At 43.5% G+C, this 56,984-nt stretch carries 61 protein-coding genes and 7 pseudogenes; 29 read left to right on the forward strand and 39 right to left on the reverse strand.

Annotation, left to right across the window (positions count from 1 at the left end; genetic code table 11):
• Nucleotides 1-87: 87 nt before the first annotated feature.
• The 4 genes from BTO30_RS17620 to BTO30_RS17940 form a co-directional block, all read right to left on the reverse strand.
• Nucleotides 88-540 (reverse strand): STAS domain-containing protein, encoded by a 453-nt coding sequence (locus BTO30_RS17620; protein ID WP_245796399.1) that lies wholly within the window; start codon nt 538-540, stop codon nt 88-90.
• Nucleotides 541-542: 2 nt separating this feature from the next.
• Nucleotides 543-965 (reverse strand): hypothetical protein, encoded by a 423-nt coding sequence (locus tag BTO30_RS17625; protein ID WP_245796401.1) that lies wholly within the window; start codon nt 963-965, stop codon nt 543-545.
• A 258-nt stretch (nt 966-1,223) separates the two neighbouring features.
• Complete coding sequence (locus tag BTO30_RS17935) at nt 1,224-1,403, reverse strand: hypothetical protein (RefSeq protein ID WP_342743393.1); 180 nt, start codon at nt 1,401-1,403, stop codon at nt 1,224-1,226.
• A gap of 60 nt (nt 1,404-1,463) precedes the next feature.
• Nucleotides 1,464-1,592 carry a hypothetical protein gene (locus BTO30_RS17940; protein WP_342743394.1) on the reverse strand — a complete coding sequence of 43 codons (129 nt, stop codon included), beginning with the start codon at nt 1,590-1,592 and terminating at the stop codon, nt 1,464-1,466.
• A 227-nt stretch (nt 1,593-1,819) separates the two neighbouring features.
• Here BTO30_RS17940 and BTO30_RS08965 point away from each other — a divergent pair, with 227 nt between their 5' ends.
• Nucleotides 1,820-3,937: a sensor domain-containing protein gene (locus BTO30_RS08965; RefSeq protein ID WP_075398391.1), complete on the forward strand. Its 2,118-nt coding sequence runs from the start codon at nt 1,820-1,822 to the stop codon at nt 3,935-3,937.
• 55 nt (nt 3,938-3,992) lie between these two features.
• On the opposite strand, the gene BTO30_RS17370 is transcribed toward BTO30_RS08965, so the two are convergent.
• The gene (locus BTO30_RS17370) at nt 3,993-4,151 is read right to left on the reverse strand and encodes a hypothetical protein (protein ID WP_169829351.1); all 159 of its coding nucleotides are present in this window, start codon (nt 4,149-4,151) and stop codon (nt 3,993-3,995) included.
• Between the two features lie 112 nt (nt 4,152-4,263).
• Here BTO30_RS17370 and BTO30_RS08970 point away from each other — a divergent pair, with 112 nt between their 5' ends.
• The 6 genes and pseudogenes from BTO30_RS08970 (at nt 4,264) to BTO30_RS08995 (ending at nt 9,303) form a co-directional block, all read left to right on the forward strand.
• The gene (locus BTO30_RS08970; protein ID WP_075398392.1) at nt 4,264-5,412 is read left to right on the forward strand and encodes a diguanylate cyclase; all 1,149 of its coding nucleotides are present in this window, start codon (nt 4,264-4,266) and stop codon (nt 5,410-5,412) included.
• A gap of 78 nt (nt 5,413-5,490) precedes the next feature.
• The gene (locus tag BTO30_RS08975; RefSeq protein ID WP_075398393.1) at nt 5,491-6,075 is read left to right on the forward strand and encodes a spore coat protein; all 585 of its coding nucleotides are present in this window, start codon (nt 5,491-5,493) and stop codon (nt 6,073-6,075) included.
• Nucleotides 6,076-6,363: 288 nt separating this feature from the next.
• A pseudogene (locus BTO30_RS08980) lies at nt 6,364-7,229 on the forward strand (MATE family efflux transporter).
• 144 nt (nt 7,230-7,373) lie between these two features.
• Nucleotides 7,374-8,021, forward strand: coding sequence for a putative periplasmic lipoprotein (locus tag BTO30_RS17470; RefSeq protein ID WP_211272831.1), 648 nt, complete (start codon nt 7,374-7,376; stop codon nt 8,019-8,021).
• 14 nt (nt 8,022-8,035) lie between these two features.
• Entirely contained in the window at nt 8,036-8,314 is a 279-nt protein-coding gene (locus BTO30_RS08990) for a hypothetical protein (RefSeq protein WP_083632346.1), read from the forward strand.
• A gap of 239 nt (nt 8,315-8,553) precedes the next feature.
• Nucleotides 8,554-9,303 (forward strand): alpha/beta fold hydrolase, encoded by a 750-nt coding sequence (locus BTO30_RS08995; RefSeq protein ID WP_075398396.1) that lies wholly within the window; start codon nt 8,554-8,556, stop codon nt 9,301-9,303.
• A 133-nt stretch (nt 9,304-9,436) separates the two neighbouring features.
• Here BTO30_RS08995 and BTO30_RS09000 read toward each other — a convergent pair whose 3' ends face one another.
• Nucleotides 9,437-10,033, reverse strand: coding sequence for a YitT family protein (locus tag BTO30_RS09000; RefSeq protein WP_075398397.1), 597 nt, complete (start codon nt 10,031-10,033; stop codon nt 9,437-9,439).
• 230 nt (nt 10,034-10,263) lie between these two features.
• On the opposite strand from BTO30_RS09000, the gene BTO30_RS09005 reads away from it, so the two are divergent.
• The 6 genes and pseudogenes from BTO30_RS09005 to BTO30_RS18000 all read left to right on the forward strand — a co-directional run bounded on the left by BTO30_RS09005 (nt 10,264) and on the right by BTO30_RS18000 (nt 13,176).
• Nucleotides 10,264-10,500: a spore coat associated protein CotJA gene (locus BTO30_RS09005; RefSeq protein ID WP_075398398.1), complete on the forward strand. Its 237-nt coding sequence runs from the start codon at nt 10,264-10,266 to the stop codon at nt 10,498-10,500.
• A gap of 5 nt (nt 10,501-10,505) precedes the next feature.
• On the forward strand, nt 10,506-10,769 hold the full coding sequence (locus BTO30_RS09010) for a spore coat protein CotJB (protein ID WP_075398399.1): 264 nt from the start codon (nt 10,506-10,508) through the stop codon (nt 10,767-10,769).
• Nucleotides 10,770-10,793: 24 nt separating this feature from the next.
• A complete protein-coding gene (gene cotJC, locus BTO30_RS09015) occupies nt 10,794-11,363 on the forward strand; it encodes a spore coat protein CotJC (RefSeq protein WP_075398400.1) in 570 nt (189 codons plus the stop codon).
• Between the two features lie 137 nt (nt 11,364-11,500).
• A complete protein-coding gene (locus BTO30_RS09020) occupies nt 11,501-12,532 on the forward strand; it encodes an FUSC family protein (RefSeq protein ID WP_075398401.1) in 1,032 nt (343 codons plus the stop codon).
• Nucleotides 12,533-12,548: 16 nt separating this feature from the next.
• Nucleotides 12,549-12,860, forward strand: a pseudogene (locus BTO30_RS17995) (sodium:calcium antiporter); the annotation flags it as partial.
• The gene (locus BTO30_RS18000; protein WP_425429449.1) at nt 12,835-13,176 is read left to right on the forward strand and encodes a hypothetical protein; all 342 of its coding nucleotides are present in this window, start codon (nt 12,835-12,837) and stop codon (nt 13,174-13,176) included. The pseudogene BTO30_RS17995 and the gene BTO30_RS18000, both read left to right, overlap by 26 nt.
• Here BTO30_RS18000 and BTO30_RS17635 read toward each other — a convergent pair.
• Both BTO30_RS17635 and BTO30_RS09035 read right to left on the reverse strand, forming a co-directional pair.
• Nucleotides 13,080-13,373, reverse strand: a pseudogene (locus tag BTO30_RS17635) (cytochrome c oxidase subunit II transmembrane domain-containing protein); the annotation flags it as partial. The gene BTO30_RS18000 and the pseudogene BTO30_RS17635 sit on opposite strands and share 97 nt — an antisense overlap.
• A 774-nt stretch (nt 13,374-14,147) precedes the next feature.
• Nucleotides 14,148-14,474, reverse strand: a complete 327-nt coding sequence (locus BTO30_RS09035) for a four-helix bundle copper-binding protein (RefSeq protein ID WP_075398404.1) — start codon at nt 14,472-14,474, stop codon at nt 14,148-14,150.
• A gap of 191 nt (nt 14,475-14,665) precedes the next feature.
• Here BTO30_RS09035 and BTO30_RS09040 point away from each other — a divergent pair, with 191 nt between their 5' ends.
• The 8 genes from BTO30_RS09040 to BTO30_RS09080 all read left to right on the forward strand — a co-directional run bounded on the left by BTO30_RS09040 (nt 14,666) and on the right by BTO30_RS09080 (nt 23,572).
• Nucleotides 14,666-15,958 (forward strand): cell wall-binding repeat-containing protein, encoded by a 1,293-nt coding sequence (locus BTO30_RS09040; protein ID WP_075398405.1) that lies wholly within the window; start codon nt 14,666-14,668, stop codon nt 15,956-15,958.
• 170 nt (nt 15,959-16,128) lie between these two features.
• Nucleotides 16,129-16,833 carry a response regulator transcription factor gene (locus BTO30_RS09045; protein ID WP_075398406.1) on the forward strand — a complete coding sequence of 235 codons (705 nt, stop codon included), beginning with the start codon at nt 16,129-16,131 and terminating at the stop codon, nt 16,831-16,833.
• Nucleotides 16,830-18,239 (forward strand): sensor histidine kinase, encoded by a 1,410-nt coding sequence (locus tag BTO30_RS09050; protein WP_075398407.1) that lies wholly within the window; start codon nt 16,830-16,832, stop codon nt 18,237-18,239. Before BTO30_RS09045 ends, BTO30_RS09050 begins: the two co-directional genes overlap by 4 nt.
• Before the next feature lie 341 nt (nt 18,240-18,580).
• Nucleotides 18,581-18,916 (forward strand): metal-sensitive transcriptional regulator, encoded by a 336-nt coding sequence (locus BTO30_RS09060; protein ID WP_075398409.1) that lies wholly within the window; start codon nt 18,581-18,583, stop codon nt 18,914-18,916.
• Nucleotides 18,917-18,943: 27 nt separating this feature from the next.
• A complete protein-coding gene (gene copZ, locus BTO30_RS09065; protein ID WP_075398410.1) occupies nt 18,944-19,150 on the forward strand; it encodes a copper chaperone CopZ in 207 nt (68 codons plus the stop codon).
• Nucleotides 19,151-19,236: 86 nt separating this feature from the next.
• A complete protein-coding gene (locus BTO30_RS09070) occupies nt 19,237-21,654 on the forward strand; it encodes a heavy metal translocating P-type ATPase (RefSeq protein ID WP_075398411.1) in 2,418 nt (805 codons plus the stop codon).
• 211 nt (nt 21,655-21,865) lie between these two features.
• Entirely contained in the window at nt 21,866-22,591 is a 726-nt protein-coding gene (locus BTO30_RS09075; protein ID WP_075398412.1) for an urease accessory protein UreH domain-containing protein, read from the forward strand.
• Nucleotides 22,592-22,606: 15 nt separating this feature from the next.
• Entirely contained in the window at nt 22,607-23,572 is a 966-nt protein-coding gene (locus BTO30_RS09080; protein ID WP_075398413.1) for a F510_1955 family glycosylhydrolase, read from the forward strand.
• Nucleotides 23,573-23,750: 178 nt separating this feature from the next.
• Here the strand turns inward: BTO30_RS09080 and BTO30_RS17640 are convergent, their stop codons facing one another.
• From BTO30_RS17640 to BTO30_RS09120, 9 genes are all read right to left on the reverse strand, one after another.
• Entirely contained in the window at nt 23,751-23,861 is a 111-nt protein-coding gene (locus BTO30_RS17640; protein ID WP_245796403.1) for a putative holin-like toxin, read from the reverse strand.
• Between the two features lie 836 nt (nt 23,862-24,697).
• On the reverse strand, nt 24,698-25,597 hold the full coding sequence (locus BTO30_RS09085; RefSeq protein WP_075398414.1) for a sulfite exporter TauE/SafE family protein: 900 nt from the start codon (nt 25,595-25,597) through the stop codon (nt 24,698-24,700).
• Nucleotides 25,598-25,615: 18 nt separating this feature from the next.
• The gene (locus BTO30_RS09090) at nt 25,616-26,236 is read right to left on the reverse strand and encodes an NAD(P)-dependent oxidoreductase (RefSeq protein ID WP_075398415.1); all 621 of its coding nucleotides are present in this window, start codon (nt 26,234-26,236) and stop codon (nt 25,616-25,618) included.
• The gene (locus BTO30_RS09095; protein ID WP_075398416.1) at nt 26,221-26,970 is read right to left on the reverse strand and encodes a sirohydrochlorin chelatase; all 750 of its coding nucleotides are present in this window, start codon (nt 26,968-26,970) and stop codon (nt 26,221-26,223) included. Before BTO30_RS09095 ends, BTO30_RS09090 begins: the two co-directional genes overlap by 16 nt.
• Entirely contained in the window at nt 26,967-27,731 is a 765-nt protein-coding gene (gene cobA, locus BTO30_RS09100) for a uroporphyrinogen-III C-methyltransferase (RefSeq protein WP_143331931.1), read from the reverse strand. Before cobA ends, BTO30_RS09095 begins: the two co-directional genes overlap by 4 nt.
• Nucleotides 27,732-27,779: 48 nt before the next feature.
• Nucleotides 27,780-28,001 (reverse strand): DUF3906 family protein, encoded by a 222-nt coding sequence (locus BTO30_RS09105; RefSeq protein WP_075398418.1) that lies wholly within the window; start codon nt 27,999-28,001, stop codon nt 27,780-27,782.
• Nucleotides 28,002-28,015: 14 nt separating this feature from the next.
• On the reverse strand, nt 28,016-28,612 hold the full coding sequence (gene cysC / locus BTO30_RS09110) for an adenylyl-sulfate kinase (RefSeq protein ID WP_075398419.1): 597 nt from the start codon (nt 28,610-28,612) through the stop codon (nt 28,016-28,018).
• 16 nt (nt 28,613-28,628) lie between these two features.
• Nucleotides 28,629-29,768: a sulfate adenylyltransferase gene (sat, locus tag BTO30_RS09115; RefSeq protein WP_075398420.1), complete on the reverse strand. Its 1,140-nt coding sequence runs from the start codon at nt 29,766-29,768 to the stop codon at nt 28,629-28,631.
• A 64-nt stretch (nt 29,769-29,832) separates the two neighbouring features.
• Nucleotides 29,833-30,549, reverse strand: coding sequence for a phosphoadenylyl-sulfate reductase (locus tag BTO30_RS09120; protein ID WP_075398421.1), 717 nt, complete (start codon nt 30,547-30,549; stop codon nt 29,833-29,835).
• Between the two features lie 204 nt (nt 30,550-30,753).
• Here BTO30_RS09120 and BTO30_RS09125 point away from each other — a divergent pair, with 204 nt between their 5' ends.
• A complete protein-coding gene (locus tag BTO30_RS09125) occupies nt 30,754-32,376 on the forward strand; it encodes an ABC-F family ATP-binding cassette domain-containing protein (protein ID WP_075398422.1) in 1,623 nt (540 codons plus the stop codon).
• Nucleotides 32,377-32,414: 38 nt separating this feature from the next.
• Here BTO30_RS09125 and BTO30_RS09130 read toward each other — a convergent pair.
• The 3 genes and pseudogenes from BTO30_RS09130 to BTO30_RS09140 all read right to left on the reverse strand — a co-directional run bounded on the left by BTO30_RS09130 (nt 32,415) and on the right by BTO30_RS09140 (nt 34,461).
• A pseudogene (locus BTO30_RS09130) lies at nt 32,415-32,834 on the reverse strand (universal stress protein).
• Between the two features lie 31 nt (nt 32,835-32,865).
• Nucleotides 32,866-34,183 (reverse strand): annotated as a pseudogene (locus BTO30_RS09135) (FAD-dependent oxidoreductase).
• A complete protein-coding gene (locus tag BTO30_RS09140; protein WP_075398423.1) occupies nt 34,183-34,461 on the reverse strand; it encodes a GNAT family N-acetyltransferase in 279 nt (92 codons plus the stop codon). Before BTO30_RS09140 ends, BTO30_RS09135 begins: the two are co-directional and overlap by 1 nt.
• Nucleotides 34,462-34,605: 144 nt before the next feature.
• Between BTO30_RS09140 and trhA the strand changes: the two genes are divergently transcribed.
• Nucleotides 34,606-35,259, forward strand: a complete 654-nt coding sequence (gene trhA, locus BTO30_RS09145) for a PAQR family membrane homeostasis protein TrhA (RefSeq protein ID WP_075398424.1) — start codon at nt 34,606-34,608, stop codon at nt 35,257-35,259.
• Nucleotides 35,260-35,295: 36 nt separating this feature from the next.
• On the opposite strand, the gene BTO30_RS09150 is transcribed toward trhA, so the two are convergent.
• From BTO30_RS09150 to BTO30_RS09190, 10 genes and pseudogenes are all read right to left on the reverse strand, one after another.
• Nucleotides 35,296-36,060 carry a tripartite tricarboxylate transporter substrate-binding protein gene (locus BTO30_RS09150; protein ID WP_083632347.1) on the reverse strand — a complete coding sequence of 255 codons (765 nt, stop codon included), beginning with the start codon at nt 36,058-36,060 and terminating at the stop codon, nt 35,296-35,298.
• A complete protein-coding gene (locus tag BTO30_RS09155) occupies nt 36,006-36,215 on the reverse strand; it encodes a hypothetical protein (protein ID WP_075398426.1) in 210 nt (69 codons plus the stop codon). The genes BTO30_RS09150 and BTO30_RS09155 overlap by 55 nt, the downstream gene beginning before the upstream one ends.
• A 149-nt stretch (nt 36,216-36,364) precedes the next feature.
• Nucleotides 36,365-37,567 carry an MFS transporter gene (locus tag BTO30_RS09160; protein ID WP_075398427.1) on the reverse strand — a complete coding sequence of 401 codons (1,203 nt, stop codon included), beginning with the start codon at nt 37,565-37,567 and terminating at the stop codon, nt 36,365-36,367.
• A gap of 82 nt (nt 37,568-37,649) precedes the next feature.
• Nucleotides 37,650-37,939 (reverse strand): annotated as a pseudogene (locus tag BTO30_RS09165) (Replication termination protein).
• A gap of 167 nt (nt 37,940-38,106) precedes the next feature.
• Nucleotides 38,107-39,087, reverse strand: coding sequence for a stage V sporulation protein AD (gene spoVAD / locus BTO30_RS09170; protein WP_075398428.1), 981 nt, complete (start codon nt 39,085-39,087; stop codon nt 38,107-38,109).
• 81 nt (nt 39,088-39,168) lie between these two features.
• Nucleotides 39,169-39,846 carry a phospholipase D-like domain-containing protein gene (locus BTO30_RS16835; RefSeq protein WP_083632348.1) on the reverse strand — a complete coding sequence of 226 codons (678 nt, stop codon included), beginning with the start codon at nt 39,844-39,846 and terminating at the stop codon, nt 39,169-39,171.
• A 144-nt stretch (nt 39,847-39,990) separates the two neighbouring features.
• The gene (locus BTO30_RS16840) at nt 39,991-40,608 is read right to left on the reverse strand and encodes a phospholipase D-like domain-containing protein (protein WP_083632349.1); all 618 of its coding nucleotides are present in this window, start codon (nt 40,606-40,608) and stop codon (nt 39,991-39,993) included.
• A gap of 71 nt (nt 40,609-40,679) precedes the next feature.
• Complete coding sequence (locus BTO30_RS09180; protein ID WP_075398429.1) at nt 40,680-41,747, reverse strand: acetyl-CoA C-acyltransferase; 1,068 nt, start codon at nt 41,745-41,747, stop codon at nt 40,680-40,682.
• Nucleotides 41,744-43,150 (reverse strand): AMP-binding protein, encoded by a 1,407-nt coding sequence (locus tag BTO30_RS09185; RefSeq protein ID WP_075398430.1) that lies wholly within the window; start codon nt 43,148-43,150, stop codon nt 41,744-41,746. The genes BTO30_RS09180 and BTO30_RS09185 overlap by 4 nt, the downstream gene beginning before the upstream one ends.
• Nucleotides 43,151-43,181: 31 nt before the next feature.
• A complete protein-coding gene (locus BTO30_RS09190) occupies nt 43,182-43,736 on the reverse strand; it encodes a biotin transporter BioY (RefSeq protein ID WP_075398431.1) in 555 nt (184 codons plus the stop codon).
• Between the two features lie 172 nt (nt 43,737-43,908).
• Between BTO30_RS09190 and BTO30_RS09195 the strand changes: the two genes are divergently transcribed.
• Entirely contained in the window at nt 43,909-45,078 is a 1,170-nt protein-coding gene (locus tag BTO30_RS09195) for an aminotransferase class I/II-fold pyridoxal phosphate-dependent enzyme (RefSeq protein WP_075398432.1), read from the forward strand.
• Between the two features lie 13 nt (nt 45,079-45,091).
• Complete coding sequence (locus tag BTO30_RS09200; RefSeq protein ID WP_425429450.1) at nt 45,092-46,453, forward strand: TrkH family potassium uptake protein; 1,362 nt, start codon at nt 45,092-45,094, stop codon at nt 46,451-46,453.
• Nucleotides 46,454-46,533: 80 nt separating this feature from the next.
• Here BTO30_RS09200 and BTO30_RS09205 read toward each other — a convergent pair whose 3' ends face one another.
• From BTO30_RS09205 to bioB, 5 genes are all read right to left on the reverse strand, one after another.
• A complete protein-coding gene (locus BTO30_RS09205; RefSeq protein ID WP_245796413.1) occupies nt 46,534-47,157 on the reverse strand; it encodes an LrgB family protein in 624 nt (207 codons plus the stop codon).
• 47 nt (nt 47,158-47,204) lie between these two features.
• Nucleotides 47,205-47,585, reverse strand: a complete 381-nt coding sequence (locus BTO30_RS09210) for a CidA/LrgA family protein (RefSeq protein ID WP_075398512.1) — start codon at nt 47,583-47,585, stop codon at nt 47,205-47,207.
• 2 nt (nt 47,586-47,587) lie between these two features.
• A complete protein-coding gene (locus BTO30_RS09215; protein ID WP_075398434.1) occupies nt 47,588-47,935 on the reverse strand; it encodes a MaoC family dehydratase in 348 nt (115 codons plus the stop codon).
• Nucleotides 47,928-48,326: an FAS1-like dehydratase domain-containing protein gene (locus BTO30_RS09220; RefSeq protein WP_075398435.1), complete on the reverse strand. Its 399-nt coding sequence runs from the start codon at nt 48,324-48,326 to the stop codon at nt 47,928-47,930. The genes BTO30_RS09215 and BTO30_RS09220 overlap by 8 nt, the downstream gene beginning before the upstream one ends.
• Before the next feature lie 74 nt (nt 48,327-48,400).
• Nucleotides 48,401-49,399 carry a biotin synthase BioB gene (gene bioB / locus BTO30_RS09225; protein ID WP_075398436.1) on the reverse strand — a complete coding sequence of 333 codons (999 nt, stop codon included), beginning with the start codon at nt 49,397-49,399 and terminating at the stop codon, nt 48,401-48,403.
• A 181-nt stretch (nt 49,400-49,580) separates the two neighbouring features.
• On the opposite strand from bioB, the gene yidC reads away from it, so the two are divergent.
• From yidC to BTO30_RS09240, 3 genes are all read left to right on the forward strand, one after another.
• Entirely contained in the window at nt 49,581-50,345 is a 765-nt protein-coding gene (gene yidC / locus BTO30_RS09230; RefSeq protein WP_075398437.1) for a membrane protein insertase YidC, read from the forward strand.
• Between the two features lie 186 nt (nt 50,346-50,531).
• Entirely contained in the window at nt 50,532-51,224 is a 693-nt protein-coding gene (locus BTO30_RS09235) for a 5-bromo-4-chloroindolyl phosphate hydrolysis family protein (protein ID WP_075398438.1), read from the forward strand.
• Complete coding sequence (locus tag BTO30_RS09240) at nt 51,169-52,353, forward strand: toxic anion resistance protein (RefSeq protein WP_075398439.1); 1,185 nt, start codon at nt 51,169-51,171, stop codon at nt 52,351-52,353. Before BTO30_RS09235 ends, BTO30_RS09240 begins: the two co-directional genes overlap by 56 nt.
• An 85-nt stretch (nt 52,354-52,438) precedes the next feature.
• Here the strand turns inward: BTO30_RS09240 and BTO30_RS09245 are convergent, their stop codons facing one another.
• Together BTO30_RS09245 and BTO30_RS09250 are read right to left on the reverse strand one after the other, a co-directional pair.
• On the reverse strand, nt 52,439-54,349 hold the full coding sequence (locus BTO30_RS09245; protein WP_245796405.1) for a nitric oxide reductase activation protein NorD: 1,911 nt from the start codon (nt 54,347-54,349) through the stop codon (nt 52,439-52,441).
• Nucleotides 54,324-55,196, reverse strand: coding sequence for an ATP-binding protein (locus BTO30_RS09250; protein WP_075398513.1), 873 nt, complete (start codon nt 55,194-55,196; stop codon nt 54,324-54,326). The genes BTO30_RS09245 and BTO30_RS09250 overlap by 26 nt, the downstream gene beginning before the upstream one ends.
• 218 nt (nt 55,197-55,414) lie before the next feature.
• Between BTO30_RS09250 and BTO30_RS09255 the strand changes: the two are divergent.
• Nucleotides 55,415-55,931, forward strand: a pseudogene (locus BTO30_RS09255) (YfiT family bacillithiol transferase).
• A gap of 236 nt (nt 55,932-56,167) precedes the next feature.
• Here BTO30_RS09255 and BTO30_RS09260 read toward each other — a convergent pair.
• Both BTO30_RS09260 and BTO30_RS09265 read right to left on the reverse strand, forming a co-directional pair.
• Nucleotides 56,168-56,578 carry a Rok-like winged helix domain-containing protein gene (locus tag BTO30_RS09260; protein WP_075398440.1) on the reverse strand — a complete coding sequence of 137 codons (411 nt, stop codon included), beginning with the start codon at nt 56,576-56,578 and terminating at the stop codon, nt 56,168-56,170.
• A 31-nt stretch (nt 56,579-56,609) separates the two neighbouring features.
• Complete coding sequence (locus BTO30_RS09265) at nt 56,610-56,816, reverse strand: DUF6501 family protein (RefSeq protein ID WP_075398441.1); 207 nt, start codon at nt 56,814-56,816, stop codon at nt 56,610-56,612.
• Between the last annotated feature and the right edge of the window lie 168 nt (nt 56,817-56,984).

The following is a 56,984-nucleotide window of genomic DNA, read 5'->3' on the forward strand; positions in this document are numbered from 1 at the left end:
TGTGAAAAGAGGCGATTGAAGTGCCACATGTGTTCAGCTGACTTGGCTAGGCCAAAAAGCGTGGCCTATTCGGCTTGGTCTGAGTAGTTACCACGCGTGGCGGGATTGTTCATTTTTCAAGACAAAGCCAATTTCGTTCAATGCCTGTTCTAAGTTTGCCTGAATCAAAATATTTTTCAAATCGGCGTTTATTTGAATGGCTTTCATGGAAAGATCAGGACGGAAACCGGTTAAGATCGGGGTCACGCCGATTAATTTCAAAATAGACGTGATTTTTAATAACGACGCAACGACGGTTTCGTTAATGGATACGATACCGGACAAGTCAATGACCAGATAGTCCAGTGCCAATTCCTGACTTTTGAAAAGCGCGGTTTGAATAATACTTTCAGCACGGCGCTCGTCAATATCCCCAATTACTGGAAGGATGGCGATTCCCTTTGTAATGGGGACGACCGGTGCTGCGTTATTATGCAGCTGCTGATGCGTATAATCCAGTTCAAGCACATACGTCAGCAATGCCGCCATCGTTTCAAACATTTTTATTTGTTCATCACTAAATTCCTGCTTTTTCGTATCCAGGCCGCATATTGTCCCGTAATTTCGCCGTTTTCATAATAAATTGGAATTGCGATGAACGTTCCTCCGCCTAATTTTTTAGTTACGGCTAATTCCCGGGTGAGATCACTGTTGTTCACATCTGGAATGATGAGAATTTGCTGGCCGTGATCCACACTTAAATTGCAGTAGCTTTCCGTAAAGGAAAGTTCATCCCCTTCTGTTACCAGTTCTTCTTTTTTATTTAGTACTTTGATAATCCGGTTTGTCTTTCCGTCGTTACGCGCAATAAAAAGGGTATTCAGGTCAATAAACTGCGCCATCATTTGCAGAACACGCACCGCTGCTTCATCAAAATCATGAAAGTGTCCGCTTACAAGGGAATTAAAATCTGTTTCTGTTTTCATTTCATTAGCCTCACTTTTCTGTCGATGAATCCTTTGTTTTCTCCATCTATCATACCATGTTCAAGTTGCCGCAGGGAAAATTCTGACCTGCATTAAATAATAAAAAAGGGGGATGAACATTTTTGAAATAATATTAACGATGTTAGAACGTCTTGATTTTATCTTCATGATTGCATTTGTTTTAACCCGCTTATTTTTCTTTCGTGAAATTATTTACCGGCAAAAAGGGCTGAATCAATTGAGTCAGCCCTTTTTGTGTTATTTGTCCATATATTTAAATAGATTGACGGCGTAAAGTAGAACGCCGATGACAACGAGAAGAGAACCGATAATCGCCACAGGAACAAGCGTTTCATCTCCAGTCCAAATTTGAATTCCAATCGCTGTCATCATAACCGGAAGACCGATGTTATGAATCCCAAATTGCCGTTTTGCCAACGGTGTGTTGGCTGCCGCTGGATAAACATGATAAATAAGTCCAAAAAGAGCCCTGGATACTCAGCCAAGCAAATTAAGATGAGCATGAACAGATGTCAGTCTGAAGTCATGGAGAATTCCCATCGTAAGTCCCAATAACACACCAATAATAAAATACACGACTGAAAACCTGATATACAGTTTTCCCACATCAAACCCTCCCTTAAATGAATTGTTTGATACACTTTTGTTATAATCTGAAAATGGGATGAAAGAACCGGCTGAATTTTTTTCTGAATTTCGATTAATAAATGAAGCGTTTATGTTTAAAAAGCATGACACGGTCATTGACATTCCAGTTTTTGTAGTCAAAAAGTTCCTGATCGATTATAATAGGAAGAACATTTATTTTGTGTTTTCATTGAAAGGAGTTTCAAATGATTAATAAGTATAATTACAGCTCTTTTCCAGTGATCACTGAACGGAATAGAGCTGAATTACATATGCATTATGAACAAATGTTGAAAGATTTACACAATATACAATACGCGCTTGATCAATCCTTCATTCTTGCGGCAACGGATGAAAACGGTATCATCACTTATGTGAATGATCGCTTTTGTGAGATCTCTCAATACACTCATGAAGAAATAATAGGCCGTACACATTCCCTTTTAAATTCAAATTGTCATCCTGAATCTTTTTTCCAGAAAATATGGAGAGCGTTAAAGAAAGGGGATACGTGGACAGGCGATATAAAAAGCCGTTCAAAAGACGGTTCGGAATATTGGGTAAGCGCTACGATTGTCCCTTTTTTAAACGATCAGGGGCTGCCGTATCAGTTTGTATCAATCCTCAATGATATAACGGACCGTAAAAGAGCGGAAGAACAGCTGGAAACTGCATTGAAAAATGATTTTCGTCAAACGGTGAAAAATTTACAAAATGCGGTTTTTAAGTATATAAAAAATGAACAAGGGGAGTTTCAATTCACGCTGCTGGAAGGAAAAATTTTAGAGCCATTTGGTTTTACCACTAGTTTTGTCAAAGATAAGTCAATCGATGAGCTGTTTTCATTGAAAGCAGCCAGGAAACTAAAGTTGTATTTCGCAAAGGCTTACAAAGGAAAAGCGATTGACTTTGAAGTGGATATTTTCAAACATACACTTCTTATTTATTTATCCCCTATTTTTGAAAATGGGGAAGTCATTGAAGTGGTTGGAACCGCAACGGATATTACCGAGAGAAAAAAAGCGGAAAAGGCCATTTACCGTATCGCGCATTACGACTATTTAACCGGGCTTCCGAACCGCCGTCTTTTTCATAAAAATATGAAAATGATCGAACCTTCCGCTAATTATGATCCGTTCGCGGTTATTTTTATTGATCTTGACCGATTTAAGAATATTAACGATACAATGGGGCACAAAGCCGGCGATCAAATGTTAAAGTCGGTCGCGCGGCGAATTGAAGACAGTATTCGAAACGGGGATATTGTAGCGCGAATAGGCGGCGATGAATTTGCGATTTTACTGCCGGGTGTTTCAAGGAAAGAAGCTGAAACGATTGCGGAGCGTATTATTCGGCATGTAGAAAAAAGCATTACCATCGATGAGGTAGAAATTATTGTTACAGCAAGCATGGGAATCAGCATGTATCCTGAGGACGGGCTGGACAGCGAGACGCTTATTAAAAATGCGGATGCTGCGATGTATTTAGCAAAAGAGGTTGGTAAAAACAATTACCAGTTTTTCACTAAAGAACTCGATGAAAAAAATACCAAAAAAATGAGACTCGAGCGGGAACTGCATAAAGCGCTCGAACGGAACCAATTTCAGTTACATTATCAGCCGCAGCTCGATATCCATTCCGGCCGGATTTTAGGGGTTGAAGCGCTCATTCGCTGGAAGCATCCAGAGCTTGGAACCATTTCACCATCAGACTTTATTCCGCTGGCGGAAGAAACCGGTTTAATTGTACCTATTGGGAATTGGGTTCTCAAAACGGCATGCCGGCAGAATAAAGAATGGCAAAATGCCGGATTTCCACCGGTCCGGGTCAGTGTGAATGTCTCCATGCGCCAATTTACACAGCTGAACTTTGTCGATCATGTGAAAGAAGCACTCGAGCAAAGCGGCCTTTCTTCTGAGTGGCTGGATATTGAAATAACGGAAAGCATGACGCTTGAAGGTGACATTTTTCATTCAGCTTTACTGAAGCTGAAAGAGTTAAATATCCATGTCAGTATGGATGATTTCGGAACAGGTTACAGCTCGCTTAGTTCACTTCGTCATTTTCCGATTAATAAGCTGAAAATTGATCAGACGTTTGTGAAAAAATTGGACGAGACCAATAAAGCGATTGTGACGATGATCGTGACACTTGCTAAAAATTTAAACATGAATGTCATTGCGGAAGGTGTAGAAACGACAGAACAAGCGGCCTTTTTGAAAGGCATGAACTGCAATGAAGCGCAGGGCTACTTGTTCGCTAAACCGATGCCTGCGCAAAAGATGGCTGATTTTTTCAGCCGTACTTTTACCGTAACGTATTGATCCTTAAATGCCGGCAATAAGGTCAATATATTCAATGACCGGATGGATGTCCCGGTCATTTTTTTCTTTTTCTTATTTCTTCAGCCGCAACAAATGCAAGATCATCATTCCCATACATGGATAACACATTCAATTGTGAAAAAATAAGGATCATCATTTGTTCATCCTGCTCATATTGTTTCATTATGCGCTGTTCCATTTCTTGTTTATTCATTCCATTGATTTTCCATTCGTATGAAAATTTATTAGTTCAAATGGCATATAACACACCAGTTGGGGTACTGTATAACTAAGAAGGTTAATTAATATAGAAATGGTGAAAAATAATGAACATGCCACGGAGACGTTTTTTACAGGTTTATTTATGTATTATCCTTTTACTGTTGACCTCCACCAGTATTTGGAGCTATCTTTCATTTTTACATATGCAGGAAGAAAGTGACAATATTGTCGTGAACGCGGTTCCGATTTCTAATGCCGCCAATGATTTGCTTATGCATCTTTTGAATCAGGATACAGGTGTGCACGGTTTTATTTTAACAAGCGATGAAACATTTCTTACTCCTTATTATCTCGGAAAAGACCTTTTGAATCAAAATTTGAATGATATTAAAAAGTACGAGTCGCATCATCCCGTTATGAAGCAGTTGATTGATGAAAAAGCAATTCCGCATATTGTCAAAATGCAGCGTTTTTATGAAAGCCAGATTACTCTTGTAAACAATGGAGAGTCGGAGCTGGCAATAAAACGAATGAAACACGGGAAGAAACTCATGGATGAATTTCGGGCCATTGACGCGGAGATTGAAAAAGATATTGAAAAAATTATTAATGATGCATGGAGAGCGAGTAATAAAGCCGGTCAAAGAGCGAAAAACGTGATCATTTTTGGCGGAATTGCTGCATTACTGGCTGGGACCACACTCATTTATTCATGGCTATTGCAAAAAAAACTGCTGAAATTATCGTCGCTGGACGGACTGACAAAACTTTACAATCGGCGTGTCTTTGATGAAGTTTTCCAACAAGAGTGGAGAAAATCGGAAGAGGCAAAAGAAAGCATCGCATTGCTTCTGATCGATGTTGATTTCTTTAAAGCGTACAATGATTCATACGGCCATCCTGAAGGAGATGTTTGTTTAAAAGCCATCGCCACAGTGTTGAAAGAGGAAATAAAACAGCCCTGTCTTCCTGCCCGCTATGGAGGGGAGGAGTTCGCTGTTATTTTACCGGATACAACCGCGCTTGAGGCGGCACACATCGCGCAGAATATATGCAGGCGTATTGAAGAATTGGCGATCCCGCATGAATTTTCGGATATTCACAGCTTTGTGACTGTCAGCATTGGTGTAGCAGTGATGACGCCGGAGGCTACATTAACACCCTCTATGCTCGTTAAAATAACCGACGATGCTTTGTACCGGGCTAAACGAGGAGGCCGTAATCAAGTATATGCAGGCAGGAATATTGTGTAAGTCCACTCCTTTGTATAAAAAATTGCAGTTGCCGTACACTAAAGCCGTACGACATTCTTTTTCAGGAGGGGAAAACACATGCAATCCAATACGTCACCACAGTTTAATCACGGCGGCCATGAGTTATTTGACGTTCACGAAGTGCTCTCGACGACAGTCGGTGCGCTGAACAAGTTCACCATGCTTCGTCCGAAGGTACAGGATCAAGAACTTCTCGACATCCTCGACCGTCAGTATCAATTTATGCAGCAGGAATACAATACAACTGTAGACTGTTTCCGTTCCGGACAGGACCCTGCTGTACCGACCCAAACCTATATGATGAAACAAGACAATCAATTCACTTATGGATTGAAACCGTCTCAGCCCAAGAAACCGATTCAATCTGAAGCAGAAATTAATGACGAAATCATCTCCGGCTTTATGCTTGGGGCGGTCAAATCCATTGCTTCCATTAAAACGATTGCTGCAATGGAAACAACTAACCCGGTCGTTCGCCGGGTGCTTGCCGATTCCATTCCGAACTGTATAGAAATGGGCTATGAAATCTCTATTTATCAAAATAAAAAGGGCTACTATCAAGTACCGCAGCTGATGGTTACCGACATGCAGCAAATACTGCAGTCCTATGCACCAGCTGCTGAACCGGTCGCTGCTCATTAAAAACAAAACTGTCTAATCAAAATGGTGCAATAAACAGAAGAAGCGGCGCAATTCACTTGAAAAGAGGAGGAATTGCGCCGCTGTTTTCTTTAATAATATCAAGGAAACGAATCCACGCCAATGGAAAACCGTCAACTCACAAAGAGGGCTGAGCTTTTCGGCCAGCCCCACCCTTCTTTTTCTTTCTCCTTTTAAAATCATGCTTATCAGTTCTAAAAAAGAAAAAACCATTTATAATTCACATATGGTATATTGTGGATATGAAAAACAAAAGGGGATTTATTTAGAATGAATCATCCTGATTTTATAACTGGCAATATTTGTGGAAATCTGCTCTTTTTTTCCTCTCCAATTTTACTTGCGAATTTGCTTGCAGTGTCCTATCAGCTGATAGACAGCCTATGGATCGGAAATTTAATCGGGGCGGATGCGCTCGGCGCTGCTGCTGTCTCCAGTACGGTCATTTTTGCGGTTTTATCGTTTATTATCGGCGTCAACAATGCCGCATTAACCATTCGGAATGGCTCCTGCGTCTTCTTGGAACACCGGAATCCATGATGATGGAAGCGGTCAGCTATTTGCAGATTAATTTTCTGGGAATCCTTTTTTTATTTGGCTGCAATTTTATTGGAACTATTTTCCGTACGCTTGGCAATAGCAAAACCCCGCTTTATTTTGTTAGTTTAGCGGTAGTCTTAAATACAGTACTGGATCCATTGTTTATACATACGTTTCAGTGGGGAATCGACGGAGCGGCATATGCCACTGTTGCTGCCCAGGGTGCGGCATTTCTTTATGGGCTGATCGTAAGCATTCGGCTATTTATCACAAACCCGGGCGCAGTTTCATTTTGGCGCCGAATATATCATGATCATTTCTTTTTTCTATCCGTTCTTGGGGATTAATTTCGTGCTAAATGGAATTGTGCGCGCTTCAGGTGCGATGATACAAATTCTTGTACTGAATATCATTTCTTTCTGGGTGCTGCGCTATCCGCTTACCTATTTGTTTGCAGAATGGACAGGTGAAAAGGGAATTGCGCTTGGCATGGGCGTCGGCTTTATCATTTTATCATCAGCAGTATGATTGCTTTTTCCTATTATCGTTTTGGCAAATGGAAAGAACGGGAATTATTCCGGCAAAGAAGAGCTTAACAATGGTTCCCTGTCCACCATCGCGATAAAACAGCAGGGGGAAGGCCTTTTTTACTGTCGAAAAAGATTCAATAATGTGGCTTTTTCCTCTATTTTTGAAGAAAGGGCTTGTACCAATGGTCCTCAAAAAGGGGGAAGAAGCGAATGAAGCATTATATGGTTTGGCTGGCAGGGGCACTGCTGTTAAGCGGCTGTTCCGGAGAAGAGGTCAATGAAGCCATCGACAAAGTGGATCAAACGATCGAGGCAGTAGAAACGGCAGTTATTGTGTATTCCGTGGAAAATGGTGAAGTAATGGAAGAGTTAGAACGGACAGAGGATGCATATGCCGATAACTGGGAGGATCAGGAGCGGCTTTGGTCGATTTTTTATAGCATGCTGCCGGCTGATTACGTGGATACGATTGGCGAATTGGCCTTTTTTACAGATGGGCCGGCTGAAACGCTTGCCTACGTTGAGCCGCTGGAAGATACGTATTATTGGAAAGTCGCCATTGATTTTCAGGATACAGAAAATGAAACCGAACTGTACGGCACGTTTCTACATGAAATTTCACACGTCGTGACGCTCGCGGATGATCAATTCGGGGGGGGGGGGGGGCACCCCCCCCCCCACCCCGCCCCCCCCCCCCCCCCCGCTTTTCCAGCCTCCCCCCCCACCCCCCCCCCCCCCCCCCCCCCCCCCCCCCCCGCCCCCACCCCCCCCCCCCTCCCCCCCCCCCCCCCCCCCCCCCCCCCCCCCCCCCCCCCCCCCAGAGCTGTGAAACGTACGAATCAGACTACGGCTGCATGACCGAAGAATCGTATTTGAATCAGTTTTACGAGGCATTTTGGTCGGGACCGATGTATGATGAATGGCTCGCAGAAAATGTAGCAGAAGATATGGAGGCGCAAGAAGCATTCTACGCCAAATACGAAGATCAATTCTTTACCGAGTATTCGGTGTCATACCCGGATGAAGACATTGCGGAAGCATGGGTGTATTTCCTCTTTTCAACGGCAGAGGAGGTTGAAATGTATGATGGTGTGTTAAAGGAGAAACTGCTGTTTTATATAAGCATAAGCAGTTCATTTGATAGATTATAAAAAAAGAATGGATGTCGAGACTATAGCGGAGATCACCAAAATGGATGCAGAGTGGGTTAAACATCTTCAACAACAAGAATTAAAATAAGTAAAGTGCTAGTCCCTCATTACAGAAAAGCAGCGGGGGACGGGCAGCTTTTGATCGTTCTCCCATATAGAGGGATCATTTTATATCTTTTAATTGTTTGAAACAATATAATAGAGACGTTCTTACTATTTTTAATAAAGAGGTGGATAGCATGGCAGCGTACGTACTTATTCATGGGGCATGGCATGGTGCATGGTGTTGGGAAAAAGTTGTTCCTCTGCTTGAACAGGAAGGTCATACGGTTCATACGGCTGATTTGCCCAGCCACGGTTCTGATCCAACACCCATATCACAAGTTTCATTAAAAAGATACACGGACAAAGTCTGCGCCGTTATTGATGAAGCCGAAGAGCCTGTTATTCTTGTCGGCCACAGCATGGGAGGGATAGCTATTTCCCAAAGTGCTGAATATCGTTCTGAAAAAATTAAATCACTTGTTTATGTAACCGCTTTCTTATTAAGAGATAATGAGTCTATGGTGGATGTGATCCAAACAGACCATGAGGCTCTGGTAGCCCGTAATATGAATGTGAATGAAGAGGCTGGATTCGCCGCGATGAACGAAGAAAATTTACGGGATGTATTTTACGGCTGCTGTGCCGATCAAGACATTGCTAAAGCCAAAACTTTATTGACCCCTCAAGCCCTTAACGTATTATCGACAAAGTTAAATTTAACAAAAGATCATTTTGGGAAAATTCCTAAATATTACATTGAATGTTTACGCGATCAAGCGATTACCCATTGGTGCCAGAAAAAGATGTATACGGCAGCTCCATGTGAAGAAATTTTTACACTTGATACGGATCATTCACCGTTTTACTCAACTCCTGAAGAACTCGTTTCCATTTTACTCAAAATCGACCAGCATCACCCTGCTGTCGAAGAAATGATTTTATAAAAGCTTATTAAGAGGGTGTCTCAACGATCTTTTGAAACACCCTCTTCTTCATTTCTATAGACGGATTTTCCATGAATTCGGCCTTCACCGGGCACAATGCGACTTTCCCATGTGACACCTTTTTTCTGCTTTTTCAATTACGTAAGTTGATCTTCTTCTTTAGTGAAAACAGACTGGTCATAACCCCCACACAAATTACCGTGATACAGCATAGATACAACGAACCGATTGAAAATACGATGCTTCCTGTGCAAATAATGATAATATCAATAAAAAAAATGATGACTCCAGGGTTTGCTTTCAAATGTTTCGCGACCATTTGACCAAATAAATCTGTTCCGCCAATACTTGTCTCGTACCGCAGCATAATACCAATCCCCGATCCGACAAAGATTCCGCCAAGCACCGCGTTTGTAAGAGGAGCTAAATACAATTCATCCCCCAAAGTATGCATTGGATAAAGCACATCAATGATAAGCGAGGAAAACATCATTCCATGAAGACTGTTGTAAAAATAGGGACGATTGTAAAACCATGACAAGATAAAAATAGGAATGCTCATCATAATGACGACGAATCCGATTTTCATCCCCGTCAAGTAATGTAAAATCAATCCAACGCCTATTGTTCCGCCATCCAGCAATTCATAAGGGACGAGGAAAACATTTACGCCGATGCCTACGAAAAGGCTGCCGATGATAATGGATATTGTTTTATGTACAAAGGGCATGTTTTCCCACCTTTATTCTGATGTTCTAGGTGTATGTATATGTCTGTCCACTTCATGAATAGACTTAAAATTTAAAAACCATCCATGACAATAAATGAGAGAGAGCAAATTGAACTCAACTTTTAGGATAGAAGGACGTAATTGTTTCAAACTTCGATGCAATGAGGAATCATAAAATGGCTGGGAGAGGTATACGATGATAGAGTAAATCATTTAGTGAGGAGAAAAAAATGGAAAATCATCCTAAGACGTTTACGAAAGTAAAGTCGTATGTTCCTTTTCATGGTCCCTGTGATCCTTGTCCACCCATTGGCCGTAAGTACTACCGCACTCCGCCGAATTTATATGTAGGATTTCAGCAGCCAAGTCTTCCACAGTTTTCACCTGCAGAAGCATTGATGAAAGGAACTCTATGGCCCGTTTTTTATGACTTTTATGAAAATCCTTACAAAAAAAGGAGAGTGTAAGAGTCATGGTCAAGACATTACCGAACGAATACTATCTGCAGATGGAGGAAATTCAGGCTGCCGACTTTGTTCTCATTGAATTAATGCTGTATTTAGACACACATCCGACAGATACACAGGCGATTCAGCAGTACAACCAATTTGCGCAATACAGTAAGCAGTTAAAACGAAAATTTGAGTCATCATTCGGCCCCATGCAGCAAGGAAGCCTGAATCAAACACTTGATTTTTGGACTTGGAAGAGCAGCCCGTGGCCTTGGCAAATATAACAAAAGGAAAAAGGCGGGAATTGAATGTGGACGTATGAAAAAAAACTCCAATACCCTGTAAAGGTCAGTACTTGTAATCCCACTTTGGCAAAATTTTTAATGGAGCAATATGGTGGTGCGGATGGAGAGCTGGCTGCGGCTCTCCGGTATTTAAATCAACGTTATACGATTCCCGAAAAAGTAATCGGTTTGTTAACGGACATCGGAACAGAAGAATTTGCTCATTTGGAAATGATTGCAACGATGATCTATAAGCTGACAAAAGATGCCACTCCCGATCAGCTGAGAGAGGCTGGTCTGGGGGAACATTATGTAGCGCATGACAGTGCTTTATTTTACAGTAATGCAGCCGGTGTTCCATTTACCGCTGCCTATATTCAGGCAAAGGGGGATCCAATTGCCGATCTTTATGAAGATATAGCGGCAGAAGAAAAAGCGAGAGCGACCTATCAATGGATTATTGATATGTCTGATGATCCGGACTTAAATGATTCACTTCGTTTTTTGAGGGAAAGAGAAATTATTCACTCGCAGCGCTTTAGAGAAGCTGTTGAAATATTAAAAGAAGAACGGGACCGGAAAAAAGTATTCTAATTTGTCTATGTAACTGCCTAGTCCGCAGCATTTTGAAACGAATGTCTTTATTTATTCGGGCACTTTCACTAAAATCAAGTGGAGGTGCCTTTATTTTGTATGCAAATTTATGACAAAAGAATGGAGATTAAGGAGTCATGACTTTAGGACCGCGTGTACTAAAAACAGGGATTGCTGTGGCATTAGCGTTATACATATGCTTTATTTTAAATTTGGAACCTGCTGTTTTTGCTGGAGTGGCGGCTGTTTTTACGGTTCAGCCGTCGATTTATCGTACATGGAAACATATACTGGACCAGATGCTCACGAATACCATGGGGGCGGCCATTGCTCTTTTTTCCATTTATCTTCTCGGTGATAACCCGATTATTATTGGGCTGATTATGATGTTAGTCATTTCATTGAGCTTGAAAATGAAGATGGAGAGCACGATCCCGCTGACACTTGTGACAGTACTGGCGATTATGAGTGCCCCGGGCAATGAGGATCTTTTTTTTACATTGAATCGATTTTTAATTATCCTGGTCGGCATTGGATCGGCACTATTGGTCAATCTTTTGATTTTACCGCCGAAATATAAAAAAAATTACTTAGATAAAGTGCAGTCCATTTTTCAAAATATGTCGCTGCTGCTTCGGACGGCAGTTTCAAACGAAATGACAGAAACTTCTTTTCAAGAACATAGTAAAACACTGAGGGAGGATATTCAAAAGCTGGAGGAGCAGTATAAAATATTTGACGAAGAAAGAGGGAAAATGGCAAAATTGCGGCCTTTGGATGTCAGAGAGATCGTTGTGTTTAAACAAATGTTAAAAACGCTTCAGCAGGGGGAAGAAGTTTTAGAAAACATCGAAGAACACTATTTTCAAAGCAGCACGAACAAGGAAGAAGACCAGCTTTTCGATGCCCATCTTGAACAGCTGATTAAATATCACGAATATTTGTTATTAAAGTATAAAGGCATGATCAGAGAACAGGATGACCGGAGCGAAATCACGATCAGAGATAAGAGCGGAGTGTTTTTCGAGCAAACGATGGAGCAGTACAGTCAAAACAAAGCTCAAAAATGGCGCTTATTGATCATCGCTTCCTCGATTGTTGAATATACGTTTCATTTACAGCGGTTGGATCAATTGATCGACCAGTATTACAAAATTAGAAATAAGTGAGAAAGAAGGGATGTAAATGACCTATCTGTTATTAACTATCGGATTCGCATTATTAATTAAAGGAGCGGACTGGTTTGTAGAGGGAGCATCCAACATTGCCGGATTACTGCGGGTGCCATCTATTTTAATCGGATTGACGATTGTGGCCTTTGGTACAAGCTCTCCTGAATCTACCGTCAGCATCATCGCTGCTTTAGAAGGCAATGCCGATATTGCATTGGGAAATGTGGTCGGCAGTAATATTTTTAACATCACGTTAGTAGTCGGGTTAACAGCTTTGATCAATCCATTAAAAGTAGAAAGTGAAACCATTCGAAAAGAAATTCCTTTGCACTAAAAAACAAAGTGAAATTGCTCTTGGAAACATTGTTGGGAGCAATATTTTTAATATTTTATTTGTACTCGGCGCTTCTTCCGTTATTTCGCCGCTTGCAGTAAATAACAAAGTCTTCCTCGACGTGATACTCATGCTTGTCTTCACGATTGTCTTAATTTCTGAAATTATTAAATCCGGGGGGGGGGGGGGGCCCCCCCCCCCCCCCCTTTCCGAGGTCGTTCGAACCGTCACGATAGAAAGAAAGATCACGATAATGACAGGAATAATCGTCCAAATAATTTCCAGCGTTTTGTTTCCTTCTTCGTGAGGTGGTTCATAATCCTCGGCCATCTTGGAGGCGCGATATTTGATCAGCATATACGCGTATAAAATGTATACAACCAATAAAATCACACCCATTACGAGAATCGAAAGAATAATTGTGTCTGACAGTGTTTTGGCAGACGGTCCTTTTGGATCGAGCACCATCAACGGATTTTGACAACCAGCCAGAACAGTAGTAATTAAAAATAAACAGCAAAAAGATTGTTAACAAATTCACAATCAAAAGAGAAATAATACCTGCTGTAAATTTGTTACAAACTTTATGCCAAATATATATATTAGTCCTCTCCATTCAAAAAAACAAATAAAAAGAATATTTGTCACAAAAGGTTCAATTATATGGATTTCAAAGGTTAAAAGGGAAAAAAAGAACTGTTCAAAAATCTAAAAAATGTTCAAATTTTTGAAAGTGTTAACATTAACAGAGGAAAAAAATATTAAATAATGAGGGGATTTTATAGATAAAAAACGAACTGGCGTGCGTAATTATGGTATAATAGAGGAACAATAGAATGGGTTTCTCAAGGGTGGACCGGCGCACTCCTCTGTATGTCTTAATTTATATAGAGAAGGGGGGGCTGCTGTATGACGGTATTTGAATCTTTAATGATGTTCGCAATTGCTTTTGCGGGTCTGGTCGTTTCAATTCTGTCATTCCATAAAAAAAATTAAAACCGCCCTTGAGTTTTAGCGAACTCGGGCTGTTTTAATCGGCTGATGCGCTGATCCCCGTAAAGGGAACCTGCTATTGTATTCGCCGCTTCGATGTGTCCAGCATCGGGCGGCACTTTTTAATGTATGTTGATCTGACCTCATTATACCCTTAAATTGATGTTTTGAAAATAGATACGGCTGGGCTGTGCAGCACATTCTATCCTTTTTTTAAAAAAAAGGGAACTTATCAGCCGTTAAACACTTCATGCTGAACCGGAAACATTTTTCCTGCATCTTTCTTTACGAAGCCATTTGACGGCATGCTTCCGCACATTTGAAACATGCTTCTGCACATCGCTGGCAATGGTCATGATCATGTTTCTTGCATTCGTTGCCGCACGCCTCACAAATTTCTGCACATAACCGGCAAATCTGTGCTGCAAATGGGCTGTTTCTTTGCATCGATTGCGCAGCAAATGCACAAATTTCCGCACATTCGCGATCCAGTCTAATGCACTCTGCCATCATTTTGACATGGTCTTCGGATAAACATTTGTCAAAACACTCGTTACATGCCGCTAAACATTCCAAACAAGCTTGAATACAATCATGAAAGTTATGGTTCATCGTTTATTCCTCCCGTTTATAGTTTACGCTTATACTATTACCGATTATTTCGTGTCTAAACTAAAAAGATAAAACTCCTTCATTTCTGCACAATTTCTTTTTACAATAAATGTGAGGATCATATGCACAAATTCTGCACATTTAACGGGTATGGTATAGATGTGAATAAAATGGAATGGAGGACAAGAGAGATGAAAAAAAGCTTTAAAGGATTCGTGATCGTTACCGCTTTATCCGCGGCATTAGCCGCCTGCTCCAATGATGATTCGAACAATATGGATCATGAAAATATGGATGAAATGGATCATGAAAACATGGAAGGCATGGATCATGAAGAAGGCGAAACCAGCAGCGGAGTATCTGCAGAGAAGTTAGCAGAATTTGCAGCGCCCCCTGAACAGATGAATGAGAAGGCTCAAGAAAACCTTCTCACAGTCAATACAAAAAATACAACCCGGTTAAATACGCAGGATCCGACTGAAATGTCCCTCCTCGTATCTCAAACGATTTGGCCGGCTACTCATCAAGAGAATCAGCCGGGAACGGTCATTTTAGTTCCGGATGACAACTGGCAGATTGGATTGGCTGCGGCTGACCTCATTCATCACCCGAACAATGGACCTGTTTTGCTGACCAATAAAAATGAGTTATCCGATGAAACATTGAATGAGATAAACAGATTGAATCCGAAAGGCAATAAGGAAGGTACGCAGGTGATGATGATGGGGGACATTTCTGAAAACGTATCGAACCAATTGTCACAGTTTGAAGTGGAACGAATTGACGGAACAGATCCTGCCCAATTCGCGGCTGCAGTGGATAAAAAATATGCAGACGTATCGGGTGGAGAGTTTCCGGAAGGCGTCATTATCGTTTCCTCCGAAGAAGAGGCAAAAGAATATTCTATACCGGCCATTAATTGGATTGCCCACATGCCGGAACCTGTTTTGTATGTGAATAAGGATGGTATCCCGGAGGCAACCAAAACAGCCTTGCAGGAAAGAGAAAATGCCTCTCTCTATATTTTAGGCCCGTCTTCCATTGTATCTGACGAGATTGAAACGGAACTCGGTGAGTATGGAAATGTCACACGGATTGCCGGAGAGGACCCTGTTTCAAATGCCATCGAATTCGCCAAATTTAAAGATGAGGAAACATCCTTCGGGTGGGGATTAACAGACCCTGGTCATGGCGTATCTTTTGTTTCCAGCGCAACCCCGGAACTTGCTCTTGCCGCAGCGCCATTTTCTCATTTGGGGAAACATGCGCCGATGATCTGGCTTGAAAATGGAAAGATGAACGAATCGGTTTACGATTTTCTGGCTTCTTTAAAACCGACCTTCCAAGACGATCCGACGCAAGGTCCGTATAACCATGGTTATATTATTGGCGGACAGGATGCTGTATCATTCCAGTCTCAAGGGATCATTGATGATAAACTTGAAATTGTTCAGGAAGATGGAGAAGGCCACGGCGGCCATTAAAAAACGAGTATCATGCTATATAACAGCTCCCGCCCAGATTATGAACAGAAGGCTGGGGCTGTTATTTTTATTTGATTTTAAATGAAGAAAACAATTATTTAAATCAAATCTCTACAAATTCTGCACAACGGCCATGTATACTAGTGGATATACGGCAAAGGGGAAAAGCAATGAAAAAAACAGTTTTAATTGTCGATGATGAATGGAATATGAGAAATCTGCTTAAAATTCACTTGATGAAAGACTATGCCATTACCGAATGCAGCAATGGGAGAGAGGCCATTGACCTTGTTAAGATAAACTCTTTTGATTTGATTCTTCTGGATATTATGATGCCCGAAATGGACGGATGGGAAGTATGTCAGGCCATCAGGAAAATGAAATCGACACCCATCATGATGCTAACAGCCAGAAATGAATTAAAAGACAAAGTTCATGGCCTTGAAATAGGGGCAGATGATTACTTAATTAAACCATTTGAATCGGAAGAGCTTTTAGCCAGAGTAAAGGCCTTATTAAGAAGGGCCGAATTAAACCATGACCATGTTCAAGGGGCGTCTATTTTATACAGCAATGGATTTTTCCGAATGGACCAGGAAGGGCGTCAAGTATTTCTGAAAGAGGAAATATTAGAATTAACACCTAAAGAATATGAATTGCTTGAAACAATCGCAATGAGTCCGAAAAGAGTTTTCACGAGAGACGTTCTGCTTGACACTTTATGGGGATTTCATGATTACCGGGACACGAGGACAGTAGACAGCCATGTGAAAAACATTCGTATTAAAATCAGAAATAAAGGCATTGACTATAATCCGATCCAAACGGTCTGGGGAATAGGGTATAAGTTTCAAGAGCCGGATGAGACAATATGAAAATAAACAGCATTACAACAAAACTCGGCGGCAGCATCATGATCTTATTTTTGGTGGTGCTTTTTCCGTTAATGTATACGATTGACCAGCTGTTTACTGCTTTTTATGTCAATCAGCAGAAAGACCAAATCAAGCACTTTGCGGCTGAATATTCCACCTATATATCAGATGTGGCCGATGTCCATTCTTATCATATGTTTGACATGTTATCTGAATTAATGGATGCGGATTTTTTTGTTTTTAACAAGGAAGGTCAAATTTTGCAGTCTACTGTTGGATCATCGTTTGAAAAAGGAACGAATGTCCATGATGATCTATTTCAGTCCATTCGCAACAATCAATCAGCAGGGATGGAGTACAAAGCGGACAGAGAATCATTTTTTCTTGCGGGACACCCGATTATCGTTGAAGATCAAGTTAATGGCGGACTCGTCGTGGTGTCTAATATGGAGGAAGTCAACCGCTCTATTGAACAGGTTCGGTTCTGGCTGTTTATATCGGTTGTCGGCGCCCTTTTTATCGCCATTGGTTTCACTTTTTTTGTATCGAGAAAACTTTCGTCCCCTCTTTTACAAATGGAGAAAGCCACGCGTGAAATAGCAAAAGGAAATTTAAAAACGAACCTGGAAATGGCAGCAAAAGATGAAGTCGGAAGTCTGGCGGCGGCCATTACCGACTTAGGAAGAGAACTTGAAGAATATCGCACGAACAGGCGGGAATTTTTCGCTAACATCTCTCATGAGCTGCGGACGCCCATCTCCTATATTAAAGGATATTCAAAAGTGTTAAGGGACGGATTAGTCCAGAACGAAGAAGAAAAAAATCAATACTTACGGATCATTGAAGAAGAATCAGCACGGCTGACCGCACTCATAAATGACTTGTTCGAACTGGCTAAAATGGAAGAAGGAAAATTGGAGCTGCACTTTGAATGGCTCGATGTAGAAGATATTTTAAACAGCGCTGTCAAAAAAGTTTCGCTGAAAGCCTCGGAGAAAAAAATAGATGTTTTGCTTCGTCCATCAGCAGATGATCCACTGCTCTATACGGATGGTGTAAGGCTGGAGCAGATTCTGATGAACTTAATCGAAAATGCGATTCGGTACAGTGAACCTGAATCGACTGTAGAAATGTATACGAAAGTCGAAAAGCACTACATTCATCTGTTTATTCAAGATTTTGGAATGGGTATACCGGACGAGGATGCGCCATACATTTTTGACCGTTTCTACAGAGTGGAGAAATCACGGTCGAGAGCATCTGGCGGAACCGGGCTGGGGCTGGCTATTGTGAAAAATTTAGTCGAATTGCTCGGTGGTGACATTGAATTGAAAAGTACGTCAGATAAGGGGACGATTTTCAAACTTTCATTCCCTATTGATAAAAAAGGGAGTGTGGATGGATGAAAAAATTATCCAATTTTATCGTACCATTATTTTTCATTGTATTCGGAATCGCTTGTCTTACCATGTCAAGTACGGCTTTTCACACGCATAATCCTCTGCACCATCTTTTGGAATCACTCTTGGGGATTTGCCTCTTTCTATGTATACCGGTTATGTTAGGAATCGTTTATATGTGGTTTAAAAAAAGAAAAAAATAGCAGGTTGAATTATTTTAGCTGGAGCGGCGCAGTTCTTCTGTGCTGCTTTTTAAGACAAGGAGCAGGAGATACTAAAAAAAGAAAACATATCGCTTTATATACAATAGGGAGGTATGGTAATATATTAGTGAAGGAGGTGACAGGATGAAGACAAAGAACGAATGTCACAGTGACCATCCAATTTCCGCTCATGAATCAGGCCGTAAAAGTCACCATTCAGAAAGTACAAAAAAGAATTTAGTGACAAGACTGAATAGGGTAGAAGGTCAGATCCGGGGAATAAAAGGGCTGATTGAAAGAGATGTTTACTGTGATGATATTATTACACAAATATCGGCTACCCAGGCTGCGCTGAACAGCGTCGCCAAAATCCTTCTTGAAGGACACGTGAAAAGCTGTGTGGTAGAACGTATTCAAGATGGAGACCATGAAGTAGTAGATGAATTGCTGGTCACGATTCAAAAATTGATGAAAAAATAATGGACATATTGAAAGGAGCAAGAAAAAATGGAACAAATCACGCTGAATGTAAATGGGATGTCATGCGGACATTGCGTAAAGGCTGTTGAGGGAAGTGTCGGTCAATTAGAAGGTGTACACGCTGTGAAAGTTCATCTGGAGGATCATAAAGTAGAGGTAGAATTTGATGCGCAGCATGTATCTGTTGAGAAAATTAAGGAAACGATTGATGAACAAGGATATGACGTCGTATAAAGAACGATTTGTAAAGGCGTGCTGATAATTGGCACGCTCTTTCCGGTAAAAATTATACCCTATATGGGTATGAGGGGTGAAGAAACTTGAATAATTCATCAAAGGAAACAAACCTGCAAATTTCCGGTATGACATGTGCCGCATGTGCGACAAGGATTGAAAAAGGGTTAAATAAAATGGATGGAGTGGAAAATGCCAGTGTCAACCTGGCACTGGAAAAATCAAAGGTAACATACGATCCAGCCAAAACAAATGAAGAAGAAATTCAAAAGAAAATAGAAGATCTCGGTTACGGTGTTGTCACAGAAAAGAAAGAGTTTCTCATTTCCGGTATGACCTGTGCGGCCTGTGCCGCAAGAATTGAAAAAGGGCTGAACAAACTGGAAGGCGTAACCACTGCCAATGTCAACCTGGCTCTCGAGCGGGCGAGTGTCGAATACAACCCTTCCGCCCTTTCTCAAGCAGACGTCATCAAAAAAGTGGAATCGCTCGGTTATGGTGCTGTGTTAAAAGAAGAAGACGCGCAGGAAGAAATGGATTATCGGCAAAAAGAACTTGAAAAACAAACAGGAAAATTTATCTTTTCAGCCATTTTGTCCCTTCCGCTTCTATGGGCGATGGTGGGTCATTTTGAATTCACGTCTTCACTTTATGTGCCGCATATGTTTATGAATCCATGGGTGCAGCTGGCATTGGCTACGCCGGTCCAGTTTATTATCGGGAAACAGTTTTATACAGGCGCCTTTAAAGCGTTAAAAAATAAAAGCGCGAATATGGATGTACTCGTTGCACTTGGTACGTCAGCCGCTTATTTTTACAGCCTGTATTTGTCCTTCGAGTCAATTGGACAAAACGCCCATATGGTCGAACTTTATTACGAAACAAGCGCGATATTAATTACGCTGATTATTTTAGGGAAGCTGTTTGAAGCAAAAGCAAAAGGACGTTCTTCTGAAGCCATAAAAAAATTAATGGGCTTACAGGCAAAAACCGCTATTGTGGAAAGAAATGGGCAGGAAATGGAAATCCCGCTTGAGAAAGTCGTTGCCGGAGATATTCTTCACGTAAAACCGGGAGAAAAAATCCCCGTTGACGGTGTGATTACGGAAGGCCAGTCTGCCATTGATGAATCCATGTTAACAGGGGAAAGCATCCCGGCAGATAAACGGGCAGGCGATGAGGTCATTGGCGCCACGATAAATAAAAACGGTTTTTTGAAAATGAGAGCAGTGAAAGTAGGCAGGGAAACAGCGCTGTCACAAATCATTAAAGTGGTGGAAGAAGCACAAGGCTCAAAAGCACCGATTCAGCGTCTGGCTGACCAAATTTCAGGTATATTCGTCCCGATCGTTGTCGCCATCGCGGTTGTCACGTTTTTGATCTGGTTTTTATGGGTTGACCCGGGCAACTTCGGTGAAGCACTTGAGAAGCTGATTGCGGTTCTCGTTATTGCCTGCCCTTGCGCCCTCGGACTGGCGACGCCGACTTCCATAATGGCAGGATCTGGACGCGCCGCAGAATACGGTGTTTTGTTCAAAGGCGGAGAGCATCTTGAAACGGCTCATCAGATAACATCCGTTGTTCTTGATAAAACAGGGACCATCACGAACGGCACACCAGAATTGACGGATGTCATCCTAAATGAGTCCATTGATCAAGAAGAGTTTCTTACACTCGTTGGATCTGCGGAAAGACAATCAGAGCATCCGCTGGCGAAGGCGATTGTCGAGGGCATTAAAGACAGAGGGATTTCCCTTAAAGAAGCTGGTCAATTTGAAGCGATCCCAGGCTTCGGGATTAAGGCGGTTGTCGAAGAAAAAGAATTACTTATCGGGACACGCAAACTGATGGAGCAGCATCATGTGTCCATTCACGGGGCACATGAGAAAATGTCTGAAATGGAGACCGATGGAAAAACAGCCATGCTGGTGGCGGTAAACGGCCGTTATGCCGGTATTATTGCTGTGGCGGATACGATTAAAGAAACATCAAAAGCGGCAATTGAGCGATTGAAAGAGATGGGTCTTGAGGTCATTATGATCACAGGGGACAATAAACAGACGGCACAGTCCATTGCTGTACAGGTCGGCGTTGACCACGTGATTGCAGAAGTTCTTCCAGAAGGAAAAGCAGAGGAAGTGAAGAAACTGCAGGAGCAGGGAAAAAAAGTCGCCATGGTTGGAGACGGCATTAATGATGCACCGGCACTGGCAACAGCAGACATTGGAATGGCGATTGGAACCGGGACCGATGTGGCGCTGGAAGCAGCTGATATTACCTTAATCCGAGGAGACCTGAACAGTATTGCAGATGCGATCTTTATGAGTAAATTGACCATTCGCAATGTAAAACAAAACTTGTTCTGGGCTTTTGGTTACAACACATTGGGCATCCCTGTCGCGGCTCTTGGATTTCTGGCACCGTGGCTTGCCGGGGCTGCCATGGCATTCAGCTCGGTTTCCGTTGTGCTCAATGCACTTCGACTGCAAAAAATAAAACTATAAGGATGTGGCTTCATGAAAAATTGGGCGTTTGCGGCTGCCGCTTATTTAATGGTTGTCATGGCCGTCTATAATTTTTTCGCTTAAATCATTATTTTGGTCCGCAATCAGCGGACTTTTTTTATGATTTCCATACTTTCTGCAAATTTGATCATTATAATGGCGTTGTGCTTATGACGGTTATTCAAAAACGGGAATAAGGGAAGATCAAAACATGTATTCATTTATTAATGATTTTAGCAGCGCTGTCATGCAGCCTTTTTTAAATTTATATCATCAAATGGAACATATTTCGATTGTAGCTGCCTTGATTTTAGGATTTGTCGGGGCGCTGGTCCCCTGCCAGCTTACGGCCAATGGCAGCGCATTAATGATTTATGGGAACCGTTCTCTCCGAAAAGGGGTTGCATGGCCGCACATCTTTTTGTTTTTATTAGGAAAAATGGCCTCTTTTAGTATATTAGGGCTTATTGTCTGGATGGTTGGCAGTCAGGTGGAACAAACATTAACCTTGTTTTTCCCCTGGTTTAGAAAGGCAATGGGGCCGCTGATGATTCTTGTCGGTCTCTTTTTGCTCGGTGTCATAAAATGGAGAAAAGGTTTTACGCTTGGTGAAATTCCATCCAAACTCTTTAAAGGGAAAATGGGCTCGTTTTTAATGGGAGTAAGTTTTTCTTTAGCTTTTTGTCCAACGATGTTCGTCTTATTCTTTGTGACATTAATACCGCTGACGTTATCCGAATCCTATGGCTTTATCCTTCCGAGTGTGTTTGCGGTCGGAACCACTATCCCGCTTTTAGTCATCATCTTTATCATCTGGTTTTTAGAGATTGATAAAACGATCATGGCGAAGAGTAAAAAAGTGGGGAATGTCATTCAAAAATTAGCCGGTGTCTTTCTTATTCTAATCGGCATTATGGACACAATCATTTATTTATAAAGGAGCAAAACGATCATGAATGCATTTTTTAAAACGAAAAAAAGCCGCATGATGGTGACGGCGGCTATATTGCTGATTATAGCCGGTGCAGCGGCTTTGATCGCTGCGGGACGAAACGAGGAGGGGAGTAGTGTTCGTTTCGATCATATTCACGGTTTAGGGTTTACAAATGACGGAAAAAATGTAATCGTACCGGCACATGACGGGTTAAGAATATTTAATGAAGAAGGCTGGCAGAAATCGCCGCATGATTCGCATGACTACATGGGTTTTTCGATAACGGATAATGGCTTTTACAGCAGCGGTCATCCTTCCCCGGGCAGCGATTTAAAAGATCCGATGGGGATTGTAAAGAGCGATCCTTTTGGTGCTGAGATTGAACCGCTTGCTCTATACGGCGAAGTCGATTTTCACGGAATGGCTGCTGGTTATCATTCAAAAGCGATTTATCTTTTCAATCCGGCCCCTAACTCGATCATGGAAAATGCGGGTTTATATTTTTCAACGGATGAAGCGGCCACATGGACACAAAGCAAAGCGGCCAATTTAATGGGTCAGGCTTCTTCCATTGCGGTACATCCGGACCATGCACATTCCGTCGCCGCAGGGACTGATCAAGGCGCGTTTCTATCGACGGATCATGGGGAGAATTTTAAACCCGTTTTATCAGGTGCAGCGGTTTCCGCACTCACCTTCTCATTTAATGATACGTTATGGGCCGGTTCGATGGACGGCACGGCGTCATTAACAATGGTGGATTTAACGTCTTTTGACACTGCCACAATCGATATTCCTTCACTGAATGAAGGAGAGTTCATTACATTCATTGCAGCCAATCCTAAGGACAACCAAACAATTGCCTTTTCCACGAGCGAAAACAACATTCTTTTAAGTTATGATGCCGGTGAGAATTGGACAGTGATTGCAGACGAGGGGAAAGGAATTCAAAAGGTTTCAAATAGAGGCAAAAGACAAAATTGAACTTCCGTGCATAAATAATTGAAAATGTGGTACACTGTTTATATACAAAAAAAGACCGGGTGTTACTAGCACCCGGTTGACGCAGCTGACATACCGCCTGAAGAGCGGCTGGCCAGTTGAGGAATGTTTAGCTCAAAGAGTAATCACCCTGCTTACCGGTCAAGTTAGCGGAGGGTGGTTACTTTTTTCTATTGGTGTAAAGAGCAATCACCGCGACGACAGCTGTTGCTGTAGTTGCGAGGAACATGCCGAATTGAAAAAGCATATTCATTGCTTCGTAAGTCACCATTTTAACACCCCCTTTCTCAAGGGAGTGCCAACCGCCCATCCGCTTTATATCGCTGCTAGACGTAGTTTATCATTGTTCCGAACAAAAAGCGATTGGTTTAATAGAAGGAGAATTGTTGACAGGTTATTGCGGTCAATCAAACACATAAAAAATAACTTCCTACATAAGACCAGGTGTTATTAACGCAACTATGGATTTAAAAATATTTTTAATGAATAATATTTTCTTTGTAAAACCCTGTAATTTTTCTCATTTTAGCTTTAAAAAGATATTGTAGAAAACAAATTCAGCCAAACCTTTAAGAAGTAAGATAATGTTAAGCAGCATGAGCTTACTGGAAAACCGAAAAAGGATGTGAAAATAAAAAAAGAAAATTAATTTGGTTGTTACAACGGCCAAGAGAGGGGAAGATCAATAAGGATAAGTAGTTCTTATTTTATTTTTAAAGTTAACATAATATTTATTATCGGCAGTTATAGGGATTTTTCTCATTTTAAAAGTAAACTTTAAATAATGAGAAAAAATAAAATTTCAATTGCCAGCAAAAATCAGTTTTTTTCGTTCTTTTACAGGTATTTCATTTTGTAATATTCGTAGTCAATCGCTTCGTGACCTTCTAATAATAAAGACATGAAACGAATGATGATTTAAAAATAACAACAGATATGTACAGAATGATTGTTTACAGACCAGATTTTCACATTATTGATATCTTGGTTTATAAGCCGTTCTTTTCTTAAATGCTGTTATTTCTTTGTTTTTAGACCTCATATAGCCACTCGCCCAAATCGATATTCTTTATTTCTCATTAAAAACAGAAAAAGAAAACACCCCCCTTAGGATGTTTTCTCTGCTGCATTCATATTATGTTGTTTTTGGCTGGCTTTGCGCTCTTTTTTAATCATATAGCCTGTCAGTGGAATCCAGATAATTACAAGTGCAATGAAAATAATTTTCTCTGCTCCTGCTGAAATGGTTGTATAATTTAAAATCGCGCTTAAGTTTGTCATGATAAGCATGCCGCTGACGATGACAGCTAATACACGTGTAGGCAGGCTTTTGACGATCCATGCTGCAATTGGTGCGGCGATAACGCCGCCGAGCATAATCGCACCTGCCCACGTCCAGTTAATTTTTTCCGGTCCGAGCGAAATCATAAATCCGATGGTGGCTGATAAGGCAACAGCAAATTCACTTGCGGCGACGGTTCCAATAACCATACGCGGCTGCATCCCTTTTTGAGATAATAGAGCCGGTGTGGCAATTGGACCCCATCCGCCCCCTCCGCTTGCATCAAAAAACCCGGCAACAAATCCGAGTGGAGCATAAAAACGGTTTGTCGGCGGTTTCGGCTTTTGCTTGCGGGCATCATTCAAAAATAAAAACCGCGCCAGAATGTAAAGTCCAAGACAGAGCAGGAATGATGAAACGTAAAGCCGCACATTGTCTCCCGTCAAATTGCTTAAAAAAGTAGCACCAGCAAATGCACCGATGGCACCAGGGATAATTAATTTTCTCAGCATCGCTTTATCCACGTTGCCGAAACGTCTATGGCTCATGCCGGAAGCAGCGGTTGTAACGACCTCTGCCATATGGACAGAAGCAGATGCAATGGCCGGTGCAATGCCTGCAGTGAGCAATAATGTAGTTGATGTGAGGCCGTAGCCCATTCCGAGCGACCCGTCAACGAGCTGAGCGGCAAGGCCGACGAGTGCAAGTATTAAAAAACGTTCCATAACTGTTCCTCCTGTTGTCTACAAAGCTGGGTAGGCAGAGGTTAACTCTGCCGTAAACCGCTCCCTCTCTTCCGGGTGATCAAGATAGAGTGAATTTGCCGCTTTTTTCAGCCATTTCCGTCGTTCAGGACGGCTGTCAATATACTTTTTGATATACTGCCGTGTGTCATATAAGAAATCGAGGTAGTCTTCATACCGCTCATCAAATTGATCTTCCAGCTGATCACGGATCTCTTTTGATAATGTGGGACTTGCTCCTCCAGTTGAGACGCTGATCATTAATTTACCCCGAATCAGCACAGCTGGTATTTGTGCGTTGCCAAGATGTGTTTGTTCCGCGTGAACGACGAGCTTTCCGTGTTCCTTCGCAAGTCCCGCTATTCGCTCATTCGCTTCTGAGTCGTCTGTGACAAGCATAATCAGAAAGGCATCTTTCACATCGTCCCATTCCACTTTTTTTCGGTGCAATATCACTTTTTGCTCGGCTGCCAGTTTTTCAATTTCCGGATGAAAATCCGGACTGATGATATGAGCGCAGATGCCGAAACGAAGCAGGTTTTCCACTTTATGAAAAGCGATCGGGCCGCCTCCCGCGATCACAATCTTTTGGTTGGTTACATCAATCATGACCGGAAACATATTGGTTCCTCCTGTGCCGCTTCATTCACCCGCTCAGCAAGTATTTCTCCAATAACCGGATCATAGCCAAGATGACGGCATAAATGCACTTCTGAATCCGTTTTAAGATTTTTGACTGTGCGCTCCATTGTTTTCGTTAAAACGCCGGTAAACAGCAAATACGGGACGATAAACAACTGCTTCGGCTTTGCGGCAGTCAAAGAGAGGAGTGCATCATCAAAAGACGGTTCACAGGCAGCTAAATATCCAATATGTACATCGGATAACTTGGTTTTCTTTTTGAAAAGGCGGACAATATGATCAAAATCCTGTTTCGTTTCGGGATCACTGCTGCCACGTCCAACGAGCAGTACACTTGCATTTTCCTGAACAGGTGCTGCTTCCCTCATACGATCAATCAGCACATCAATGATATGCTCGTGCACACCGAGCGGACGTCCGTAGCGAATCGTCAAGTCCGGATAGGATTGGGCCGCATTAAACAATTCTTCCGGAATGTCTGCTTTTGCATGGCCGGCTGTTAAAAGAAGAAATGGGATCACAGTGACTTCTGTTGCGCCTTTCTTTACACAGCTCGCAAGCCCTTCTTCAATCGACGGTTTTGCAAGCTCTAAATAGCAGATTTCTTGGATAGGTGCATTAACAAGCGGCATTGTCTCTTCAATAAACGCCGCCGCTTGTCTCGCTCCTTCTTTGACACGACTGCCGTGGCAAATATAGAGGACGGCTTTCATGGCTCTATACCTGCCGCTTTTTGTTCTTCAAACCATTGCAGTGTATCACGCATCTTCACCACTTCGCCGACAATAATCATGCTTGGATTCGTAATGCCTTCTTTTTGGGCCACGTCATAAATATCCGTTAATGTACCGGTGACGGTTTGCTGTTTCGCTGTCGTTCCCCAGTGAATGAGGGCAGCGGGCGTCTCAGGCGGCTTACCGTGTTTTAGGAGCTGCTCTTGAATGTACGGAAGATTTTTGACGCCCATATAAATGGCGATCGTATCGATTCCTTTTGCAAGAGACGCCCATTTCATTTCCTCGTCTGCACCTTCTTTACGGTGGCCAGTCACGATAGCAAATGATGCGCCGTGATCACGGTGTGTAACAGGGATGCCGGCATAGGCAGGGGCTGCAATGCCTGATGTAATACCCGGCACCACTTCAAAGTCAATGCCATGCTGTACAGCGTATGCCGCTTCCTCGCCTCCGCGTCCGAAAACAAAAGGATCTCCGCCTTTTAAACGGACAACCTGTTTCCCTTCTTTCGCATGCTCAACAAGAATTTCATTGATGTTTTCCTGCTGAACAAAGTGACGGTCCGGCAGCTTTCCGCAGAAAATCAGTTCTGTACCTTCTTTGGCATGATCAAGTAATTCCATGCTGATTAATCGGTCGTATAAAATGACATCTGCCTGCTGTATCGCCTTTAATCCCTTTACCGTAATTAAATCCGGATCACCCGGACCTGCACCGACAAGCCAAATTTTGCCCATCGTGCCACCTCCGTTCATTGTGCGTTTCTCTCTATCTCTATCTCTATCTTATCGTGTATCCGTTCCGGGAGCAGGGGGGATGTACCCTGCTCCGCCTCGGATTCGTTTCTTTTCGTACAGTGTAACTTCTTTGTAGTCAGGTAGTGTGACATAAAACTTTTCAAGTTCGTCATCGACCTGGCTGAAAGCTTGTTCATCATTTTCTGCCAGGATAACAGCCTGCACTGTTTCTCCACTCGTTAAAACAATGTCAAATCGGTATAAATACATGCTTATGCAGCTCGTTACAGCCAGTTATTTTTCTTTAAATAGTCCACAAGCTGATCAACACACTCATCAACAGAATATTGGTCGGTGTTCAACACAAGCTCCGGTTTATCAGGTGCTTCATACGGGGACGAGATGCCTGTAAACTCAGGGATTTCTCCAGCGCGCGCCTTTTTGTATAGTCCTTTAGGATCGCGCTCTTCGCATTTTTCAATTGGGCATTCTACAAATACTTCGATAAACTCGCCTTCTTCAAGAAGTGCACGAACAGTTTCACGATCTTCGCGGAATGGAGAAATAAAGGCTGTAAAGACCATTTGACCGCTGTCAACGAATAATTTCGCCACTTCACCGATGCGGCGGATATTTTCTTTACGCGCTTCATCGGAAAAGCCCAAGTCTTTATTTAATCCGTGACGGACATTGTCACCGTCTAATACATACGTGCTTACGCCGAGATCAAATAAACGGCGTGCTGCTGCATTTGCAACAGTTGATTTGCCGGAGCCCGACAGCCCGGTAAACCAGAGAACCGAGCTGTGATGTCCGTTTTTTTTGCGGCGTTCTTCTTTTGTCAATGATTGTTCATGCCAGACGATATTATTGTTAGTCATGTGTATACGCTCCTTCTTAGCTGTTCGCCGTTTCTTTCATTCCGCGGATTAATACTTCAACCACTTCTTTGCGGCTGAATTCAGCTGGCGGAACCTGACCGGAACGAAGCATTTCACGCACTTTCGTACCGGAAAGAATCACATGATCTTCCTTGCCGTGCGGGCATGTTTTGGACGATGCCATGTTGCCGCATTTTGTGCAGTAGAAGCTATGTTCAAAGAACAAAAGAGAAATGCCGATTTCTTCTGCTGTAAAGTTCGAGAAAATTTCCTGCGCCTCATATGTGCCGTAATAGTCACCAACTCCCGCGTGATCACGGCCGACAATAAAATGTGTGCAGCCATAGTTTTTACGGACAAGCGCATGGAAGATAGCTTCACGAGGCCCAGCGTAGCGCATTGCCGCCGGGAATACTGCAAGCTTCACCCGGTCAGCCGGGTAATAGTCACGAAGCAATACTTGATAGCTCTCCATTCGGATTTCCGCTGAAATATCATCGGATTTTGTTTCGCCAACGAGAGGATTCAACAATAATGCGTCGACGATTTCAAGCGCAGATTTTTGAATGTACTCATGCGCACGGTGAACCGGATTGCGCGTTTGGAAACCAACGACGCTTTTCCACCCGTTCTCTTTAAAAATGCGGCGTGTTTCCGCTGGATCAAAGTAAAACTCCGCAAATTTTTCGCGTTCAATCCGTTTGACAAGTGTAACCGGTCCGCCAAGATAAATGTGGCCGCGGTCGTATACTTTTTTCACGCCGGGATGTGCTTCTTCTGTTGTTTTATATACGTTTTGCGCTTCCACTTTTTGATCTGGCTCGTAAATGTCTGTAATGTTTAAAACGCCGTAAACAACACCGTTTTGCTTCAAAAGAACACTATCTCCTGTTGCATAACCTGAAGCATCTTTTACAGGCAATGTAATCGGCAGGCTCCAAACTGTGCCGTTTGCGAGACGCATATCCTTTACAACGCTCTGGTAATCTTTTTCTGTGAGAAAGCCTGTTAATGGACTGAATGCGCCAGTTGCGATCAATTCAAGATCACTCAACGCTGTTGCATCTAGTTCGACTTCTTTTGTGATGCCGGATAAATCAAGATCCGGCTGATATTGGTTAATAAGGTGGCCTCCATGGGCAGCGATGTTTGTCATGTGTGTTACACCCTCCGATTCATTTAAATCATATATATATACTTGGTTTTACCGTCAAAAAAAATTACGCTTCTGTATGAAGACCGCATTCCGTTTTACCGGAACCGCTCCAGCGGCCGGAACGAATGTCGTCCATTGAAAATGCCGGTTTCGTGCACGGCGCACAGCCAATGCTCGGATAGCCCTGGTCGTGAAGCACATTGTAATCAAGTTCGTGCTTCGTTACGTAGCGCCATACTTCTTTCCATGTCCAGTGAATAAGCGGGCACACTTTAATTTTCTCAAAACGTTTGTCGAGATTGATGTAGTTTGTGTTCGCTCTTGATTCTGACTGCTCGCGTCGAAGTCCGGAAATCCAGGCTGTTGATGGAGCAAGTGCTTTTTGAAGCGGAATAATCTTGCGGATTTCACAGCATTTATTCGGGTTCGTTTTGAAAAGATCAGGACCAAATTGTGTAGCCTGTTCCTCAATTGTTAAGTCTGGCTGCTGTATGCGGATATTTAATTCCGGATAGCGCGCTTTTACTTTATCAATGGTTTCGTACGTTTCTTTGAAATGATAGTTTGTGTCGAGAAAAACAATTTCAGCGTCCGGCTTTACCTGTGCGATCAAGTCAATGAGGACAATACCTTCAATGCCGAAACTGCAGGCATAAACAAGTTTTTCTCCGTATGTCTCATAGGCCCATCGAAGCGTTTCAAGAGCCCCTTTCGTTTCCGAATCTGCTGGAAAGTCCGGGATTTGTGCCTGCGCATCGTTCCATGATTCAAACGTAATCATTTATTCCACCTCACTCATTATGTCTCTGTATGAATGAATTTAGTTTATCAGAAAATAGTGTAAAGTCAATCCTATTTCATTACTCGGAATTAAAAAAAGTCTTTTTTCTTATTTGAAAATGCTTTCAAATTTGTATATGTTCTTTTTTTATACGTGTGATGATATAATCAGATGCGATGAATTTATTTTGGGAGGATAAAAAATTTGATTACTGTACAAGATGTCAGTCTTCGCTTTGGCGATAAGAAATTGTTTGAAGATATTAATTTAAAATTCACTCCGGGTAACTGCTATGGATTAATCGGTGCGAACGGCGCCGGTAAATCGACGTTCGTTAAGATTTTGTCGGGCGATCTTGAACCGCAGACAGGCCATGTATCGATGCCGAAAGATGCGCGCCTTGCTGTTTTGAAACAGAATCACTTTGAATATGAAGAATTTGGTGTGCTCGAGACCGTTATGATGGGTCATGCCCGCCTTTATGAAGTTATGAAAGAAAAAGACGCCATTTATATGAAAGCGGACTTCACAGATGAAGACGGGATGCGTGCGGCAGAGCTTGAAGGCGAATTTGCAGAAATGAACGGGTGGGAAGCAGAATCGGAAGCAGCCATTTTGCTTTCGGGACTCGGAATTCCGGAATCTCTCCATGATAAGCAAATGTCCGACCTGGATGGTTCTGATAAGGTAAAAGTACTTCTTGCCCAGGCACTGTTTGGTAAACCCGATGTTCTTTTGCTGGATGAGCCGACAAACCATCTGGATATTGAAGCGATCCGCTGGCTGGAAGAGTTCTTAATTAATTTTGAAAACACGGTTATCGTTGTGTCCCACGACCGTCACTTTTTGAATAAAGTATGTACGCACACAGCAGATCTGGATTTTGGTAAAATTCAAATTTATGCCGGAAACTATGATTTTTGGTACGAGTCAAGCCAGCTTGCCCAAAAGCTGCAGGCTGATGCGAATAAGAAAAAAGAAGAAAAGATTAAAGAACTTCAGGCGTTTATTGCCCGCTTCAGTGCGAATGCATCGAAATCAAAGCAGGCGACGTCTCGTAAAAAATCACTCGACAAAATCACACTTGATGATATTAAACCTTCATCCCGCCGCTATCCATACGTTCAATTCCAGCCTGAGCGTGAAATCGGCAACGATGTTCTTCGCGTGGAAGGTCTGTCTAAAACAATTGACGGCGTGAAAGTACTGGATAACATAAGCTTTATTATGAATAAAGATGATAAGATTGCATTGGTCGGCACGAACGAGGCGGCTAAAACAGCGCTCTTCAAAATTTTAGCGGGTGAAATGGAGCCGGATGAGGGCACATATAAATGGGGTGTGACGACATCTCAGGCTTATTTCCCGAAAGATAACTCGGAATACTTTGAAGGGTCAGAGCTGACACTTGTTGAGTGGCTGCGCCAATTTTCGCCGGCTGATGAAAGTGAAAGCTTCCTTCGCGGCTTCCTTGGACGGATGCTGTTCTCGGGTGAAGAAGCGCTGAAAAAAGCGAGTGTCCTCTCCGGAGGGGAAAAAGTGCGCTGTATGCTGTCAAAAATGATGCTTTCCGGAGCAAACATCTTACTGCTCGATGAACCGACGAACCACCTTGATCTTGAATCCATTACAGCTCTGAATAATGGTCTTATCAACTTCAAAGGCTCATTGATTTTTGCTTCACATGACCATCAGTTCGTACAGTCAACAGCGAACCGGATTATTGATATTACACCAAACGGCGTGATCGATAAACAAATGACGTATGACGAATATTTAGATGATGCGGAACTGCAGAAGAAAGTAAAAGCGATGTATGCATCTTAAAAAAAAAGACGGCTCCTTTTGAAAGGATGCCGTCTTTTCTATTTAACAATCAAAACTGGACAATCGACACGCTTTACCACTTTATGGCTGACGCTGCCAAGCACAAACTGCTGCAGGTTGTTTAGTCCGCGGCTGCCAAGAATCACGAGATCCACGCTTTCACTGTTTGCCTATTTTACAATGGCCGGACCCGGTTCACCCTGTTTCAGCAAAACAGAATACCGGATGCCTTCCCGTTCAAACAGTTCTTCATGACGGCTGAGTTGATCCTGCCGCTCCCGCTGCGCGGCAATAAGGCTTTCCTCGTGAAGAACTGCTTTTTTTGAATCATCTGCATTCATAATGTGGAGCAATGTCACCAGACAGCCGGCAGACCGGTTTGCAAAATACACCGCTTGTTCTGCAGCCCGGTATGAATGATCCGATCCATCGGCTGCCACTACTATTTGTTCATACATCCTAAATCCCCTCCTGACGATACGAACCTCTTTACCTTGCCCGGCGCGCCGCCTGCTGGAGCGGGTCCCATACACCGTTTACCGGCGGAGAATAGCTTAAATCAAGATCTTCCAACTCTTCTATTGTCATCCGGTTAAAAAGAGCGGCGGCGAGGACGTCAATCCGCTTTTCCGCCCCGTTTTTTCCAATGGCCTGGCCGCCCAGCAAAACACCGGTATGAGGATCATAAACCAGTTTTAGGTGAAGCGGCTCCGCATCAGGATAATAGCCGGCTTTATCGCGGGTTTGAATGCGGGACGTTTCATAAGGAATACTCTTTTTTTGCCTCTTTTTCCGTTAGTCCTGTTGAAGCTGCAATTAAATCAAAAAACTTGATAACGGATGTGCCGGCTACACCTTTAAATGAGCGGTTTTTACCGGCCATATTCAATCCGGCAATGCGCCCCTGTTTATTAGCGGTGGTGCCGAGAGGAATGTAATCCGGCTTCTGTTTGACAAGATGAAAATGAGTGGCACAGTCACCCGCCGCGTAAATGCCGGGTATCGAGGTCTCCAGTTTGTCATTGACGATCAGCGCCCCGTTTTCAAACATCTGGATACCCGTCTTTTTTAAGAATGCCGTATTAGGACGAATGCCGACAGAGGCAATAATAAGATCTGCCTTATACGTATTAACATCTGTTTTGATTTCGCCGTTTTCGATAGATTGTACATGTTCGTTCAAAGTCAGCAGAACACCTTGATGCTCTGCTTCCAAATGAAGAAGTTCGGCCATATCCGGGGCAAACATCGAGACAATATAACTGCTGCGCTGAATGATCCGCACCCGTTTTCGCAGCCGGTGAATATTTTCAGCCATTTCAAGGCCGATATATCCCCCGCCGACGATGACGACATCTTCAACATTATGATGGAGATCGTGTAAAAGGCGTTCTGTATCGGGAATGGTCTTTACAACGTGAACGGTTTTGATGCCGCTGCCTTTCCATGTCGGTACTAGCGGACTTGCGCCGGTTGCGATTAATAACTGATCATACGGAATGGTAAAAGGTTCCCCATTTTGAAGGTTAATGCCTGAAACAGTCCGGTGATCCGGATCGACCGACGTCACTTCATGTAAAATACGCGCATCAATGCCGTATTTTGATCGAAATGTTTCCACAGTTCTGGCTATGAGCTGATCCGCTGAGTCTATTAAGCCGCCAACCACATACGGCAGCCCGCACTGGACGTAAGAGTAAACGCGTCCTTTTTCCAAAACGGTGATGTCGGCCTGTTCATCATGGTGAACAATTTGCATCGCTGCACTCATGCCGGCTGCATCGCCGCCGATAATGACGTATTTCATTATTTCAATGCCGATACATCGTCGTACTGGCTGCCGCGGGCAAATTTAGCCACTACATAGGAACATGTCGGGATAATTTTCAAATCGTTTTCACGCGCATACCCGACAAGCGCATCCAGGAGCTGAGCGGCTGTTCCGACGCCGCGCATTTCCTCCGACACATACGTATGATTCGCATTAATTTTCCCTTCCCCTGCAGGAACGTACGTAATTTCTGCCACACGCCGTCCTTCCTTTTCGATATAAAACATGCCTTCTTTATGCTGAATCTCTACCATTAAAAAAACCCCTTTCTTTTTTTATCTAGTATACCCAATTCTATACAGGGCTTTAAACCATTTTTCAATTTTCGAACAGGAATAAACAAAGAAGGATATGGTACAATAGAACTCAATTTAATAGCTGGAAAGGAGTTGTCGTTTTTGAAAGACCGTTCGACAACACACATTTTCTCAAAAGGTGAAGAAATTGCGAATTCGATTACACATGGCATCGGTGCATTATTAAGTATCGCTGCACTCGTTTTGCTCATTGTCTTCTCTGCATTGCATGGGAACGGCTGGCATTTAGCCGGGTTCACGGTGTTTGGCATCACCATGTTTCTGCTCTACATGTCGTCAACACTTGTGCACAGCTTCCCGCAAGGAAAAGTAAAAGACTTATTTGAGATATTTGATCATTCATCCATTTACTTGTTTATTGCAGGCACGTATACCCCATTTTTATTTATCGCGGTAAAAGGGGCGCTCGGATGGTGGCTTTTTGGTGCAGTTTGGGGACTGGCGCTGATCGGGACCGTCTTTAAATGCTTTTTCGTAAAAAGATTCGTCGTTCTGTCGACGGTTGTCTATGTCATTATGGGCTGGCTCATTGTGTTTGCCTGGGACCGTCTCGTTGATGCACTGTCACCGTTGACCCTTGCTTTTTTGGTGACAGGAGGCATTTTATATACAGTCGGCGCGCTTTTTTACGTATGGCGCGGATTTAAATATCACCATATGATCTGGCATCTTTTTGTTCTTGCCGCCAGCATCTTTCATTTCTTCGCTGTCCTCGGACTGCTCCCGGACGCCTGAAAAACCATTCCCGAAAAGCGGGAATGGTTTTTTCGTTCATTCATTCATGAAATGGCGGTATTTTCTCGTATCAGATTCCAAAAGCTTTATCGTGTCAATACTGTTCCGGTAAAAAGGCGTCCATTGGTTTTTTTTCATCTCGTCTTTCCACACCGAGGAAGCGCTAACTTTCGATAGAAGAACAGACCATTGCCTTTTTTCTTCTTCAGACATTTCTTTTGGACCCATCACACCGCGCCAATGTGGAAAAACGAGATCAATGCCTTGTTCTTTCCAGGTAGGCACATTCGGCATGCTGTCGAGCCTTTCTTCAGATGAAATGGCTAAGATCCTCACTTCTCCTTTTGTCAGCATTTTCGCGGATTGAGAGGAAGATAATGACGCGGCTGCGATCTCGCTGGATTGAAGAGCTGAAGCAAGGGAAGGGGCATCATCATATCGAAAAAAGCGCAGCTGTGAAGCGGCGATTCCTTCTGAACGGGCCGCCTGTGCAAACGCAATTTGATCATCGTTGCCAAACTGAGGTTCAATTCCAATCGGGTTTGCATCCGGGTCGTTTTTTAACTGGTTCATCAAATCCGCAATAGTTTGGATGGGGGAATCAGCCGGGACGATGACAGACTGCCACTCGCTGGCCATTGTTGCCAGCGGTGTAAAGTCCTGATAGGTCATCGTGCTATAGCCGAGTAATTCATTTGTAATAACAAGGCTTGATGTCATCGCAACAGTATTCCCCTTTTCTTCATTTAACGAGGACCATCCATTATCGCCGCCATCTCCTTTTCTGTACTCAATCCGGATGGGCCGGTTTGAACCGACAGACGGTGTGCCTGTTCAACTGTTTCCTCGGTCTGAATGAAATAAAAAACAGCAGACATCCCGGCAATAATAAGAAAAAGAAGAGAAAAAACAAGTGTAAATATTTTTGTCCTAAGTGGAATGATCTGCTTCTTCATACTGTCTCCTGATCACTTTTTTAAAATTGTACGAAACATTGACGAAGAAAGAAAGAGAAAATCCCCGTTTTTGCGAAAACCGGACGGGGATGCGTTGGAAACAGAGAAGTCACTCCCGCTCTATCGTCACATCGGAGGAATTCCTTCATTTACTGTTCCCTGCTGCGTAACATTGCATCAGACGGTAAAAAGATGGCGATAACCCCCAAAATCGGCAGAGAACCAGCAATGATCATCACACTTCTTATTCCGAACGAATCCGCCAGCGTACCGAATAATACCGCACCAATTGCGCCCATTCCGAATGCAAGTCCGACAATAAGACCCGACGCCATTCCTACTTTCCCCGGCAATAGTTCCTGAGCGTATACAACCGCCACACTGAAGCTCGATAAAATAATGAATCCAGTGAGAACCAGGACGGGAAGGACGGCGCTTTCCGGTAAATGTGGAAGCATCAATGTGAATGGTAAAGCGCCAATCATGGAAAACAGCAAAATGTTTTTCCGTCCGAAACGATCCGCCAGCGGGCCGCCCAAAAACGTGCCGGCTACACCTGCCCCAAGAAAAGCAAACAAATAAAACTGTGCTTTTGGGATGGAAAACGCATAATCTTCAATTAAATAAAACTGATAAAAGTTCGTAATGGCAGCTGCATACCACGAGCGGGCGAACACAAACATGATAAGCAAAAAGACAGCAATTTTTATTGCTTTCGTTATCGTCTGACCGGAATGATTTTGTTCTTTTTTATGTACATTATCCGGTGTATGTTCTCTGTACCAGACTGAGACTCTATATAACAAATACACACCAGCCGCCGAGACACTTGTAAATAGCAGCGCTCCATGCTGCCCGAATGGGACAAATAAAAGAGCAGTAAAAACAGGAGCGAGCGACTGTCCTCCATTTCCACCCATTTGATAAATGGATTGTGCAAGCCCCCTTCTTGGTCCTGCCGCCATATAAGCAACCCGCGAGCCTTCCGGGTGAAAAACAGCTGAAGCAATGCCAATCAGTAAAGCGGCGAGCATAACGAAAATAAAGTTCGGCGCAAGTGCATATCCGATGACACCGGCCGTTGATAACACCATCGCAAATGGTAAAAAATATGGCCGGGGTTTCACATCAGCAGCCGCACCGAATACAGGCTGCATGATCGATGAGGTCATATTTAACATAAACGCGATCCAGCCGAGCTGCGCATAAGATAAATGCAGAGACTTTTCAAGAATCGGAAACATAGCGGGTACGACAGATTGGATGGAATCATTTATAAAATGGCTTCCGCTGATCGCAAATAATATGCCATAAGCTGTATACTCTGTATTCTTCTGACTCACAACGTGCAGCTCCTTCCGTTATTTAGACAAGCGAAATATATAAAAAAGCCCCTGCTGTGCAGAAGCAATAAGTACTTGCATTATATCGAAATTAATACACGTCTTCCAGTGCTTTTCGTAAAAGAGACATACTCCGATCCAGGTCGGTTTTCACCTGTTTTTTGTACAATTTGGCTTTTTCATAATCCGCAAACTGATAAATAACAATTTCTTTATATTTGGCCCCCTCCTGCACTTTTTTTGGCGCATTAAAATCCCATCGTCAATGAGTTCGTGCAAAGACCGGTATATTTCTGAATGGTTTGGCTCGTATCCAAATGGTTTAAAAGAGGCTTTTAATTCATCCATAGCCTGCATCCCGTACATTTTATGTTCTTCCACAAATCGGATCATATACAATTTTAAAAAAGCGCGCTGCTTAATTAAAAATTTCCCTTCACCTCTTGGCATGTCAATCACGTCCAGTCTATAATGTTTTCTTTCATTTTAACATAGTGGACTATAGACTTGTTGTTTAAAATAGTTTAATTTGAATTTTGCATATAATGTTATTTGTCTATTCTGAGTTCGACTGCATGCGCAATGCATGGAATCGAATCTTTTTGTAAAACTGATAATGGGGATAGCAGTGCACCTGTGGCCGCAATAAGGACGCGTGTCCACTCACCCGACTTCATTTTTTGATAAATATGCCCGCATGTCACAGCTGCTGAACAGCCGGCACCGGACCCGCCGGAAAACACTTGCGGTTCTGAACCATACAATAGTTCTCCGCAGTCTAAAATGGTTGCGTCAGATAGATCCATGCCGCTGTCTTTCAATAATTTAACTGCAATTTGCTTACCCGTTCTGCCTAAATCTCCCGTTATTATACAATCAAATTGTTCAGGTTCCTGAACGTGGCGAATAATGGTATCTGCCGCTGCCGGTGCCATCGCGGCTCCCATATTAAATGGATCTTTCAATCCGTAATCCATCACCCGTCCAGGTGTTGCCGAATGGATGTATGGACCATCACCGCTGCCGGATAGAACGGCGGCTCCGCAGGCTGTAGCGGTCCATTGAGAAACCGGGGGCTTTTGACCGCCATATTCGGTTGGATAACGAAATTGTTTTTCGACAGCGGCATTATGGCTCGCTGCAGCTGTCAGCACATGTTGCGCATAACCCCCGTCAATAAGAGCCGCGCCTGTCATAAAACCTGCCATTGACGTCGCGCATGCGTTAAATAAACCGATGAATGGGATGGATAGTGTACGTGCCGCAAAGTTTGTCGGGGTCATTTGGTTGATTAAATCTCCCGCTAAAAAAACATCGACTTCTTCGTTTTGAAGCCTCGCTTTTTTCAGCGCATGAATAGAGGCGTCTTCCATTAAACGCCGCTGTGCTTTTTCAAAACTTGCTTCACCGCCGTAAAGTCTGTCAAAAAATTGATCAAACGACGCTGAAAGAGGTCCTTTCGCTTCAAAGGGCCCGCCCACGGCAGAAGCGGATTTGATGACCGGTTTTGTTTTAAATATCCACGTCATGGTCAAACCATCCTTTTTTTAAGTAGAATGAGCCGGTCTATTGTTTTTATACATACAAAAAACGGCCAGAGCCGCTTTCACTTAAAACGTTGTAAAATGAAGGAGTTTCTGAATGGTATAAATGATTCTTTTGCCTAATGCCATTTCATCATCATGTACTTCATAATCTGCCGTAAAAACCGCGCCTTTGTTTTCCCATAACATATGAAAATAGCCTTCCACTTCTGTCATGATGCTGCTGTCATGCGCGGCAGAAATTTTTACGTCTGTTTCCAAATTAAAATTGTTTAAATTTCTCGATGTATGATTGGCTGATCCGCTGATGATAACTGCTTCTTCTTTTTGTTTCACATACATCATTTTAGGATGAAACTGCTCGGGAGAAAGCGCATACCACCGCACATCGATTTTTCCATCTGTATCCTCAATCAGTTCCGACGCCATTGGAATATTGGGCAGGCCCGTTTTTTTCTGGCCAAATGAATGTTTATTCGTATCGAGAATAAGATTCGCCTTTACACCACGGTTCGCTGCATCTGTCAGTCCTTCAATTACGGTCCGGTCCGCTAAATAAAACATGACCAGCCATATTTCGTCCCCTTGAACCGTTGAAGCGATTTCATTTCGGATGGCTTCCTGCACCTTTCCTTCCGTTACAAGCTGTACTTGAACATTCCCATTGTCTTTATGCCTCGGTACTGCATCCGGAAAATTCGTTTCACGCCTTGTATCCGCTGCCGCTTTTTCACTTTTCAGCATGTCATTGACAAGGGCCCCTTTGACTTCGAATGCAACATTTGCAAAGTACGCACTTGCATCATGCGGATTGGCTGAACTGATGAGAGTTGTTTTTTCCGTTGTGACGGTTTTGCGATGATTGGCTTTTACATTAAATAAGGTTAATTAGGAACGGACCGTCATATCCGGCGCTGTTTCCGCAAACGCATTTGACAGCCAGCCGTTATGGCTGCCGCCAAACCATGAAAACAGCATTCGGTATAGGCCGCTGTAGACTGGTGTCGAATCTCTCAGCGGGTCCATGTTTGTGATCACGACATCGATTCCAGCTGCTTTCATTTGTTCAAATTCCGGCACGCTGTGTGAATGATAGGATGTGTTCACTTCATCCGAAATAAAAATGATCGGCAAATCAGGATTCTCTCTTTTTTTCGTCAATAACACATCCGTAATATTCTTTACATTGCCCGGGTATTCTTTATCTTTCTCGTGATAAGAATTGAATAAAAAATAATCGATGACAATAAATTCTTCTGCTTCATCAATGATTTCCAATGTGCGGGTGAAAATCTCCTCTTTAAAAAACTTCTCATCATTTCGTTCACCGGAAACATTGTAGAAAAAATCAATGTCTTTTTCCGAAACAAGATATTCTTTACTTTCGTATGAGATATTTTCAGGAAGAGGCTTGTAAACGTTATACAGCATCACAATGACATATACAGACAAAAAAAGAATGGCCGTCAGCCGCCATTTCCCCCATTTATCCATTCTTTTTTTCATGCCCGTTCTCCCCTCTCTATGTTTCTTTTACCATACCCCGATGCGTAAGAGAGATAAACCGGTTAGAACGATTAATTTATATATTCAAACAGCATCGCCACGCCAATCCCACCGGCACTGCCGACAGCTGCTATGCCATATTTCACCCGCTTTTCAGGCATGCCGTAAAACAGCCGGAGCACAAGCATCGCACCGGATGCACCGTATGGATGACCAAGCGCCAGTCCTCCTCCATATACATTTATTCTTTGAATAGGAATGTTTAGTTCACGGGCCGTATACAAAATTTTAACGGCAAATGCTTCGTTGATTTCCCACAAGCCGATGTCCCGGGCGGTTAAATGGTGATGCTTCAACAATTTTTGAATCGCGGGTACAGGCGTGGCGGCTGGGAAATTCGGGTCAGCGCCTGCTGCAGCACTGCCAACTATTTTTAAGCCTTTGCTTGCTTTTGAAGTAAGCGTGACCGCGCATGCGGCATCATTAAATGCCGACGAATTAATGGCCGTTACAGTGCCGCCCGATTGAAAAGCGGCTTTTGCCCGACCCGCCAGCTTTTCAATCGGGCGCTTTTTCATGGCCGCTTCATCTTTCGTTATTCCGTTCACCGGCACCACTTCCTTCTGGAAAAGCCCGCGCGCGGCAGAATCATAATAGCGATTGTAGCTGAGTATGGCATAATGATCCTGATCAGTTCGTGAAATTTGTTCCCGCTCTGCCAGCCATTCCGCCGCGATCCCCATTTCCGGATCGCCTATATACGGCGGTGAAAAAACAGCTTTTTCCGGACGGGGTGAAGTACTGGAGCTTTCGCAGCCACCCGCAATAATGCAGTCTGCTTCCCCGGATTTAATAAGCGATGCCGCGAGACGAATCGCTTCTAAGCCGGATGAACATTGCCGGTCAATCGTCAACCCCGGGACCGTGTCCGGCAAACCTGCCAGTAAGGAAGAGAGTCTGGCGATATTACCGCCCGGGCCAGTGACATTGCCCAGAATGACTTCATTCGGAGGGGATTGAAGTCTGTCGGATAACTTTTTGATCACCGGTGCCGCCAGCTGTTCAGCACCTGCTTTTTTTAAAATACCGCCTTTTATGCCAACCGGTGTCCGGTAAGCTTCTGTTATAAACACATTCATTTAAACGCCTCCAGTGCCATCCTTTTCACTTCACTGCGGGCAATTTTTCCGTTTGTCGTATAGGTCAGTAAGTCTACGTTCATCCATTTACGCGGGACTTTTTCAATCGAAAGAGAAGACTTTGTATACGTTTGAAGCTCAGAAGGCTTCGCAGTACCTGTATAAAAACAAATGATCCGCTCCCCTAAATGTACATCAGGGATCGATGTAACGGCCACTTCTTTCACTCCAGCGTGATTTAAAATCACTCTCTCTACTTCTTCCGGATACACGTTGACCCCGCCAGTGATGATCATAAATTGTTCGCGCCCGACAATATATAAATATCCTTCTTCATCCATAAACCCCGCATCTCCAACCGTATAAAAACCATCTTCTCCAATGTCCATCCGATACGAACCATTCATGGCATATCCGCTGAAAAGCATCGGGCTTTTCACATAAACGACTCCCGTTTCCCCAGTCGGCACCACCCGCCCCCCGCTGCGGATTTCAATAGTCACACCAGTGCTTGGCCTGCCTGATGACGCCGGCTTTCGTTTATAGTCATCCGGCGTCATATAGGAGACAAAGCTCAACTCAGACGCGCCATAAAACTCATAAAGCGCGGCGTTTGTGTGGCGTTCCATCCATTCCCGCTTCCGCTCAGCCGTCCAGCCGGCGCCGGACAAAAAGACAATTCCTCTTCCTTTTAAATCAAGATCCATTTGCAGCAGTGATTCCAGCATCGTCGGTACCGCATAAAAAACAAACGTTTTTTCATTTTTCATCGTACGGGCGCATTGATGCGGCAAAAATTTTTCATGAAGGATAAGCTTTTGTCCAGAATATAACGCAAAAGCGGCGCCATATAAAAAAAGGGAATGGTGAACAGGGCCGGAGATAATAGCCGCCTCTTTTCCATTAAGCGGAAAATCAGAAAGACCTGCTTCAAAACTTTTCACCCAGGACCGGTGCCCTCTGGCAAACTGCTTCGGTACACCGCTTGACCCTGAGGTAAAACCGGAATAAAAAACGGCTTCTTCATCATGGCAGCAAAAGTCAGTCGGGTCTGTGTTCAAGATCATTTCTCCTACAGCTTCCAATTCTTCTTTTCCAATAAAAATCCGTGGCACCGCCATCCGCAGCCGTTCTTCCTTTTCTGCCTCTTTCATCCGCGCATCAAGCGGCATAAAAGTCCAGCCGGCACGGGCTGCTCCACAAAAAAGCGCCAATGATTCCCATCTATTCACCGCGGTAAGGGCAACGGTTTCACCTGGCTGCCCGAACGACAATAACCAGTTTGCCGCTTTTTTCGTGATGGCTTCCCATTCTCCATATGTAAAGGTTTTTGTTTCTGTCTCCATAAACAACGAATCCGGGCACGATTGTGCCCGGAGCGGAAATGTGGATGTAATATTCATTCGTAATCCCCCCACATCATTATATCAAAATTTACGCGGCCCGGCGGAATGACGGGACCGCCTGCAGGGCATCCCGCAGCTTTGGAACAAGAACGGCCGCAGCGGCTGATTTAATCAAGTCACCCGGAATAAAAGCCATGCTTGCAATCGCCACTTCTTGAATGCCGACTCCGGTTATGAATGATTGAACCGGAATACCGATGGCGTACAGGACGGCCACACCACCGATGACATTCGCCGTAAAAGTCCGGCGTACCGTTAATTTAGCTGCACGTTCTGTCAACAAACCGACCACAAACGCACCGGCAATCCATGAAATTAAAAAGCCTGCGCTTGGCCCGGCAAAAACAGCAAGGCCTCCTCGGCCGCCCGCAAGAAGCGGCGCGCCTGCTGCAACAACAAGCAAAAAGATGATTTGACTGACAGCTCCGAGTCTGGAGCCAAGAATGCCTCCCGCAATCATAACGCCGATTGTTTGAAAGGATATCGGTACGGGTGTGAATGAGAGCGGGATTGGCGGCAAGAAGCCTAAAACCGCCATAATTGCCGCAAACATCGCGGCTTGTATCCAATGAATTGTACGCATTGTGTATTGCCTCCATTACGTTGTTTTTAACAGTGTAATCGACATATCTTTTTATTGTCAACCTGATTTTATTACAGTTAACAATCAAGGTTTATATTCGACACCCACAAGGTCCTGCCTCTATGGTAAAATATAGCCCATGCATACATATTTACAAGCAGGGAGTGCTTTTTTGATGATTGAACCTTCAGTGAAAATGGCTTCTTTTCAGCCGTCTATTTTCAGTGATCTAAAACAGTATACCGATTTAAAGAGACACGAAGGGATGAAGCTGATCGACCTTAGCTTAGGCAGCCCCGACTTGCCGCCGGATGAAAGAATCCGAAATGTCCTTGTTGAAGAAAGTGCTAAAATTTCTTCATATGGTTATACGCTGGGCGGGACAAAGCGGTTTAATCAAGCTGTTTCTCATTATTATGCCCGACGCTCCGGGGTCAAGCTTAATCCTGAAACCGATGTTTTACAAACGATGGGTTCACAGGAAGGACTCATTCACTTGCCGATTGCCTTCTGCAATCCGGGCGATGTCGTCATCATGACAAACCCCGCGTATGTCGCATATGAAGCGGGTATTACGCTGGCCGGGGCCGTTCCTTTTTACATGCCGCTCCTTGAAGAAAATGGCTACTTACCGGATATAGAGGCGATTCCTGATGAAGTAGCAAAAAAAGCAAAGCTTATGATCTTAAATTTGCCGGGCAATCCGGTGCCGGCCATGCCGAATGCCGCTTTTTTTGACAAAGTGATTTCTTTTGCGCGGCGCTATAACGTTGCTGTTTTGCATGATGCCGCGTACTCGGAATTTTATTTTACCGGCACAGCTCCGTTCAGTTTTTTATCGATTCCGGGTGCTCTGGATGTCGGAATCGAAATTAATTCTCTTTCCAAAAGCTTCAGTCTGGCCGGAGCCCGTATTGCCTATATTGCCGGAAACTCGAACATGATTGCGGTATTGAAACAGCTGAAGTCCAATCTTGATTACGGTGTGTTCGCCCCGGTACAGGAGGCTGCGGCTGTGGCTCTTGATCACGCAGAAGAAATTACGGATCGGCTTCGCTCTGAATTTGTGCATCGCCGGGATGTCCTTGTTAAAGGGCTGCATGACATTGGCTGGACGGTGTCAAAACCGGAGGGCGGGATGTTTTTATGGGCGAAAATACCGGATGGTGCGGATGACCGGGCGTTCGTCTTTGAGGCCATTGACCGCTCAGGTATCGTCATGATTCCCGGAAGTGCTTTTGGAACGAGCGGTGCCGGATATGTCCGGATTGCACTCGTACAGCCGGCAGATGTCCTTGAAAAAGCGGCCGGCCGCTTAAAAATAATGGTCACAAGAAAATGATCGGTGGAGCAGAATGATGATAAAACCTTTAAAGGTGAGAAAAGCGTTAAAGCTTTCTCCATTCCAGCTGATCGTTCTTCTTTATTTGACCGGAGCTGTTTTTTCAAGCTTTTTACTGCTTATTCCGATTGCTCATAAACCAAATGCGGATATATCTTTTATCGATGCCGTCTTTGTCGCCGTCAGCGCGCTCAGTGTCACCGGTTTATCGCCGGTCAGCACCGTCGATACATTCAGCACAACCGGTTATTTTTTTATTATGCTGATTTTGCAGGTCGGCGGCGTCGGGATTATGACGTTCAGTTCCATGGTATGGCTGTTGTTCGGAAAACGGATTGGGATGCGGGAGCGTCAGCTCATTATGGCGGACCAAAACAGGACGGACCTAAATGGACTGGTGAAATTAATGAGAGAAATCTTCCTGCTGATTTTGATTATTGAAGCCGTTGGTGCCATCATTCTGGGCATTTACTTTACTCAATATTATCCAACTGTTTCCGAAGCGTTCCTTCACGGACTGTTTGCTTCGATCAGCGCGACAACAAACGGCGGATTCGATATTACCGGCGCGTCTCTCATTCCATACGCAAACGATTATTTTGTGCAGTTTATCAATATGATCTTAATCATTCTCGGCGCGATCGGTTTTCCTGTTTTGATTGAGTTTAAAGATTTTATGACCTATCGCGGCTCGCGGAAGTATGGATTCAGCCTTTTTACAAAGTTAACGGTGACCATGTACGCCATTTTAGCCATCATTGGTATAGCAGGTATCTATTTGTTTGAACGGCATTCCTTTTTGGCTGATAAAAACTGGCATGAATCTTTTTTTTACGCGGCGTTTCAATCGATCGCTTCAAGAAGCGGCGGACTGACCACAATGGATTTAAACGATTTTTCTTCTCCAACACTGCTGTTATTGTCCATTTTAATGTTTATCGGGGCCTCTCCTTCAAGCGTCGGCGGAGGACTCCGGACGACCACCGTTGCGATTGCGGTATTGAGCGTTTTTACATTTGCGCGGGGCAAGAATACGATCAAAGTGTTCAACCGTGAAGTCCACCCTATTGATATGCACCGGTCATTCGTCGTTTTGGTCACTGGAACATTCATTTGGGGTATGGCCATTATGTTCATGTCTTATTTGGAACCGGAGATTGCTTTGCTGCCGATTGTGTATGAAGTGTCATCCGCTTTCGGTACGACCGGCTCCTCACTCGGCATTACAAGCCATTTAAGCACACCGGCCAAAATGATCTTAATTATGCTTATGTTTATCGGACGTGTCGGGTTATTCTCCCTTCTTTTCCTGATCCGCGGGAAAGAAATAAAAGAAGCCTACCATTATCCGAGAGAACGTATTTTAATCGGGTAACCGAAAAAAAGCCGTCGTCGATGACGGCTTTTTTTCTATGTGGATTTCTTTCTGATCGAAAAACTTTGTTTATAAATGATTTATTGAATAAGCGGAAAAAACCAAGGCAGCACGAAGGAAGTTACAATTGCCGCAAACCCCATAGCCGCGCTGGATACAGCTCCCTGTACAGGTCCTTCCAAAACAGCCTGGCTTGTCCCGATACCGTGTGAAACAGTCCCGATACCGAGTCCTCTCGAAAAAGGATCTGTTATATTCATGGCCGTCAACAGAAATGGACCAAATACAGCACCAAAAATACCGGCAACCATAACAAATGCCGCAGCGAGAGCCGGATCACCGCCGATAATGACGGCAGCTTCGATGGCCACGGGTGTCGTTACAGCTTTGACAGCGGACGTCGCTTGAATCGTGTCGGACAGACCGAATGCGGAGGCGATCCAGACTGCGGACGCGATAGTCGACAATGTCCCGACTATAAGCCCTGCAGCAGCCGGGATAAGCCGGTCACGCAATACATCACGGTTATGATAAAGCGGGACGGCAAGCGCGACTGTCGCCGGTCCAAGTAAAAACGTCATCATATCTTTTGCCGGCGTGTACTGCTCATACGAAACATCTGCCAAAAGAAGCAGCACAATCAGGACAGCGGTTGATGTAAATACCGGTGTGGTAAAAGGGGATGGAAACCGGCGGGCAAGCATTCTCGATGACAGATACACCGCAATGGTAAGGACGATATAAATGAACGTCAACTGTGCTCCCTCCTTTGCCCTTTCACTTTTTTCGATAAACGGTCTGTCAGCGCCGCCGTAACAAATAAGCCGATGATCGAGCTGCCCGCAATCATCACGATTAAAGCAAGGCCGTCCGTTTTAATTAATCCTCCATACGCCATCAAACCCACAGCAATTGGAATAAAGAAAAACGCCAAATGTTTATTAAGGAAAGCCGCTCCTTTTTCAACATAGTGCATATGTATAAGGCCTTTTGACAGTAAAACAAGCAAAACGATCATACCGAATACGCTTGCAGGAATTGGGATATGAAGAAACGTGACAATGACGACTGACAGCTGATATAAAAGAGTCAACAGAAAGATTTGGCCGACAAACAACAAAGCCTCTTTCATCTTCACGCTGTAAATGTCCCTTTCATTTTGATTTCGCCGGCTTCATTTTCAACCATGATATTCCCTTTTCCAGCTTTTCTGTCCGTCCACTCTCCTTTTACAAAAAGCAATTCATCCGGGTACGTCATCGCTTGAAAACGGACATCATATTCCTTTAAAGACTGAATTCCCCACTCTCTGAGCGCAGAGCTGCCCATTGCCATGACAAGCATACCATGAACGATACAGTCTTTCAGCCCCGCTTTTTTTGCGGCTTCCGGATCGGTATGAATCGGGTTGAAATCCCCGGACGCTGCTGCATATTGTTTTATTTGCTCACGGGTGATCAAAACGGAAATAGGCTCAAACATAGCGGTCTCCTTTCTGTTCAATGAGGGTTGAACGTGAAATCATGACGCATTCCCCGCCCCTATTGTATTTTGTTTCCAGTTTCACGAATGTCCTGCCTCGTTTTGTCGTTTTCCCTGTCAAAAAAACGGCGGCTTCAATTGTGTCACCCGTAAAAATGGGTGATATGTATTTGTATTGCTGTGACCCGTGCAGCACGCATGACGGATCGAACGCCAGCAGGTCCGTTAATTTTTCAAATGACATCCCGCCGTGAAAGTCAATTACCGTAGCATACGTTGGCGGAACGAGATTGCCTGCATCGTTTATACCAATTACGTTTTTCAACGCTTCAACTTGCTTTTCATTTATTGTATGGGTATAGCGATGCAATTCAATGTGTTCATTTGTCATGGTCATCCTTCCTTTCTCATCATGATTTTACCATAATCAAAAACAAAAGCGACCCCTTGGCGGGATCACTTTTGTTACGCGTTTACAGGTTCCTGTTCGTGTGCTGTTTCCACAACAAAACCCATTTCTTCAATCATTTTATGATCGGCTGTCGCCGCTTGTCCTTCCGTCGTTAAGTAATTGCCGAGGAAAATGGAATTGGCTGCATATAAGCCGAGCGGCTGCAGCGAGCGTAAATTCACTTCACGTCCTCCTGAAATACGAATTTCTTTTGACGGATTGGTGAAACGGAACAAAGCTAATACTTTTAGGCAATAAGAAGGTGTTAAGGGATCTGCATTTTCTAATGGTGTGCCCGGGATCGCATGTAAAAAGTTCACCGGAATCGAATCAGCATCTAGGACCCGCAAACTTTTGGCCATGTCAATAACATCTTCTTTTGTTTCACCCATTCCGATAATCACACCGGAACAAGGTGACATACCGCTCTCCTTCACATGCCCAACCGTTTCGGTGCGGTCATCATATGTATGTGTTGTCGTAATGTCTGAATGGTGATTTTTTGATGTATTAATATTATGATTATACCGGTCGACACCTGCTTCTTTCAGTGTTTCTGCCTGTTCCGGTTTTAAAATCCCTAAACACGCACAAATGCGCATTGGATATTTTTCTTTTATTTCTTCGACCGCTCCGGCCACCGTCTCAAGCTCTTTTTTTGACGGGCCGCGTCCGCTTGCCACGATACAATATGTTCCTGCTCCAAGTGAATACGCCCGTTCCGCGCCCGCGACGATCTGATCTTTATCCATCATTCTGTATTTTTCAATCGGTGCATCAGAACGTACAGACTGTGAACAATAACCGCAGTCTTCCGGACAAAGACCTGATTTCGTGTTAATGATCATATTTAATTTCACTTTATTGCCATAAAAATGGCGGCGGATTTTGTATGCGCCGTCGAGCAGCTGAAGCAGCTCTTCATCTGAACTGTTCAAAATCGAAAGCGCTTCCTCATTGGTTAATTCATGTCCGTTTAACACATTTTCCGCCAGATTGCTCCACTGATTCATTATGCATCTCTCCTTTTCTTCTATTGTCAGAATAAAGGAAAAGTTTCTATAATGTCAACTTATTTTTATATTAAGTTTACTAATATCCTCTCGCTGGTTCATTGTTTTCATAGAAAAAAAGGAGTATACTTTTTTTGTCTATAGCAACTTGCCTTTTTTCAGGCGCAGGAGGAAAATCATTTTGAAAAAACCATTATTACTCGCGTTCACTTTGCTTTTAGCAGCCCTTTTGTCGGGGTGTCAAAGTGCGCAGACGGAAGGTCATTTCTTTCACGACTATTTAGTCAATCCATTCGTCCAGCTTATTCATTCACTTGGCGTCATGCTCGGCAGTTACGGTTTAGCTATTATTGTCATTACGATCGCTGTCCGGCTTGTTTTAATGCCGCTTATGTTGAATTCAATGAAAAAGCAGGCCGTGATGCGTCAAAAAATGGAAATCGTTAAGCCGAAAATGACCGAAATTCAAGAACGGTTAAAGGCGGCCAAAAATCCAGAAGAACAGCGAAAAATTCAAATGGAAATGATGGGACTGTACAAAGAGCATGATATCAACCCGATGTCGATGGGCTGCCTGCCTATGCTTCTTCAAATGCCCGTTTGGATGGGTCTTTATTATGCTATTACTATTTCAGAGGACATTAAAACGCATGAATTTTTATGGTACCAGCTCGGTCAGCCTGATATAGCGATGGCGCTGATTGCAGGAGTAATGTATTACATTCAATTTAAAATTTCCATGCAGACAATGCCTGCTGAACAGCAGCAGCAAATGAAAATTATCGGTTTATTATCACCTGCAATGATCTTAATTTTCTCTTTAAACACTCCGGCTGCACTCCCTCTTTACTGGGCCGTCAGCGGATTGATTTTAATTTTCCAATCATGGCTCGGACGCAAATATTTTCAAACACATCCGCCTGTTGAGGAAGGATCAAAATCATAAAGAACAGATGCCCTGCTGATCCAGGGCATTTTTTTATTGTGCAAATGAACGTTCTTTTGTACAGTGATTAAAAGAACTTTTTTCGGGAAAAAGTGAAACTATTCCTGCATTTGAACCGTATGAAAGAAAATAGCAACGCTCAATTTGCAGCAAATGAAAATAATGAAAATGTGGAGTGGATGTAATATGCGGTACTCTTTCTACTGGTTCCGGCGCTTGCTTGTGGCTTTTGCTGCCGCACTGCTTGTCGGCAGCCTGTTTGACGGGTTTCTCACGTACGCTGCATTCGCGGCGTCATTTGGGGCAGTCTTTATGCTGTATACGAACCTCGGCAATATGCGTATCCGAAAAAAATATGGTTTAAACCGGAAAGAATATTACTATATACTGGATCAATTGAAGGAGGCGAAGCTGAAGCTTTCCCGCCTGCAGCATTTATTTTTAAAAGTGCGCAGTCTTAGCTCGCTCCGACAGATGATTGAGTTAAACAGCCTCGTCAAGCGTATTTATTCCGTCGTCAAAAAAGAACCAAAGCGATTTTATGAAATTGAACCGTTCTTTTATTCACATCTGGATTCAGTCGTCGAACTGGCTGAAAAATCAGCTCTGTTATCGAGCAAAAAAGTAAAAGGAAACGATATGAAGCAGGCGCTCATCGAAACGAAAGAAACGCTTGGTGATTTATCGAAAACACTTGAAGGCGACCTTCGCCAAGTGCTCGCACGCGATATTGAACATTTAACGATTGAGCTCGATGTCGCTCAAAAAAGAGTAAAAAAGAAGACTTTAACATTCGAACAAGCTACGGAAGGAGAACCAGAAGATGAACAACGAATTTCAACGACAACCGGCACCCGCTCCGGACGTAAAAAAAGATGATTTATTAGAAGATCTGCTCGCTGATCCGTTCGGTGATATGCCGTCTGCACCAGAAGCGGCAGCATCACCATCTGTTCAATCCAAAATGCTGATTGATGTTCTCCCCGCTGAACACCGGCAAAAAGCAGAACAGCTGGCCTCGCAAATTGACGCAGGTAATCAGCAGGCGGTCTTTTCATTCGGAACAGCTGCTCAAACGAAACTGTCTGATTTCTCTCATCATATACTCGGTCACGTACAACGAAAAGATATCGGTCCGATCGGCGATATATTAAATGATTTAATGAAAAATTTAAAAAACGTCGATCCGGATGAACTGCGTGACGAAAAGAAAAATGTTTTTGCCCGCATGTTCGGTAAAGTGTCCGATTCCGTTCAGGAAGTGATGACCCGCTATCAGAAAGTAGGCTCACAAATTGACCGGATCAGCGTGAAACTGGAACATTCTAAACGCGGTCTCATTGAAGATATACGCATGCTGGAGCAGTTATATGATAAAAATAAAGAATACTTTCAAGCGCTTAATATTTACATCGCAGCCGGCGAGCTGAAGCTTGAAGAACTTGAAACAAAAACGATTCCGGAACTTCGCCAAAAAGCAGAGCGGACGGGCGATCAAATGGATTTTCAAGACGTGAACGATATGGTTCAGTTTGCCGACCGTTTAGAAAAACGGCTGCATGACTTGAAATTAAGCCGGCAAATTACCATTCAAAGCGCACCTCAAATCCGTTTAGTTCAAAATACAAATCAGGCGCTCGCAGAAAAAATTCAGTCCTCTATTTTAACCGCCGTGCCGCTCTGGAAAAACCAGATTGCCATTGCGTTAACACTTGTCCGCCAGCAAAAAGCGGTTGAAGCACAAAAACAAGTGTCCAAAACGACAAATGAACTTTTGTTGAAAAATTCGGAAATGCTGAAAGTCAATTCGATTGAAACGGCGAAAGAGAATGAACGAGGTCTTGTTGATATCGAAACGCTGAAGAAAACCCAGGAAAACTTAATTACAACACTCGAAGAAACGATCCGCATCCAGCAGGACGGACGGGCTAAACGAAAAGCGGCGGAAGAAGAATTAATCGTGATGGAAGACGATTTAAAACAACGTCTCCTTCGCTTAAAACAATAAGAAACAGCGGCTCTGGAAGGGGAATTCCAAAGCCGCTGTTTGATTTATATAGCTTTAATGAAGCGGCAGATGCTAGTATCTTAATTTAAATGCTTTCAAACAATAATCTTTTCAAGATGGGAGTTAAAACGGCCGGAAGCTCCGACACGTCCGGAGCCATGATTGAACCTGTCCCGTAGATTGTTTTCATCGTCTGCTGCCGGGCCTCATCCAGCGCTTCATCACCGATAAATAAATTAAATACCGTCATGCCTTTTTTCCTGGCAAGCAGGACGGCCTCATGTGTATCCAGCACACCATTTTTTTCGTAATCGGCAGCAGATGGCTCCCCATCTGAGAAGACAAGGATAAATTTTTTCTGCTCACTGCGGCGCGCCAATTTTTCAATCGCAATTCTCAAGGCAAAACCGTCCCGGTTATCTTCTTCTGGGCGAAGCTGCATAATGAACGGACCCGATTCTGTCTGGTATGAGCGGTCAAATGAAACAGCCGTTAAAAAATGATTCGGTTTCCGTTCCGCCGGCAACGACGCTGTATCTTCCCAGAAGCCGGTTATTTCATGCGGAACTCGGAGCGTTTTTAATGTTTCATGAAATAAGACCGTACTTTTTTTCACATCCTCCATTTTGTCATACATCGATGCAGAGCAATCAATTAATAAGAAAAACGCTGCATCAATATCACGCGAGGGCTCCTGCTTCTTGTAAAAGAGCCGCGGATTTTCATCTGTATAAAAACGGATCAGCTTTCGGCCAAGACGGCCTGTTAATAAATCATTGCGCGGACTCGTTTTTTTCTTTTCAATCGATTTTTCAATCGTCCGTTTTAACTTGCGTACAACCGGCGCCGTTTCATTTTTAAAGACCCGGTATTGTTCTAATTCTTCGTTCGCAGGGGTACGTGGAGAATCATAAAGAGCGACCGCTCCTTTATTTTCTTGCCCATACCGGTTCTCATCTGAATGCTCTTTGGATTCCCGTCTTTCAGCCATCAGACGATTGTACTGTTCACGTGTCGCTTTTTTAGAACGGCCCTGAACAGACGCCAGCGCTGCATCACCTTCATCTCCTTCACGTGCTGTATTACCCATCATTGGTGTTTTTGCACCACGCTCCAAGTCAAACTGCATAAACGTGCCGCGTGTTTCTTCTGATTCACGGTGCCATGTGGAGAACTGTTCATCAAACTGTTCATTGTCCTTTTCGTCTTTCTCATCATCGTTTTCGAGGGGGTCCTGCCGTCTTCCGGGATCAATGGCTGCACACGATTCCTCTTTCTGAAATTCAGGAAGATGACTATATTCATTGACCATATCCCGTACGCCAATATCTTCTAGCACTTCCGTTATATCCATGACAAGGCGGGCGGCATCGCCAGTTGAACGGGCATCAAAAAGAGACAGCGCCGTTCGGTCGATATAGGGGATTGCCCCATCAAGTAACGGGCTGATTAACGGCCATTCAAACGGTGTATCCGCCTGCCAAAGTATATAAAGAGCATTATAGAGGGCATCTGCGTAAAAGCCTTTGGCGGTATTTATCTTCAGCTGTACGCCGTGATAGCGCCGCAATACTTGCTTTCGCGTTTCAAAAGCCCGTCTCACCCCAGGTCTTGTACAAATACAGAGCGGCTCGATACGGACATCTTCTGCCAGTGCAAGCAGCTGGCGGGCAAACGAACTTTTTGTCTTGCCGGAAAATGTTTGAACCTCTTTCGGTTCTGTAAATAATTTTGTCCCGAGGGCACGTAAGTAGACATCCGACTTCATGCCTTCTTTTTCTTCTCGCTCAGGGCGATGATGCCAGAAATGGCTCACATACAAAACAGACGGCTCAGCCTGCAAATACGCAAGCGGGCCGTATTCGACTTTCATATTCGCATCGCCGGAAAGCGCCGCAGCCAAATCCGACAGCTCCATCCAGAAAGCGGAGTTAACCGTTTCATCATTAAATTGAATAAAACGCTCCACGTTACGCGAACCACGTTTCCGCTGCATTCATAACAGCTGCTTTTTCACGGTCATCATCGAGCTTGCCGGCGATGGCACTCTCTACAGCACGCATGGCGGGAATGTATAAAGCCAGATCACACGCGTCGACAAGAGTACGAATAGAAGAGGCTTCTTCCGGCAGCCGGCCGCTTTCGACAAGTGTCATTAAATCGGCAGAAAGCGATACAAATTGCTGCAGCAGCCGCTCATCCTGCAAAATGGATTCCTGTTTCAGCACACTCAATAAAACATCACCCGAAATATAGGGAATTTCAAAAGTCACAAATCGGTTTTTCAGCGCTTCATTGAGAGGAGCTGTTCCCGCATACCCTTCGTTCACCGCGGCAATCACGCTGAATGTTGGCTTCGCTTTGACAACTTCGCCCGTAAACGGATTCGTAATCTGACGGCGGTAGTCAAGAACGCCATTTAAAATGGGGAGCGTTTCCGGTTTTGCCATATTAATTTCATCAATATATAAAAGATGTCCTTTTTTCATCGCCTGGATAACCGGTCCTTCAACAAAATCAATACGGCTTTTTCCATCGATCTCCACAATCGTCTTAAACCCGAGCATTGCTTCCGCATCAAGGTCGACGGAGCAGTTAATGCTGTGAACCGGCTGGCCAAAATAAGCTGCAAGGGACTCTGACAGCTTCGTTTTCCCTGAACCGGTCGGACCCTTTAATAAAATATTTTTGCCAAGCGCCAGTGTAATCACCGTGTCTGTCAAAAGGTTTTCATTTTGTGCCACAAAGTGTTGGTCGTCATTTGACAGTTCCCTCTGAAATATCTGTTTCCGTTCTCGTATAATCTCTTCTATTTTCTTTGGAAGTGATGAAGAAATATTCACAATCCTCGTCCTTTCAAGTTTTTTTGCACAAGTATCATCATACACCGGAACGCGATTGAAAAGCAAAAAAGCCGGCTGGATAAACCCGCATTAGCTTTCATTTATCATAAACTTATGAAGACAGCGTATATAAATAGATTTGATTTGTGTTGTAACGTGGAATGAATGATCTTTGATATAATACACGTATTATATTTTCAAAACTGGAGGTGAACAAAATGGATTTATGTTATCCAATCGGTCATTTTCATGTGAACGGAAAGATTAATCGAGAAGATATTCAACATTGGATTGATGAGATTGCACAGGCACCGGTTAAATTAGAAGAAGCTGTAAACGGATTATCAGCTGAACAATTGGATACTCCATATCGCCCGGATGGCTGGACGGTTCGCCAGGTCGTTCATCATTTAGCAGACTCTCATCTCAATGCACTTACCCGTTTTAAGCTTGGTATAACAGAAGAACAACCGACGATAAGGCCTTTTTGAAGAGGAGTGGGCAAAACTTCCTGACAGCAGGCTCCCTGTCAAGGTATCCCTTACATTATTGTCATCTTTACATCAACGGTTGGTTATTCTTCTTGAATCACTGCAGGAAGACGACTTAAGAAAAACCGTGCTACATCCTGAAAACGGCATTATTCCATTAGACAAAATGATCGCCTTATATGCCTGGCACAGCAATCACCATATCGCGCATGTTACCCGCTTAAGAGAGCGGATGGGGTGGTAAACACAGGCATTCATAATCCATGAGTGGAATTTAAAAAAGGGTGTATATATTTTTTTCGAAATGGACAGCCTATAGATGTTCGGTTTTCAACCCCTTCCAATGTTTTTGTCATTTTAGCCAGGTTAGCCTGGCCTTTTTTTATGTCGACATACATGAATTATCAATGTCTGCACGGGAACATTGCTTGAAGTGAAATACAGCCCTTTCTTCTAAATAAGAAAGGGCTGTAACTTTCATTACATATCATATTCATACATGTACAATCCGCGTCCCAATTTGCGGACTCGTTCATTTTCGCGTTCAAGTCCGTTCATAAATGTCGTCATATTCGCAATTTTTTTACCGGTCCGCTCTTCTACAAAACGCTGCAGTTCGATCCCGCGAATGGGTGTGTTTTGCTCTTTTAATACAACTACTGCTGTTTCACGCAATTCCATTAAGCTTTCACTGCGGCGGCCCCGGCGTGCTTTTGGGGGCAGGCTGATCTTTGTAACGGAGGGAATGGAAGGGTCCGCTGTATCACTATCGAGCTCCTGCAATCGGGCAAAAATCCCTTCCCGTTCTTTTTTAAATTCCTGCATCACCCGAATTTCCGCATCTGCCAGCTGATCCAGTCTAATTTTTAACGCCATTCGTTCATCAAACAATCTCTTCTCCCCCTACACATCAAACGTTCACTTAGTTCATTTCTTGAAAATAATCTTTATAAAAACCGGAAATATGGCCTTTATTATCGACGACGAAATAAAATTCCTCTGTTTCATTTTTCACATCATATACAGTGCCTTCCGTTAATACATTTTTAACCATATACTTTTCCGCATTGGTATGAATGCATTTCACTTTCTTCAGCGTTTCTTTTTTCTGCCATTTTGTATGAATCATGTTGAAAACTCCTTATAAAATGTAATTGGCTGTTTTAAAAATCGATTGAAAGCTGCAAAGCGATAGATAAAACCCGCCTTTAAATCCGTGCCGGACTTTTTGTTCATACAGAGCCTTATAGGCGCTGTGTGAACATATCCGATTACTGCTTTTATAAATATACAACAA

Origin of the sequence: Domibacillus antri (assembly GCF_001936625.1) — a bacterium.
Taxonomy (GTDB): Bacteria; Bacillota; Bacilli; order Bacillales; family Domibacillaceae; genus Domibacillus; species Domibacillus antri.

Bases quoted from the DNA above. Each gene is read 5' to 3' on its own strand.
- BTO30_RS17620 (WP_245796399.1), bottom strand. From the start codon at position 540: ATGTTTGAAACGATGGCGGCATTGCTGACGTATGTGCTTGAACTGGAT.
- BTO30_RS17625 (WP_245796401.1), bottom strand. From the start codon at position 965: ATGAAAACAGAAACAGATTTTAATTCCCTTGTAAGCGGACACTTTCAT.
- BTO30_RS08965 (WP_075398391.1), top strand. From the start codon at position 1,820: ATGATTAATAAGTATAATTACAGCTCTTTTCCAGTGATCACTGAACGG.
- BTO30_RS17370 (WP_169829351.1), bottom strand. From the start codon at position 4,151: ATGAATAAACAAGAAATGGAACAGCGCATAATGAAACAATATGAGCAG.
- BTO30_RS08970 (WP_075398392.1), top strand. From the start codon at position 4,264: ATGAACATGCCACGGAGACGTTTTTTACAGGTTTATTTATGTATTATC.
- BTO30_RS08975 (WP_075398393.1), top strand. From the start codon at position 5,491: ATGCAATCCAATACGTCACCACAGTTTAATCACGGCGGCCATGAGTTA.
- BTO30_RS17470 (WP_211272831.1), top strand. From the start codon at position 7,374: ATGAAGCATTATATGGTTTGGCTGGCAGGGGCACTGCTGTTAAGCGGC.
- BTO30_RS08995 (WP_075398396.1), top strand. From the start codon at position 8,554: ATGGCAGCGTACGTACTTATTCATGGGGCATGGCATGGTGCATGGTGT.
- BTO30_RS09000 (WP_075398397.1), bottom strand. From the start codon at position 10,033: ATGCCCTTTGTACATAAAACAATATCCATTATCATCGGCAGCCTTTTC.
- BTO30_RS09005 (WP_075398398.1), top strand. From the start codon at position 10,264: ATGGAAAATCATCCTAAGACGTTTACGAAAGTAAAGTCGTATGTTCCT.
- BTO30_RS09010 (WP_075398399.1), top strand. From the start codon at position 10,506: ATGGTCAAGACATTACCGAACGAATACTATCTGCAGATGGAGGAAATT.
- cotJC (WP_075398400.1), top strand. From the start codon at position 10,794: ATGTGGACGTATGAAAAAAAACTCCAATACCCTGTAAAGGTCAGTACT.
- BTO30_RS09020 (WP_075398401.1), top strand. From the start codon at position 11,501: ATGACTTTAGGACCGCGTGTACTAAAAACAGGGATTGCTGTGGCATTA.
- BTO30_RS09035 (WP_075398404.1), bottom strand. From the start codon at position 14,474: ATGAACCATAACTTTCATGATTGTATTCAAGCTTGTTTGGAATGTTTA.
- BTO30_RS09040 (WP_075398405.1), top strand. From the start codon at position 14,666: ATGAAAAAAAGCTTTAAAGGATTCGTGATCGTTACCGCTTTATCCGCG.
- BTO30_RS09045 (WP_075398406.1), top strand. From the start codon at position 16,129: ATGAAAAAAACAGTTTTAATTGTCGATGATGAATGGAATATGAGAAAT.
- BTO30_RS09050 (WP_075398407.1), top strand. From the start codon at position 16,830: ATGAAAATAAACAGCATTACAACAAAACTCGGCGGCAGCATCATGATC.
- BTO30_RS09060 (WP_075398409.1), top strand. From the start codon at position 18,581: ATGAAGACAAAGAACGAATGTCACAGTGACCATCCAATTTCCGCTCAT.
- copZ (WP_075398410.1), top strand. From the start codon at position 18,944: ATGGAACAAATCACGCTGAATGTAAATGGGATGTCATGCGGACATTGC.
- BTO30_RS09075 (WP_075398412.1), top strand. From the start codon at position 21,866: ATGTATTCATTTATTAATGATTTTAGCAGCGCTGTCATGCAGCCTTTT.
- BTO30_RS09080 (WP_075398413.1), top strand. From the start codon at position 22,607: ATGAATGCATTTTTTAAAACGAAAAAAAGCCGCATGATGGTGACGGCG.
- BTO30_RS17640 (WP_245796403.1), bottom strand. From the start codon at position 23,861: ATGGTGACTTACGAAGCAATGAATATGCTTTTTCAATTCGGCATGTTC.
- BTO30_RS09085 (WP_075398414.1), bottom strand. From the start codon at position 25,597: ATGGAACGTTTTTTAATACTTGCACTCGTCGGCCTTGCCGCTCAGCTC.
- BTO30_RS09090 (WP_075398415.1), bottom strand. From the start codon at position 26,236: ATGTTTCCGGTCATGATTGATGTAACCAACCAAAAGATTGTGATCGCG.
- BTO30_RS09095 (WP_075398416.1), bottom strand. From the start codon at position 26,970: ATGAAAGCCGTCCTCTATATTTGCCACGGCAGTCGTGTCAAAGAAGGA.
- cobA (WP_143331931.1), bottom strand. From the start codon at position 27,731: ATGGGCAAAATTTGGCTTGTCGGTGCAGGTCCGGGTGATCCGGATTTA.
- BTO30_RS09105 (WP_075398418.1), bottom strand. From the start codon at position 28,001: ATGTATTTATACCGATTTGACATTGTTTTAACGAGTGGAGAAACAGTG.
- cysC (WP_075398419.1), bottom strand. From the start codon at position 28,612: ATGACTAACAATAATATCGTCTGGCATGAACAATCATTGACAAAAGAA.
- sat (WP_075398420.1), bottom strand. From the start codon at position 29,768: ATGACAAACATCGCTGCCCATGGAGGCCACCTTATTAACCAATATCAG.
- BTO30_RS09120 (WP_075398421.1), bottom strand. From the start codon at position 30,549: ATGATTACGTTTGAATCATGGAACGATGCGCAGGCACAAATCCCGGAC.
- BTO30_RS09140 (WP_075398423.1), bottom strand. From the start codon at position 34,461: ATGGTAGAGATTCAGCATAAAGAAGGCATGTTTTATATCGAAAAGGAA.
- BTO30_RS09155 (WP_075398426.1), bottom strand. From the start codon at position 36,215: ATGAAGAAGCAGATCATTCCACTTAGGACAAAAATATTTACACTTGTT.
- spoVAD (WP_075398428.1), bottom strand. From the start codon at position 39,087: ATGACGTGGATATTTAAAACAAAACCGGTCATCAAATCCGCTTCTGCC.
- BTO30_RS16835 (WP_083632348.1), bottom strand. From the start codon at position 39,846: ATGCTGAAAAGTGAAAAAGCGGCAGCGGATACAAGGCGTGAAACGAAT.
- BTO30_RS16840 (WP_083632349.1), bottom strand. From the start codon at position 40,608: ATGAAAAAAAGAATGGATAAATGGGGGAAATGGCGGCTGACGGCCATT.
- BTO30_RS09180 (WP_075398429.1), bottom strand. From the start codon at position 41,747: ATGAATGTGTTTATAACAGAAGCTTACCGGACACCGGTTGGCATAAAA.
- BTO30_RS09185 (WP_075398430.1), bottom strand. From the start codon at position 43,150: ATGAATATTACATCCACATTTCCGCTCCGGGCACAATCGTGCCCGGAT.
- BTO30_RS09190 (WP_075398431.1), bottom strand. From the start codon at position 43,736: ATGCGTACAATTCATTGGATACAAGCCGCGATGTTTGCGGCAATTATG.
- BTO30_RS09200 (WP_425429450.1), top strand. From the start codon at position 45,092: ATGATGATAAAACCTTTAAAGGTGAGAAAAGCGTTAAAGCTTTCTCCA.
- BTO30_RS09205 (WP_245796413.1), bottom strand. From the start codon at position 47,157: ATGCTTGCCCGCCGGTTTCCATCCCCTTTTACCACACCGGTATTTACA.
- BTO30_RS09210 (WP_075398512.1), bottom strand. From the start codon at position 47,585: ATGAAAGAGGCTTTGTTGTTTGTCGGCCAAATCTTTCTGTTGACTCTT.
- BTO30_RS09215 (WP_075398434.1), bottom strand. From the start codon at position 47,935: ATGTTTGAGCCTATTTCCGTTTTGATCACCCGTGAGCAAATAAAACAA.
- BTO30_RS09220 (WP_075398435.1), bottom strand. From the start codon at position 48,326: ATGACAAATGAACACATTGAATTGCATCGCTATACCCATACAATAAAT.
- bioB (WP_075398436.1), bottom strand. From the start codon at position 49,399: ATGAATCAGTGGAGCAATCTGGCGGAAAATGTGTTAAACGGACATGAA.
- BTO30_RS09235 (WP_075398438.1), top strand. From the start codon at position 50,532: ATGCGGTACTCTTTCTACTGGTTCCGGCGCTTGCTTGTGGCTTTTGCT.
- BTO30_RS09240 (WP_075398439.1), top strand. From the start codon at position 51,169: ATGAACAACGAATTTCAACGACAACCGGCACCCGCTCCGGACGTAAAA.
- BTO30_RS09245 (WP_245796405.1), bottom strand. From the start codon at position 54,349: ATGCAGCGGAAACGTGGTTCGCGTAACGTGGAGCGTTTTATTCAATTT.
- BTO30_RS09265 (WP_075398441.1), bottom strand. From the start codon at position 56,816: ATGATTCATACAAAATGGCAGAAAAAAGAAACGCTGAAGAAAGTGAAA.